53 protein-coding genes and 1 tRNA gene (2 of these 54 running past the window's edge) are annotated in these 56,211 nt (G+C 69.4%); 35 read left to right on the top strand and 19 right to left on the bottom strand.

Features of this window, described 5'->3' with window-relative positions:
* Nucleotides 1-440, bottom strand: the start of a protein-coding gene (locus ACZK39_RS10245; protein ID WP_463613252.1) for a serpin family protein. 793 nt of this gene lie to the left of the window's left edge; the window shows 440 of its 1,233 coding nt (coding positions 1-440); it begins with the start codon at nucleotides 438-440; the stop codon falls past the left edge of the window.
* A gap of 182 nt (nucleotides 441-622) precedes the next feature.
* Between ACZK39_RS10245 and ACZK39_RS10250 the strand changes: the two genes are divergently transcribed.
* The 6 genes from ACZK39_RS10250 to ACZK39_RS10275 are packed head-to-tail and all read left to right on the top strand — an operon-like array spanning nucleotide 623 to nucleotide 9,118.
* Nucleotides 623-1,375 (top strand): DeoR/GlpR family DNA-binding transcription regulator, encoded by a 753-nt coding sequence (locus ACZK39_RS10250; RefSeq protein WP_463613253.1) that lies wholly within the window; start codon nucleotides 623-625, stop codon nucleotides 1,373-1,375.
* A 28-nt stretch (nucleotides 1,376-1,403) separates the two neighbouring features.
* A complete protein-coding gene (locus ACZK39_RS10255; RefSeq protein WP_463613254.1) occupies nucleotides 1,404-2,774 on the top strand; it encodes a dihydrolipoamide acetyltransferase family protein in 1,371 nt (456 codons plus the stop codon).
* A 17-nt stretch (nucleotides 2,775-2,791) separates the two neighbouring features.
* Nucleotides 2,792-4,159 carry a dihydrolipoyl dehydrogenase gene (gene lpdA, locus ACZK39_RS10260; protein ID WP_463613255.1) on the top strand — a complete coding sequence of 456 codons (1,368 nt, stop codon included), beginning with the start codon at nucleotides 2,792-2,794 and terminating at the stop codon, nucleotides 4,157-4,159.
* 31 nt (nucleotides 4,160-4,190) lie between these two features.
* Nucleotides 4,191-6,650: an alpha-ketoacid dehydrogenase subunit alpha/beta gene (locus ACZK39_RS10265; protein WP_463613256.1), complete on the top strand. Its 2,460-nt coding sequence runs from the start codon at nucleotides 4,191-4,193 to the stop codon at nucleotides 6,648-6,650.
* Between the two features lie 3 nt (nucleotides 6,651-6,653).
* Nucleotides 6,654-8,012, top strand: a complete 1,359-nt coding sequence (locus ACZK39_RS10270) for a PHP domain-containing protein (RefSeq protein WP_463613257.1) — start codon at nucleotides 6,654-6,656, stop codon at nucleotides 8,010-8,012.
* Entirely contained in the window at nucleotides 8,009-9,118 is a 1,110-nt protein-coding gene (locus ACZK39_RS10275; protein ID WP_463613258.1) for an SDR family NAD(P)-dependent oxidoreductase, read from the top strand. Before ACZK39_RS10270 ends, ACZK39_RS10275 begins: the two co-directional genes overlap by 4 nt.
* 119 nt (nucleotides 9,119-9,237) lie before the next feature.
* On the opposite strand, the gene ACZK39_RS10280 is transcribed toward ACZK39_RS10275, so the two are convergent.
* Nucleotides 9,238-10,308, bottom strand: coding sequence for a putative endonuclease domain-containing protein (locus ACZK39_RS10280; RefSeq protein WP_463613259.1), 1,071 nt, complete (start codon nucleotides 10,306-10,308; stop codon nucleotides 9,238-9,240).
* Between the two features lie 271 nt (nucleotides 10,309-10,579).
* Here ACZK39_RS10280 and ACZK39_RS10285 point away from each other — a divergent pair, with 271 nt between their 5' ends.
* Nucleotides 10,580-10,993 carry a CBS domain-containing protein gene (locus tag ACZK39_RS10285; RefSeq protein WP_463613260.1) on the top strand — a complete coding sequence of 138 codons (414 nt, stop codon included), beginning with the start codon at nucleotides 10,580-10,582 and terminating at the stop codon, nucleotides 10,991-10,993.
* A gap of 27 nt (nucleotides 10,994-11,020) precedes the next feature.
* On the opposite strand, the gene ACZK39_RS10290 is transcribed toward ACZK39_RS10285, so the two are convergent.
* Nucleotides 11,021-12,004, bottom strand: coding sequence for a zinc-binding alcohol dehydrogenase family protein (locus tag ACZK39_RS10290; RefSeq protein WP_463613261.1), 984 nt, complete (start codon nucleotides 12,002-12,004; stop codon nucleotides 11,021-11,023).
* The gene (locus ACZK39_RS10295) at nucleotides 12,001-12,528 is read right to left on the bottom strand and encodes a PadR family transcriptional regulator (protein ID WP_463613262.1); all 528 of its coding nucleotides are present in this window, start codon (nucleotides 12,526-12,528) and stop codon (nucleotides 12,001-12,003) included. The genes ACZK39_RS10290 and ACZK39_RS10295 overlap by 4 nt, the downstream gene beginning before the upstream one ends.
* 150 nt (nucleotides 12,529-12,678) lie before the next feature.
* Between ACZK39_RS10295 and ACZK39_RS10300 the strand changes: the two genes are divergently transcribed.
* The 9 genes from ACZK39_RS10300 to ACZK39_RS10340 all read left to right on the top strand — a co-directional run bounded on the left by ACZK39_RS10300 (nucleotide 12,679) and on the right by ACZK39_RS10340 (nucleotide 22,125).
* Nucleotides 12,679-13,578: an ABC transporter substrate-binding protein gene (locus ACZK39_RS10300; RefSeq protein ID WP_463613263.1), complete on the top strand. Its 900-nt coding sequence runs from the start codon at nucleotides 12,679-12,681 to the stop codon at nucleotides 13,576-13,578.
* A 79-nt stretch (nucleotides 13,579-13,657) separates the two neighbouring features.
* Nucleotides 13,658-13,954: a Dabb family protein gene (locus ACZK39_RS10305; RefSeq protein WP_463613264.1), complete on the top strand. Its 297-nt coding sequence runs from the start codon at nucleotides 13,658-13,660 to the stop codon at nucleotides 13,952-13,954.
* A gap of 547 nt (nucleotides 13,955-14,501) precedes the next feature.
* Complete coding sequence (locus ACZK39_RS10310) at nucleotides 14,502-15,992, top strand: methylmalonyl-CoA carboxytransferase subunit 5S (RefSeq protein WP_463613265.1); 1,491 nt, start codon at nucleotides 14,502-14,504, stop codon at nucleotides 15,990-15,992.
* An 11-nt stretch (nucleotides 15,993-16,003) separates the two neighbouring features.
* Entirely contained in the window at nucleotides 16,004-17,560 is a 1,557-nt protein-coding gene (locus ACZK39_RS10315) for an acyl-CoA carboxylase subunit beta (RefSeq protein WP_182781688.1), read from the top strand.
* A gap of 12 nt (nucleotides 17,561-17,572) precedes the next feature.
* The gene (locus tag ACZK39_RS10320) at nucleotides 17,573-17,833 is read left to right on the top strand and encodes a hypothetical protein (protein ID WP_182781689.1); all 261 of its coding nucleotides are present in this window, start codon (nucleotides 17,573-17,575) and stop codon (nucleotides 17,831-17,833) included.
* A 19-nt stretch (nucleotides 17,834-17,852) separates the two neighbouring features.
* A complete protein-coding gene (locus ACZK39_RS10325) occupies nucleotides 17,853-18,212 on the top strand; it encodes a biotin/lipoyl-containing protein (RefSeq protein WP_182781690.1) in 360 nt (119 codons plus the stop codon).
* A gap of 278 nt (nucleotides 18,213-18,490) precedes the next feature.
* Nucleotides 18,491-19,351, top strand: a complete 861-nt coding sequence (locus tag ACZK39_RS10330) for an SGNH/GDSL hydrolase family protein (protein ID WP_463613266.1) — start codon at nucleotides 18,491-18,493, stop codon at nucleotides 19,349-19,351.
* Between the two features lie 81 nt (nucleotides 19,352-19,432).
* Entirely contained in the window at nucleotides 19,433-20,596 is a 1,164-nt protein-coding gene (locus ACZK39_RS10335; protein ID WP_463613267.1) for an iron-containing alcohol dehydrogenase, read from the top strand.
* A gap of 80 nt (nucleotides 20,597-20,676) precedes the next feature.
* Nucleotides 20,677-22,125, top strand: coding sequence for an AI-2E family transporter (locus ACZK39_RS10340; protein WP_182781693.1), 1,449 nt, complete (start codon nucleotides 20,677-20,679; stop codon nucleotides 22,123-22,125).
* Here ACZK39_RS10340 and ACZK39_RS10345 read toward each other — a convergent pair.
* From ACZK39_RS10345 to phoU, 3 genes are all read right to left on the bottom strand, one after another.
* On the bottom strand, nucleotides 22,119-22,856 hold the full coding sequence (locus tag ACZK39_RS10345; RefSeq protein WP_463613268.1) for an SDR family oxidoreductase: 738 nt from the start codon (nucleotides 22,854-22,856) through the stop codon (nucleotides 22,119-22,121). The genes ACZK39_RS10340 and ACZK39_RS10345 overlap by 7 nt on opposite strands.
* A 490-nt stretch (nucleotides 22,857-23,346) precedes the next feature.
* Nucleotides 23,347-24,096, bottom strand: coding sequence for a phosphoglyceromutase (locus tag ACZK39_RS10350; RefSeq protein WP_182781695.1), 750 nt, complete (start codon nucleotides 24,094-24,096; stop codon nucleotides 23,347-23,349).
* A gap of 31 nt (nucleotides 24,097-24,127) precedes the next feature.
* Nucleotides 24,128-24,793: a phosphate signaling complex protein PhoU gene (gene phoU, locus ACZK39_RS10355; RefSeq protein WP_463613269.1), complete on the bottom strand. Its 666-nt coding sequence runs from the start codon at nucleotides 24,791-24,793 to the stop codon at nucleotides 24,128-24,130.
* A gap of 199 nt (nucleotides 24,794-24,992) precedes the next feature.
* Here phoU and ACZK39_RS10360 point away from each other — a divergent pair, with 199 nt between their 5' ends.
* A complete protein-coding gene (locus ACZK39_RS10360) occupies nucleotides 24,993-26,168 on the top strand; it encodes a sensor histidine kinase (protein ID WP_182798654.1) in 1,176 nt (391 codons plus the stop codon).
* Nucleotides 26,169-26,846: a response regulator gene (locus ACZK39_RS10365; RefSeq protein WP_463613270.1), complete on the top strand. Its 678-nt coding sequence runs from the start codon at nucleotides 26,169-26,171 to the stop codon at nucleotides 26,844-26,846.
* 4 nt (nucleotides 26,847-26,850) lie between these two features.
* Here the strand turns inward: ACZK39_RS10365 and ACZK39_RS10370 are convergent, their stop codons facing one another.
* On the bottom strand, nucleotides 26,851-27,342 hold the full coding sequence (locus tag ACZK39_RS10370; protein WP_463613271.1) for a hypothetical protein: 492 nt from the start codon (nucleotides 27,340-27,342) through the stop codon (nucleotides 26,851-26,853).
* A 162-nt stretch (nucleotides 27,343-27,504) separates the two neighbouring features.
* Here ACZK39_RS10370 and ACZK39_RS10375 point away from each other — a divergent pair, with 162 nt between their 5' ends.
* The 4 genes from ACZK39_RS10375 to ACZK39_RS10390 are packed head-to-tail and all read left to right on the top strand — an operon-like array spanning nucleotide 27,505 to nucleotide 30,910.
* Nucleotides 27,505-27,990 carry a CarD family transcriptional regulator gene (locus ACZK39_RS10375; protein ID WP_182781700.1) on the top strand — a complete coding sequence of 162 codons (486 nt, stop codon included), beginning with the start codon at nucleotides 27,505-27,507 and terminating at the stop codon, nucleotides 27,988-27,990.
* Between the two features lie 8 nt (nucleotides 27,991-27,998).
* Nucleotides 27,999-28,700, top strand: coding sequence for a 2-C-methyl-D-erythritol 4-phosphate cytidylyltransferase (gene ispD, locus ACZK39_RS10380; RefSeq protein WP_463613272.1), 702 nt, complete (start codon nucleotides 27,999-28,001; stop codon nucleotides 28,698-28,700).
* 12 nt (nucleotides 28,701-28,712) lie between these two features.
* A complete protein-coding gene (gene ispF / locus ACZK39_RS10385) occupies nucleotides 28,713-29,186 on the top strand; it encodes a 2-C-methyl-D-erythritol 2,4-cyclodiphosphate synthase (RefSeq protein ID WP_182781701.1) in 474 nt (157 codons plus the stop codon).
* Between the two features lie 47 nt (nucleotides 29,187-29,233).
* Complete coding sequence (locus tag ACZK39_RS10390) at nucleotides 29,234-30,910, top strand: DUF2207 family protein (RefSeq protein WP_463613273.1); 1,677 nt, start codon at nucleotides 29,234-29,236, stop codon at nucleotides 30,908-30,910.
* Nucleotides 30,911-30,921: 11 nt separating this feature from the next.
* On the opposite strand, the gene ACZK39_RS10395 is transcribed toward ACZK39_RS10390, so the two are convergent.
* From ACZK39_RS10395 to cysS, 3 genes are all read right to left on the bottom strand, one after another.
* Nucleotides 30,922-32,358 carry a glycine hydroxymethyltransferase gene (locus tag ACZK39_RS10395; protein WP_370585675.1) on the bottom strand — a complete coding sequence of 479 codons (1,437 nt, stop codon included), beginning with the start codon at nucleotides 32,356-32,358 and terminating at the stop codon, nucleotides 30,922-30,924.
* 82 nt (nucleotides 32,359-32,440) lie between these two features.
* Nucleotides 32,441-33,394: a 23S rRNA (guanosine(2251)-2'-O)-methyltransferase RlmB gene (gene rlmB / locus ACZK39_RS10400; protein ID WP_182781703.1), complete on the bottom strand. Its 954-nt coding sequence runs from the start codon at nucleotides 33,392-33,394 to the stop codon at nucleotides 32,441-32,443.
* Nucleotides 33,395-34,840 carry a cysteine--tRNA ligase gene (gene cysS / locus ACZK39_RS10405; protein WP_463613274.1) on the bottom strand — a complete coding sequence of 482 codons (1,446 nt, stop codon included), beginning with the start codon at nucleotides 34,838-34,840 and terminating at the stop codon, nucleotides 33,395-33,397. It lies immediately after the preceding gene.
* A gap of 73 nt (nucleotides 34,841-34,913) precedes the next feature.
* Here cysS and ACZK39_RS10410 point away from each other — a divergent pair, with 73 nt between their 5' ends.
* Both ACZK39_RS10410 and ACZK39_RS10415 read left to right on the top strand, forming a co-directional pair.
* Nucleotides 34,914-35,633 carry a DsbA family oxidoreductase gene (locus ACZK39_RS10410; protein ID WP_463613275.1) on the top strand — a complete coding sequence of 240 codons (720 nt, stop codon included), beginning with the start codon at nucleotides 34,914-34,916 and terminating at the stop codon, nucleotides 35,631-35,633.
* A gap of 32 nt (nucleotides 35,634-35,665) precedes the next feature.
* Nucleotides 35,666-36,286, top strand: coding sequence for a class I SAM-dependent methyltransferase (locus tag ACZK39_RS10415; RefSeq protein ID WP_463613276.1), 621 nt, complete (start codon nucleotides 35,666-35,668; stop codon nucleotides 36,284-36,286).
* Here ACZK39_RS10415 and ACZK39_RS10420 read toward each other — a convergent pair.
* From ACZK39_RS10420 to ACZK39_RS10430, 3 genes are all read right to left on the bottom strand, one after another.
* Nucleotides 36,283-37,662, bottom strand: coding sequence for a DUF4032 domain-containing protein (locus ACZK39_RS10420; RefSeq protein WP_459054977.1), 1,380 nt, complete (start codon nucleotides 37,660-37,662; stop codon nucleotides 36,283-36,285). The two genes, ACZK39_RS10415 and ACZK39_RS10420, sit on opposite strands and share 4 nt — an antisense overlap.
* A 9-nt stretch (nucleotides 37,663-37,671) precedes the next feature.
* Complete coding sequence (gene metB / locus ACZK39_RS10425; protein ID WP_459054976.1) at nucleotides 37,672-38,862, bottom strand: cystathionine gamma-synthase; 1,191 nt, start codon at nucleotides 38,860-38,862, stop codon at nucleotides 37,672-37,674.
* A 99-nt stretch (nucleotides 38,863-38,961) separates the two neighbouring features.
* A complete protein-coding gene (locus ACZK39_RS10430; RefSeq protein ID WP_459054975.1) occupies nucleotides 38,962-40,056 on the bottom strand; it encodes an ABC transporter ATP-binding protein in 1,095 nt (364 codons plus the stop codon).
* A 211-nt stretch (nucleotides 40,057-40,267) separates the two neighbouring features.
* On the opposite strand from ACZK39_RS10430, the gene ACZK39_RS10435 reads away from it, so the two are divergent.
* Both ACZK39_RS10435 and ACZK39_RS10440 read left to right on the top strand, forming a co-directional pair.
* A complete protein-coding gene (locus ACZK39_RS10435) occupies nucleotides 40,268-41,038 on the top strand; it encodes a DedA family protein (protein WP_463613277.1) in 771 nt (256 codons plus the stop codon).
* On the top strand, nucleotides 41,035-43,125 hold the full coding sequence (locus ACZK39_RS10440; RefSeq protein WP_463613278.1) for a beta-galactosidase: 2,091 nt from the start codon (nucleotides 41,035-41,037) through the stop codon (nucleotides 43,123-43,125). Before ACZK39_RS10435 ends, ACZK39_RS10440 begins: the two co-directional genes overlap by 4 nt.
* A gap of 6 nt (nucleotides 43,126-43,131) precedes the next feature.
* On the opposite strand, the gene ACZK39_RS10445 is transcribed toward ACZK39_RS10440, so the two are convergent.
* The 3 genes from ACZK39_RS10445 to manA form a co-directional block, all read right to left on the bottom strand.
* A complete protein-coding gene (locus tag ACZK39_RS10445; RefSeq protein ID WP_463613279.1) occupies nucleotides 43,132-43,737 on the bottom strand; it encodes a class I SAM-dependent methyltransferase in 606 nt (201 codons plus the stop codon).
* Nucleotides 43,738-43,774: 37 nt separating this feature from the next.
* Nucleotides 43,775-43,850, bottom strand: a tRNA-Thr gene (locus ACZK39_RS10450).
* Between the two features lie 41 nt (nucleotides 43,851-43,891).
* Nucleotides 43,892-45,070 (bottom strand): mannose-6-phosphate isomerase, class I, encoded by a 1,179-nt coding sequence (manA, locus tag ACZK39_RS10455; protein ID WP_463613280.1) that lies wholly within the window; start codon nucleotides 45,068-45,070, stop codon nucleotides 43,892-43,894.
* Between the two features lie 126 nt (nucleotides 45,071-45,196).
* On the opposite strand from manA, the gene ACZK39_RS10460 reads away from it, so the two are divergent.
* The gene (locus tag ACZK39_RS10460; RefSeq protein WP_182781714.1) at nucleotides 45,197-45,472 is read left to right on the top strand and encodes a DUF3263 domain-containing protein; all 276 of its coding nucleotides are present in this window, start codon (nucleotides 45,197-45,199) and stop codon (nucleotides 45,470-45,472) included.
* Here the strand turns inward: ACZK39_RS10460 and ACZK39_RS10465 are convergent.
* A complete protein-coding gene (locus ACZK39_RS10465; protein WP_463613281.1) occupies nucleotides 45,462-45,947 on the bottom strand; it encodes a hypothetical protein in 486 nt (161 codons plus the stop codon). The two genes, ACZK39_RS10460 and ACZK39_RS10465, sit on opposite strands and share 11 nt — an antisense overlap.
* 222 nt (nucleotides 45,948-46,169) lie before the next feature.
* On the opposite strand from ACZK39_RS10465, the gene groL reads away from it, so the two are divergent.
* The 8 genes from groL to ACZK39_RS10505 all read left to right on the top strand — a co-directional run bounded on the left by groL (nucleotide 46,170) and on the right by ACZK39_RS10505 (nucleotide 56,124).
* Nucleotides 46,170-47,801, top strand: a complete 1,632-nt coding sequence (groL, locus tag ACZK39_RS10470) for a chaperonin GroEL (protein ID WP_463613282.1) — start codon at nucleotides 46,170-46,172, stop codon at nucleotides 47,799-47,801.
* Between the two features lie 123 nt (nucleotides 47,802-47,924).
* Nucleotides 47,925-48,335: a phage holin family protein gene (locus tag ACZK39_RS10475; RefSeq protein ID WP_463613283.1), complete on the top strand. Its 411-nt coding sequence runs from the start codon at nucleotides 47,925-47,927 to the stop codon at nucleotides 48,333-48,335.
* Nucleotides 48,332-49,840, top strand: coding sequence for a DUF3375 domain-containing protein (locus ACZK39_RS10480; RefSeq protein WP_463613284.1), 1,509 nt, complete (start codon nucleotides 48,332-48,334; stop codon nucleotides 49,838-49,840). Before ACZK39_RS10475 ends, ACZK39_RS10480 begins: the two co-directional genes overlap by 4 nt.
* Nucleotides 49,806-50,438, top strand: a complete 633-nt coding sequence (locus ACZK39_RS10485) for a DUF4194 domain-containing protein (RefSeq protein ID WP_463613285.1) — start codon at nucleotides 49,806-49,808, stop codon at nucleotides 50,436-50,438. Before ACZK39_RS10480 ends, ACZK39_RS10485 begins: the two co-directional genes overlap by 35 nt.
* Complete coding sequence (locus ACZK39_RS10490; protein ID WP_463613286.1) at nucleotides 50,435-53,767, top strand: ATP-binding protein; 3,333 nt, start codon at nucleotides 50,435-50,437, stop codon at nucleotides 53,765-53,767. The genes ACZK39_RS10485 and ACZK39_RS10490 overlap by 4 nt, the downstream gene beginning before the upstream one ends.
* Nucleotides 53,764-54,918, top strand: coding sequence for a Wadjet anti-phage system protein JetD domain-containing protein (locus ACZK39_RS10495; protein ID WP_463613287.1), 1,155 nt, complete (start codon nucleotides 53,764-53,766; stop codon nucleotides 54,916-54,918). Before ACZK39_RS10490 ends, ACZK39_RS10495 begins: the two co-directional genes overlap by 4 nt.
* Entirely contained in the window at nucleotides 54,915-55,625 is a 711-nt protein-coding gene (locus ACZK39_RS10500) for a copper homeostasis protein CutC (protein ID WP_182798643.1), read from the top strand. Before ACZK39_RS10495 ends, ACZK39_RS10500 begins: the two co-directional genes overlap by 4 nt.
* Complete coding sequence (locus ACZK39_RS10505; protein WP_182781722.1) at nucleotides 55,618-56,124, top strand: NUDIX hydrolase; 507 nt, start codon at nucleotides 55,618-55,620, stop codon at nucleotides 56,122-56,124. Before ACZK39_RS10500 ends, ACZK39_RS10505 begins: the two co-directional genes overlap by 8 nt.
* Here ACZK39_RS10505 and ACZK39_RS10510 read toward each other — a convergent pair.
* Nucleotides 56,121-56,211 carry the end of a hypothetical protein gene (locus ACZK39_RS10510; RefSeq protein ID WP_463613288.1) on the bottom strand. 731 nt of this gene lie beyond the right edge of the window, so only the last 91 of its 822 coding nucleotides appear in the window; its start codon lies beyond the right edge, outside the window; its stop codon occupies nucleotides 56,121-56,123. The genes ACZK39_RS10505 and ACZK39_RS10510 overlap by 4 nt on opposite strands.

A 56,211-nucleotide genomic window follows, 5' to 3' on the forward strand; every position in this document is an offset into this window, starting at 1 on the left:
AGGATCACCACCTGCGACGCCTGATGGACGACGATCTCCTCCGGTGGCTCCTTCTTGTCGACGCTGTCCGGAAGTGTGTCGTACCCGGCGAGTGCCTGTCGCAGCGCCGCGACGGCCGCGGACCGCTCGTCCCCGGCCAGGCCGATCGTCGAGTCGAGCGACGCCGCGCTGGCCCCCGCCGCGCCCTCGCCCAGCATCGCGATGGCCGACAGCAGCGAACTGGGCCCGAGCACTCTGTTGCCGGTCTTGGTCCCCAGCACCGTCCAGGCCAGCGCCTCCGTCGCGCCCGCGGCCTGCGCAACTCCCGCCGTGTCAGGCGGGAACTCCTCCGGAGGGGCGGTGCCCCGGATCTCCCCCGGCTCGGCCGTGGCGCAGGCGGTGAGCGGAATGGCAAGGGCCGCGAGTCCCGCGGTGACGAGTACAAAACGACGAGTGGGCATCGAAAGCCTCCTCTGTCCAGCGTAGATCCGCACTGGATGCGGCGCCGCTGCCGTGACCGAATCGTGACCGCATGAGCAGATGCCCAGGCTTTCGCGACCCGCGGCACGAAACCGAATCGCCGGGGTTATAGTCGGTCTATCGAAAGCATTTCGGAAGTTAACGAAAGCGATGTGAACAGCCAGTGACGGTCGAGCGCACCGAGCGTGAGCACGAGATCATGTCTCGTCTCACCGACGACGGCTCGCTGTCGGTGACCTCCCTCGCCGCCGAACTCGGCGTCTCCGAGGTGACCATCCGCGGAGATCTGAGGGGCATGGAACAGCGGGGAATGCTGGTGCGCACCCGCGGCGGGGCCCGCCCCACCACGCTGAAGTCCATCCTGCAGCGCGAGAAGCTCAACGTGGAGGCCAAGCAGCGCATCGCCGCCGCGGCCGCCGCGATGGTTCTCGACGACGACACCATCATGATCGAGGCCGGTACCACGACCGCCATGCTGGTGCGCAACCTCACCGGGCGTCGCGGCGTCCAGATCGTCACCAACTCGGCGCTGGCCTTCTCCACGGCCCGGATCAACCCCGCTCTCGGCGTCATCCTCACCGGTGGCGTGTTCCGCGCCGAGTCTGAGTCGTTCGTCGGCCCCCTCGCCGAGCGCGCCATCGCGGACTTCAACACCCGCCTGGCCTTCGTCGGCACGGACGGGTTCTCTCCCGAGCGGGGCCTCACCACGCGGTTCGTCGAGGGCGGGCAGGTGGCCTCACTCATGCGCGAGCGCGCCGAGGAGACCTGGCTGCTGGCCGATTCGTCGAAGTTCGGCCAGGCTGGCTTCGTCACCTTCCTGCCCCTGGCGGGCATCACCGGGGTCATCACCGACGACGGGCTCCCCGCGGGCGCCGTCGAGGCCCTCCGGGAACACACCCAAGTACGCGTCGTCTAGTCAATCAACGAAGAAGAAGGACAACACCATGGCAACCGTCGTAGTCATGCCGCAGCTCGGCAACAGTGTCGAGTCGTGCCTGATCGTGTCGTGGCAGGTGAAGGTGGGCGACGAGATCGCCGAGAACGCCATCGTCTGCGAGGTCGAGACAGACAAGGCCTCCATGGAGGTCCCCTCCTCCGCCGCCGGCACCGTGCTGGCCCTGCTCTGGGCCGAGGGCGACGACGTCCCGGTCAAGGATCCCCTCCTGGTGGTGGGCGCCGCCGGCGAGGACCCCAAGCCCGCGCTCGACGCGGCCGGCTGGAAGGGCGACGGTGAGGCCGAGGCAGCACCCGCCGCAGAGTCCGCCGCCCCCGTCGCTGCCCCGGAGCCAGAGGCCGAAATCCCGGTCGAGCGAGCCGCCGCCACCGGCGCCTCCAGCCCACGCGCCCGCAACCTCGCCGCCGCCAACTCGCTGGACCTCGGCGCCGTCGCCGAGGGTTCCGGCCCCGGCGGACGAGTCATCGTGCGTGACGTCAAGGAGGCCCTCACCTCGGCCACCACGGGCGCCGCCCGCGCAGGGGCCCACGCCGCTGGCGCCGAAGGTACCGGCCTCGGCGGCCGCGTCACCACCGCTGATCTCGCCGCCCCGGCCGAGCCGGCCGTCGCCGCAGCCCCCGCGGCGCCCCGCCCGGCGAGCGCCGTCGACGCCGACTTCCCCGGCCCGTCGGAGGCCACGAAGGTCAAGGGTGTGCGCAAGGTCATCTCGGACCGGATGATGAACTCGCTGGCCACCTCCGCGCAGCTCACCTACACCACCACCGCGAACGCCCAGGGCCTGATGGACCTGCGCAAGAAGCTGAAGAACTCGGACCCGTCGCTGGGCATGAACGGCGTCACCATCGGCGACCTCGTCGGCTACGCGGCCGTCCGCGCCGCCGCGAAGAACCCCTCCCACAACGCCCACCTGGCCGACGGCGTGCTCACCACCTTCGAGCGGGTCCACATGGGCTTCGCCTGCGACACCCCCCGCGGCCTCCTGGTGCCGACGGTGCGCAACGCGTCGCTGATGAGCCTGCGCGAGTTCTCCACAGTGAGCAAGCAGCTCGCCAACGAGGCCATCGGCGGGACGATCAACCCCGACCTGCTCTCCGGCGCCACCTTCACGGTGACCAACCTGGGCGGCTTCGGCATCGAGTCGTTCACCCCGCTGCTCAACGTGCCGCAGACCGCCATCCTCGGCGTGGACGCGATCTTCCCGCGGGTCACGGTCAACGCCGACGGCTCCGTCGGCGCGGAGCAGCGCATCGGCCTGTCGCTCACCGCGGACCACCGCGCCATCGACGGCGCGGATGCCGCCCGCTTCCTGCAGGACCTCGTGACGTTCATCGAGGCCATCGACATCACCGTGCTCGGCTGAGAGGAACTGACACATCCATGAGTGACTACGACGTCATCGTCCTGGGCGGAGGCCCCGGGGGCTACATCAGCGCCGAGCGCCTCGGCCACGCCGGGAAGAAGGTCCTCCTCATTGAGGCCGAGGCCCTCGGCGGGACCTGCCTCAACGTGGGCTGCATCCCCACCAAGGCCCTGCTCAACGCGGCCAAGACCTACGAGCACGCCAAGCACGGCACCAACCTCGGCATCCACACCTCCGACATCACGGTGGACTGGACCGAGCTCCAGAAGTGGAAGGCCCAGACGGTCACCACCCTGGTCAAGGGTGTGGGCTTCGCGGAGAAGAAGGCCGGCGTCACCGTCGTCAAGGGCTACGGCACGTTCGAGGGACCCGGCAAGGTCACCGTCGACGGCACCACCCATACCGCCGACCACGTCATCCTCGCCACCGGCTCAGTCCCCGTGATGCCCCCCATCCCGGGCGCCAAGGACAACCCGCACGTGGTGGACTCCACCGGCATGCTGGCCGTCGAGTCCATCCCGTCGCGCCTGGCCGTGATCGGCGGCGGGGTGATCGGGCTGGAGTTCGCCAGCCTGTTCGCCACGCTCGGCTCTGAGGTCACCGTCGTGGAGATGCTGCCCGAGATCGTGCCGTTCATGGACGCCGAGCTCGCGCCCATGCTCCGCAAGGCGCTCAGCAACGTGAACTTCAAGCTGTCCTGCAAGGTCACCGCCCTCGACGGCGGGACCGTCCGCTACACCACCGCCGACGGCGCCGACGAGGCCGTGGAGGCCGACGTCGTGCTCATGGCCGTGGGCCGCCGCCCCGCCGTGCAGGGCTGGGGCGCGGAGAACTCCGGCCTGGAGGTCTCCGGCAAGGGCGTGGTGGTGGACGACCGCATGCGCACCAACCTCCCGAACGTCTGGGCCATCGGCGACGTCACCGGACGCTCCCTCCTGGCCCACGCGGCCTACCGCATGGGCGAGATCGCCGCGGCGAACATCCTCGACCCCGAGGCCCACCGCAAGGGCGAGGTCATGCGCTGGTCCACCATCCCGTGGGCCGTCTACTCCATCCCGGAGGCGGCGGGCATCGGGCTCACCGAGGCCCAGGCCAAGGCCCAGGGCGGCAACGTGCAGACCGTCACCGTCCCAGGCGCCATGTCGGGCCGCTTCGTCGCCGAGAACGGCGTCAAGGCCCCCGGCGCCGCCAAGCTGGTCTACGACGGCGACACCCTGCAGGTGCTCGGCGTCCACGTCGTGGGCAGCTACGCCTCCGAGATGATCTGGGGCGCCTCCGTGGTGCTCGAGACCGAACTCAACATCACCGACCTGCGCCAGGTCGTCTTCCCCCACCCCACCGTCAGCGAACTCATCCGAGAGGCGGCTTGGGCTGCCAAGGCCTGAGCGACCACCAGAAAGCTAGGAGCAGTCACACATGCCACGCACCCTCGTCGTCGATCCGAGCAACGTCCGCTCGGCGTCGTTCATCACCACGCCCGACATCCCCGTCAACCAGTACAAGCCCAACTTCGCCGCTGAGCTCGAGACCCACGGCAAGGACGGTCTGGTGGACATCCTCCACGACATGATCGCCGTGCGTCAGTTCGAGACCATGCTGAACTCGATCAAGACCACCGGCGCCTGGAACGGGGTGGAGTACAACCACCGCGGCCCGGCGCACCTCTCCATCGGGCAGGAGTCTGCCGTCGTCGGCCAGGCCTCGCAGCTTGACCCCACCGACTTCCTCTTCGGCTCGCACCGCAGCCACGGCGAGATCCTCGCCAAGTGCTACTCCGCGGCCCGCAAGCTCGACCCGGCCGAGCTCGAGAACATCATGAAGACCTTCCTCGACGGCGAGACCCTCGGCTTCGCGGAGAAGGTGGGCCACGACGGCCTGCTGGACCTGGCCGAGAACTTCATCCTCTACGGCACCGTGGCGGAGACCTTCGCCCGCAAGGCCGGGTTCAACCGCGGCCTCGGCGGCTCCATGCACGCCTTCTTCGCGCCCTTCGGTTCCATGCCCAACAACGCCATCGTCGGCGGCTCGGCCGACATCGCCACCGGCTCGGCGCTGTTCAAGCGGATCAATCGCCAGCCCGGCATCGTGATCGCCAACATCGGCGACGCGTCGATGGGCTGCGGCCCGGTGTGGGAGGCCATGATGATGGCCGCCATGGACCAGTACCGCACCCTGTGGAAGCACGGCGTCGACGGCAACCCGCCGATCTGGTTCAACTTCTTCAACAACTTCTACGGCATGGGCGGCCAGACCTCCGGCGAGACCATGGGCTACGACATCCTGGCCCGCGTCGGTGCAGGCGTGAACCCCGAGGCGATGCACTCGGAGCGCGTCGACGGACTGAACCCGCTCGCCGTGGCCGACGCCGTCGCCCGGAAGCGCCAGATCCTCGAGTCCGGCAAGGGCCCGGTCCTCACCGACACCATCACCTACCGCTTCTCCGGCCACTCGCCGTCGGACGCCTCCAGCTACCGCACCCGCGAGGAGGTGGAGCTGTGGGAGACCCACGACGGCCTCAAGAACTACGCGGCCTACCTCGTCGAGAACAAGGTGCTCAGCCAGACCGAGGTCGACGACATCCAGGCGAAGTTCGACGAGCGCCTCACCAAGATCATCGCCATCGCGACGAAGGACGAGGAGTCCAGCCCCCGCGTCGGCATGGACTTCATCGAGACCGTCATGTTCTCCAACGGCAACGTGGAGGCCATGGCCGAGGGCAAGCCCGAGCTGCTCGAGCCGCTGGAGGAGAACGCCCGCGTCAAGTCGCTGAAGAACAAGGTGCGCAAGGCCACCGACGAGAACGGCAAGCCCGTCTCCAAGGCCAAGGCCTACTCCTACCGCGACGCTCTGTTCGAGGCCGTGGCGCACCGCTTCGCCACCGACCCGACGATGGCCGGCTGGGGCGAGGAGAACCGTGACTGGGGCGGCGCGTTCGCCGTCTACCGCGGGCTCACCGAGATGCTGCCGTACCACCGCCTGTTCAACTCGCCCATCTCGGAGGCCGCCATCATCGGCGCCGGCGTCGGCTACGCCCTTTCGGGTGGCCGCGCCATCGTCGAACTGATGTACTGCGACTTCCTGGGCCGCGCGGGCGACGAGATCTTCAACCAGGCCGCCAAGTGGCAGTCCATGTCCGCCGGCCTCCTCACGATGCCCCTGGTCATGCGCGTGTCCGTGGGCTCCAAGTACGGCGCCCAGCACTCCCAGGACTGGTCCGCGCTCGTGGCCCACATGCCCGGGCTCAAGGTCTACTACCCCTCCACCCCGTACGACGCCAAGGGCATGATGAACCTGGCGCTGCGCGGCACGGATCCGGTGATGTTCTTCGAGTCCCAGCTGCTCTACGACGTGGCCGAGCAGTTCGCGGCCGACGGCGTGCCGGAGGGCTACTACGAGGTCCCCGAGGGCGAGCCGGTGGTGCGCCGCGAGGGCACCGACCTGACCATCGCGGTGATCGGCCCGACGCTGTACCGCGTGATGGAGGCCGCCGACCTGCTTCAGGAGAAGTACGGCATCTCCACCGAGGTGATCGATCTCCGCTTCGTCGCGCCGCTCAACCTGGACCCGATCGTCGAGTCCGTGAAGAAGACCGGACGCCTCGTGCTCACCTCGGACGCGGTGGACCGCGGGTCCTTCCTGCACAACGTGGCCTCGTCCATCCAGACGCTGGCGTTCGACCACCTCGACGCCCCCGTCACCGTGGTGGGCTCGCGCAACGCGATCACCCCGGCAGCCGAGCTGGAGAAGGAGTTCTTCCCCCAGCCCGACTGGCTGATCGACGCCATCCACGAGCGGATCCTCCCGCTCAAGGGTCACGTGCCCACCACCAACCAGACCAACGCCGAGCTGGCGCGTCGCTCCCGGCTGGGGCTCTGAGACATGTCACGCGACGTGATCAACGATCCGACGGCCATGCCGGCCGAGCGCCTGGCCGCCCTGCGGGAGTACCTGCAGGACGGCCCGGAGTTCCCGGAGCTCGTCACCGAGTCCAACAACCACGTCCACACCATCTACAGCTTCAGCCCGTACACGCCGGCGATGGCCGCGCTGCGGGCACGTGAGGCCGGTCTGATGGTGGTGGGTTCGGTGGACCACGACTCCGGGGCGGCCGCCGCGGAGATGGCGGAGGCGGCCTCGTTGCTCGGCATGGGCGCGGTGACCGGCTTCGAGTGCCGCGTCTACGTGCACACCGCCGACGAGGTGGCCTCGGGCAACGCGCCGATGCACACCCGCAAGCTGAACAACCCGGACACCGCGGGCATCGCCTACATGACGGTGCAGGGCATTCCCGCCTCGTCGCGCGACAAGGTGGCCGAGTACCTGGTGCCCATCCGCGACGCGCGGCTCAAGCGCACCGCCGCGATGGTAGAGCGGGCCAACGAGATCCTCGGCCGCCTCGGCGCGCCGCTGATCGACCTGGAGGAGGACATCGTCGAGCGGTCGCAGTTCCTGCGCGGCGGGACGGTGACCGAGCGTCACCTCCTGGCGGCCATGGCCTCGAAGCTCATCGAGCGCTTCGGGCCGGGGCAGTCCCTGGTCGACGGCCTGGCCGAGATGGGCCTGTCGCTCTCCGGCAAGGTCGCGGACCAGCTGGCGGATCCGGACAACCCGCACCTGGTCTTCGACCTGCTGGGCGTGATGAAGGCCGAGTTCCTGGACCAGATCTACGTGATCCCGGAGCGTCTCGAGGACGGCGGCGAGTGCCCGAGCATGGCGGATGTGATCGCCTTCGCCAAGTCCGTGGGCGCCATCCCGTGCTACGCCTACCTGGGCGACGTCACCGCGTCGCCGACGGGGGACAAGAAGGCGGAGAAGTTCGAGGACGACTTCCTGGAGGAGCTGTTCGTCGAGCTGGAACGCATGGGCATGCCGGCCATCACCTACATGCCGCCGCGCAACACTGCCGAGCAGATGGCCCGCGTGGCCGAGCTGGCCGCCGAGCATGGGATGCTGGAGGTCTCCGGGGTGGACATCAACACGCCCCGACAGGTCTTCAACTGCCCCGAGCTGCAGCGCCCCGAGCTGGCGCATCTCAACGACGCCACCTGGGCGATGGTCGCGCACGAGCAGCTCGCCAACGAGTCGGCGTCGCTGGGCCTGTTCTCGCCGGATTCGCCGCTGGCGGTCCTGCGGTTGACGGACCGGGTGGCGCGCTACGGCGCGCTCGGCCGGGCCCTCGTGGCCGGTGAGACCACCGTCGAGGAAAGTGTCAGTCAACTGAGGAGGGCTCTTTCATGAGCATCGTCGACATCGCCCCGGTGGTCCGGGGCGCCTACCTGGCGAGGCACGGCATCCCGGTCCTCGTGACGTCGCTGGCTGAGGTGCCGACGCAGTCGGCCTCGAAGCCTATGAAGGTCTCCTCGATCGCAGACCTGCCCCAGGCCCTCGCCGACGCCGACATACCCCTCCCCGGCGACGTCGTCGTCGAGGTGGCGGGGGAGCGCCACGCCTTCTCGGCGCGGACCCTCGGCGATCTCACCCCGCTGCCCGGCGCACGCTCGGCGGAGGCGCGCAGCGCGGCCTCGCGGTCCGCCGTCGTCTCGGGGAAGGTGGCCGTGGTCACAGGCGGCGCGCAGGGCTTCGGCGCGGAGATCGTGCGCGGGCTCGTCGACTCCGGCGCGTTCGTCTACATCGCCGACCTCAACGGCGACGGCGCGGCGGCCCTGGCCGCCGAGCTGGGCGACCGTTCCGCGGCGATCACCGTCAACGTGGCGGACGAGGCCTCGGTCGCGGCGATGGCGGAGCAGATTGCTGCCACCACGGGCGGGCTCGACCTGGTGATCTCCAACGCGGGCATCGTCCGCGCCGGGGGAGTGCTGGAGCAGGACCTGTCCGCGTTCGCGCTGACCACGGACATCAACTACACGGCGTTCTTCCTCGTCACCAAGCACCTGGGCCGCCTGCTGGCCGCCCAGCACAAGGCGGCGCCCGGCTGGATGACCGACATCGTCCAGATCAACTCGAAGTCCGGCCTGGTGGGCTCGAACAAGAACGGCGCCTACGCCGGCTCGAAGTTCGGCGGAATCGGCCTGGTGCAGAGCTTCGCGCTGGAGCTCGTCGAGCACGGCGTGAAGGTCAACGCCATCTGCCCGGGCAACTTCTACGACGGCCCCCTGTGGTCCGACCCCGACCGCGGGCTGTTCGCGCAGTACCTGCGCTCCGGCAAGGTCCCCGGCGCCACCACGGTCGCGGAGGTGCGCGAGTTCTACGAGGCGAAGGTCCCGATGCGTCGCGGCACCACCGGCGCGGATGTCATGCGGGCGGTGTACTACATCGTCGAGCAGGCGTACGAGACCGGCCAGGCCATCCCGGTCACCGGCGGACAGGTCATGCTCAGCAGCTGATCAGCCAATCTCTTGGGCGGCGGATCTGGTGGCGACTACGCGACCAGATCCGCCGCTCAGCATTTCCGGGCCCCCCGGTCGACCGCGGGCCGATCCTTAGCCGGCACTTGTGGTGGCGACTACGCGACCAGATCCGCATCCTTGGCGGGAGGGCAGCGTGGGCAGTCGAGCCGCTCCCCTTCCCAGCCCCGCGCGCTCAGCGCATCGGCCAGTTGAGCCGCGACGGCGCACGCTTCGAGCGTCACCGCCTGCCACCCGTAGCGCAGGGTGGCGGTGTCCTCCGCGACGAGGCGTTCGTTGTCGCGGGCCATGTCCTTGGACCATTCGGTGTGATCCCGCATGCCGTCGAGCTCGACGGCGAGCAGCGCGTCTCGGTACAACGCGTCCCCGCGGCCGACGACGGTGGGTACCTGCTTCTCGGGCATCGGCAGCCCGTGTGGGAGCAGCACCTGGGTCTGGAAGCGCCATTCGAGGGCGCTCTCGATGCCTTGGCCGGCATGGCTGCAGAGTTCCTTGAGGACGGCCGAGTGCCTGGTCCGTTGCCGTGCGGCGAGCGCGGTGAGGATCCTGGCTGGCAGCGTCCGGCCCTGCGCGAGGGCACGGGCCACCGCCGCGACAGTCGCGTCCTCAGAACTGACCCGGGCCAGATCGACGAGACTCGTCTCCACAGACGTCCGTGGGGGGCTGCCCATCCCCTTCCTCGTCCCCCGTCGGTACACCACGGTCCACTGCCCGACGGTGAAGCCGTCGCGTCTGGCCTCGGCCCAGACCGCGATCCGCGACGGCGCGTCGCGGACGGCATCGTGAAGATGCGCCGCGGCGTCCTCTCCGAGGATGGCCGACTCACCGCCGCGCAGCAGCCCTGCCCAGGCGACGGCCTGCCACGTGGGTTCCTTGATGCAGTGCAGACCGTCCGCTGGGTTGACCCAAGACCGGGCCATCCGGCCGATGACCGCGCGGGTGAGCCCACCGTCAATGAGTTGGCGCGTGGTGAGGACGCCCTCCTGGGAGTTGGCCAGGGTGAGGAGGGCTGGGGTCAAGCTCTTTCGCCGATGCACGGTCCGAGCCTGCACGCGCCAGCGCGTGCTGTCCTCGTGATGGGGGAGTGCGGACAACACCGTGAGGCGAACGGACAACACCTGGCGCACTGCGTCGAGCGCCGCGACGACGCCACCAGATCTGCCGCTCACCGTTCGCGGGTTCGGCCTCCAGCCTCGGCCCATCCTTGACCGGCACTTCTGGTCGCGACTACGCCACCAGATCCACCGCTCAGCGTTCGAGGGTTCGGCGCTAGCCGCGGCCCATCCTTGGGAGGCGCTTTTGGTGGCGACTACGCCACCAGATCTGCCGCTTGGCGTTGACTCGCTCCCGCTCAGCCGTCGCCGACGTTTGGATCTCCACCCACTGGGTACGAGGGAGGTGGGCAGCCCGTCAGGGCTGCCACTCACCGTAGGAGGAACGATGAAGACAGCACGAGACATCATGACCACGCCAGCGGAGACGCTGCCGCCCACCGCGACACTCACCGAGGCCGCGCAACAGCTCCGGGACCTCAACGTGGGCTCGCTCCCCATCCTCGACGGCGACCACCTACTGGGTGTGGTCACCGACCGCGACATCGTGGTCCGAGGCATCGCCGAGGGCCTGGACCCGTCCAGCGCGACCGTGGCGGAGGTCGCGACGGGCGCCGTCGTGACTGTGGACGTCGACGACGATGCCGAGAAGGTCGCCCGCATCATGGGCGAGCGGCAGGTGCGTCGAGTCCCCGTGCTCGACGGGGGGAGGCTCGTCGGCGTCATCGCGCAGGCCGACGTGGCCCGGGATCTGGACGCCCGCACCACCGGTGACGTGGTGGAGGACATCTCCCAGCGCTGACCCGACGGCGGTCAGACATCGGGTCATTCAGAGCGTGACGACGAGCTTGCCCCGTGCGGTTCCCTGTTCCATCACGGTGTGCGCCTGATGGATCTGGTCGAGGGTGAAGACGCGGTCGAGGGGGACCAGGGCTCGGCCGGCGACGACATCGTCGATGAAGCCCTGGAGAACCTCCGTGGGCAGGTCGTCGGCCTCCCCCGAGTACGCGGTCAGCCGGACCCCCCGGGGCAGGTAGTCGATGGGGTAGAAGTCGCGCACGGTCCACTGGTTCGACAGCATGCCGGTGAAGCAGACGACGCCATGTACCCGGGTGGAGCGCAGGGTGTCCGGGAGCGTGGGCGTGCCCACGAGTTCCAGCGCCGCGTCGACCCCGTCGGGCAGGATGCGGTGCACCTGCGCGGCGACCTCGCCGTCGTCCACGATCACGTGGTCGACTCCCACGGCACGAAGCGACTCTGCCTTCGCCGGGTCGCGGGTGGTGGCGAACACCAGCGCGCCTCGTCGCTTGGCGAGGACTGCGGCCGCCATCCCCACCGATGAGGACCCGCCCCGGATGAGGAGTGATTGGCCCGGCTGCAGATCCAGGCCCACAGTGAGGGACCCGTACGCGGTCTGGAGCATCTCGGGCAGGGCGGCGAGGGTGGCCCAGCCCAGGTCCGAACGAAACGCGATCACCTGGCCGGCGGGCACACAGGTGTACTCGGCGTAGCCGCCGTCGAAGACGCGCCCCATGCCGCCCATCATGGTCACGACCTGCTGTCCCGGCTCGAACTCGCCCCCGGGCGCGAAGTCGACCACCCCGGTGGCTTCGATGCCGAGGACCCGTGGGAAGGTGACGCCCTCGGCGAGCCCCAGACGGGTGTGCAGCTCTGAGCGGTTCAGCCCGAACGCGTGGACGCGGATGCGAACCCAGCCTGGACGGGGCTCCGGGACGGGGAGCTCCCGAAGTCGGAGGTTCGAGACAGGGCCGGGGCGTTCAAGCACCATGGCGCGCATCGTGGGGGGTGTCATCGGGCGGCTTCCAAGGTCTCGCGGAGCCATGCGCGCTCCGCGCGGCTGGTCGCGCGGGCGGTCAGCATGATGCCGCGACGGTAGGGGTCGCCGATCTCCTCGGAGCCGAGGGCGCGGTCCCCGTCGTAGAAGAAGCCGACCCCGGGCTCCTCCAGGAACTCAAGCCGACGACGCAGCACGCCGTGCTGGTCGGCCAGTGCGGGGACGTTGGACAGGAAGGCGAGGACGACGAAGAACCGGTCGCCGTCGGTGATGTCGTGGCCCCGGGCGTCGCGCAGCCGTGCCCGAAGCTCCTCCAAGCCGGCGCCGGTCAGGCGCAACGTCTGCCGCTGCACGGCCCCACGACCGGGGGAGGGATCGTCCCGCCGCACGAAGCCGGCCGCCTCCAGGCGCTTGAGCGCGGGATAGAGCGTGCCATCGCTGATGGCGCGTGCGTAGCCGTGCAGCCGCTCCATCCGACGCCGCAGCTCGTAGCCGTGCAGCGGTCCCTCTGCCAGGAAGCCCAGCACCATCAACTCGATCACGAGCACACCCTACACCTCGATTCGTGTTACCTCGATTCGATATATAGACTTGGGTGTGTTCCCCGATCGGCGGGCTCCTCGCCACAAGCGTGACCAGGCCGGTCACGCTCACCGAGACGCCGGCCCCCGGCGCCTGACCGAAGGAAACCCATGCCCTTGCTCCGTACTCTCACTGCCGTCTCCGTCGGCCTTGCAGCGGCCGCAGGCCTGACCGCCTGCGGAGGCTCTGAGCCTCTCGCGAACGGGGAGACCGAGGCCATCGTCATCGGCTCGCAGGATTACTACTCGAACGAGATCGTCGCCGAGATCTATGCCCAGGCGCTTGAAGCGGCCGGGCATGAGGTCGTCCGCGAGTTCCGCATCGGCCAGCGTGAGGTGTATGTCCCGGAGATCGAGTCCGGGGCCATCGACCTGTTCCCCGAGTACACGGGGCCGCTGCTGCAGTACTGGGAGCCGGACACCCAGGCCCGGTTGGCGGATGAGGTCTACGCCGCCCTGCAGGAGGCCACACCCGAGGGCCTGAGGGCGTTGGACCAGTCCCCGGCCACGGACCAGGACTCGTACACCGTCACCCGGGCATTCGCCGAGCAGTGGGGCCTGGAGACCATCGCGGACCTCGCGAAGGTGAGCGAGCCGCTGACGTTGGGCGGGAACTCCGAGGGGGAGAACCGTCCGAACGGCCCCAGCGGCCTGAGGGCGACCTACGGCGTCGATGTGGCCTTCACGCCCATCGAGGACGGCGGCGGCCCCCTGACGGTGAAGGCGCTGCAGGATGGAGACATCCAACTCGCGATCATCTACACCGCTGACCCCTCCATGCAGAAGAACGACCTGGTCAGCTTGGAGGACACGGAGGGGCTCTTCCTCGCCTCCCACGTGGTTCCGATGGCCAGCGATGACATCGACGACGAAGCGGCCGGCATCATCAACGCGATCAGTGCGGCGATGTCTGCGGAGGATCTAGTCGGCCTCAACCTACGCAGCGTCGACGAGGAGCTCGCGCCCGCGGAGATCGCGGCCGATTGGCTCGCCGCGGAGAACCTGACCTGAGCACCCCAGCAAGACCTGAGCACCCATCGAACCACCCGCTGCACGTTGCGGCGACCACCACCGACACAAGGAGCACACCATGATCACCCACGTCTGGAGCATGACGTTCACCCCCGACGCCACGCCTGAGCAGCGCAGCGCCCTCATCGCCGCAATGGCCGAGTTGCCCGCCAAGATCGAGGGCGTCGAGTCCTTCCGCTCAGGCTCGGACCTGGGGCTCAACCCCGGTAACGCGGAGGTCGGAATCGTCGCCGAGTTCGCCGATGAGCAGGCCTGGCGCAACTACCTCGCGGCGCCGGCTCACGTCGCATTCGTCGACGACCACGTGAACGCGGTATGCGCCACGTGGAGTGCGTTCCAGCTGCGCGCCATCTGAGGTTGGCAGCGCCGGGTCTGGGGCGTGCTCGAACGGTGCCCCGGGACTCGGCCGGCCACCCCGATGATGCTGGAACCCTTCCCTTGCTTGGAGGGGAGGGGTACCGTGGTCCATGTCCTGTTAGCTACATTTCGGGAGGCAAAGTATGGGCTGCGCATATCAGCATCAAGAGACCATCGGTAAGGCCAATGAAGGCCCCGGCGGCTTGATCGAGAACGACCAGCTTCGCCGATAGGTTCAACTTCAGGGCAGGGCGTCATGACGCCCGGCCTGGCATTACCACTAGCGGGACGGGGTCGCCTTCGGGCGGCCCCGTCTCGTGCTGTGCCATGCGCGAGCAAGCGGAGGCGGTGGGAGAGTCCTTCGAGGCGGTCTCACAACGGCCGGTGGACACGTGCTGGTGGTCCTGCCGTAGACCGCCCCAGTGCCCGCTCGACTAGGTGCGACGGGCGCACAGGAATAGTCCTCAAGCTTACAGGGGGTTGGTCGGACCGATTATCTCGGGGGTGCCGTTCCTGGGGGCCGGGGAGCATGGTTGTATTACCCCATGACAGCCCGAAAGATCGGCGTGACGGAGCTTGTACTCCGAGACGCGCATCAGAGTTTGATGGCGACCCGCATGGCCATGGAGGACATGGTCGGCGCCTGCGAGGACATCGACCAGGCTGGTTACTGGTCAGTCGAATGCTGGGGTGGCGCGACGTTCGACGCGTGCATCCGATTCCTGAACGAGGACCCCTGGAAGCGTCTGCGCACCTTCCGCGAGTTGATGCCCAACTCGCGCCTGCAGATGCTGCTGCGCGGCCAGAACCTCCTCGGTTACCGCCACTACGAGGACATGGTGGTGGAGAAGTTCGTGGAGAAGTCCGCCGAGAACGGCATGGACGTCTTCCGCGTCTTCGACGCCCTCAACGACCCCCGCAACATGGCCCACGCCATGGCTGCGGTGAAGAAGGTGGGCAAGCACGCCCAGGGCACCATCTGCTACACGATGTCCCCGGTGCACACCGTCGACGGCTACATCAAGCTCGCCGGCCAGCTGCTGGACATGGGCGCCGAGTCCATCGCCCTGAAGGACATGGCCGCCCTGCTGCAGCCGCAGCCCGCCTACGACATCATCCGCGGCATCAAGGAAACCTACGGCGACGTGCAGATCAACGTGCACTGCCACGCCACCACCGGCGTCACCCTCGTGTCGCTGATGAAGGCCATCGAGGCCGGCGCGGACGTCGTGGACGCGGCCATCTCGTCGATGTCGCTCGGCCCCGGCCACAACCCCACCGAGTCGCTCGTAGCGATGCTCGAGGGCACCGAATACACCACGGACCTGGACATGGAGCGCCTCCTCAAGATCCGCGACCACTTCGCGGGCGTGCGCCCCAAGTACAAGGAATTCGAGTCCGCCACCCTGGTGGACACCGACATCTTCCTGTCCCAGATTCCCGGCGGCATGCTCTCCAACATGGAGTCCCAGCTGCGGGCCCAGGGCGCGGGAGACCGCATCCGCGAGGTCATGGAAGAGGTCCCCAGGGTCAAGGCAGACGCCGGCCACCCGCCGCTGGTCACCCCGTCGTCGCAGATCGTGGGCAGCCAGGCTGTGTTCAACGTCCTCATGGGCCGCTACAAGGTGATGACGGGCGAGTTCGCGGACCTCATGCTCGGCTACTACGGCGAGTGCCTCGGCGACCGCAACCCCGAGGTCATCGAGCTGGCCCAGAAGCAGACCAAGAAGGACATCATCACCGGCCGACCCGCTGATTACCTCAAGCCCGAATGGGACAGCCTCCACACGCAGGCCGAGGCGCTCGAGGGCTTCGAAGGCTCCGAGGAGGACGTGCTCACCAACGCCATGTTCCCGGGCGTTGCGCCGGCGTTCTTCAAGACCCGCGCTGAAGGCCCCAAGAGCGTGGCGAAGACGCCGGAGCAGCTCAACACCGAGAAGGTAGCCGCTGCGAGCCACCAGGGCATCACCGGTCCCATCAAGTACAAGGTGACGCTCGCCGGCCGCGAGCACCACGTCGCCGTCGAGCCAGTCTGAGGAGCAAGCAGATGCCCAAGGAATACACCATGGCTGAGCGCCTCGATCAGCTCACCGAGAAGCGCGCCCACGTCCACGCCGGTGGCGGCGAGGACAAGCTGCAGAAGCACCGCGACAAGGGGAAGATGACGGCGCGCGAGCGCATCGCCTCCCTCGTCGACGACGGCTCCTTCCAGGAGACCGGCGCCTTCCGCCGCAACCGCACCACCACCTTCGGGATGGACAAGGCGGACATGCCGGCCGACGGAGTGGTCACCGGCGCCGGCTACGTGCTGGGGCGCCCGGTCCACCTGGCCAGCCAGGACTTCACCGTCATGGGCGGCTCCGCCGGCGAGGCGCACTCCATCAAGGTCACTGAGACCCTGAAGGCGTCGCTGACCACCGGAACGCCGTTCATCTTCATCAACGACTCGGGCGGCGCCCGCGTCCAGGAGGGCATCGACTCGCTCTCCGGCTACGGCAAGGTGTTCTACGCCAACGTCCTGCTCTCAGGCGCGGTGCCCCAGATTTCGATCATCGCCGGCCCGTGCGCCGGTGGCGCGGCCTACTCGCCCGCGTTGACGGACTTCATCATCCAGACGCGCAAGGCCCACATGTTCATCACGGGCCCCGGCGTGATCAAGCAGGTCACCGGTGAGGACGTGTCGCAGGACGAACTCGGCGGCGCGGATGCGCACATGGCACGCTCCGGCGTGGTGCACTTCGTGGCCGACGACGACGAGCAGGCCATCCTGATCGCCAAGAAGCTGCTGAGCTTCCTCCCGCAGAACAACACCGAGGATGCCCCCATCGTCGATCCCGACGACGTGGTGGAGCCCAACGAGAAGCTCCGGAACATCCTGCCCGTGCAGTCCAACAAGGGCTACGACGTGCGCGAGGTCATCGCCGAGATCGTGGACCACGCGGACTTCCTCGAGGTTCAGGCCGGCTGGGCGAAGAACATCGTGGTGGGCTTCGGCCGGATCGTGGGCCGCACCATCGGCATCATCGCGAACCAGCCGAGCGTCATGTCCGGCGTGCTGGACATCGACTCCTCGGACAAGGCCAGCAAGTTCGTCCGCTTCTGCAACGCGTTCAACATCCCCGTGGTGAACCTCGTCGACGTCCCCGGCTTCCTGCCGGGCGTGGCGCAGGAGCACAACGGCATCATCCGCCACGGCGCGAAGATGCTCTACGCCTACTCCGCGGCCACCGTCCCGAAGATCACCGTCGTGATGCGCAAGGCCTACGGCGGCGCGTACCTGGCGATGTGTTCGAAGGACCTCGGCGCGGACAAGGTGTTCGCATGGCCGACGGCGGAGATCGCCGTGATGGGCGCTGCCGGCGCGGCCAACGTCGTGTTCCGTCGCGAGATCGACGCGGCCGAGGACAAGGAGGCGCGTCGCGCCGAACTGGTCGAGGAGTACCGCGAGACGTTCTCCACCCCCTACATGGCGGCGAGCCGTGGCCTGGTGGACGACATCATCGATCCCGCCGACACCCGACGCGAGATCGCCATGGCGCTCGAGCTGCTCGTCGGCAAGCGCGAAGTGCGCCCCGCCAAGAAGCACGGCCTCGGCCCGGCCTGATCGGGGATAGCGATGGAAGACACCACACTGCAGGAGTTGCGCGACGCTGTCGCGGCCCTCACGGACAAGGTTGCCGCCCTCGAGGCACGGGTGGAGTCCCTCGAGGACTGCCGCCAGATTCCCGAGGCGGACATCATCGCCATCGGCGCCGCCGTGGCCGCGTACTTCGGCCACAAGGCCAAGGTGCGCGCCATCCGTTACGGGTCGCAGACCAGGTGGGCCGCGGCCAGCCGGGCCCGCGTCCACGACCGGTCCGTCCCCCACGTCCGCTGACACAGCCACAGGAGAACCAATGAAACTCAAGGTCACCGTCAACGAGACGGAATACGAGATCGATGTCGAGGTCGAGGAAGAGGAGCGCCAGGGGATGGGGCCGGTCATCATCGGCGTCAACGCCGGTGCCAACCCCATTCCGACGAAGGCCTCCGTGTCCGCCGTCAGCTCCAACGCCGTCGTGGCGCCCCTGGCGGGGTCGGTCGCGCGGGTGCTGGTCACCGTCGGCGAGGAGATCGAGGCCGGGCAGGTCCTGCTGCTTCTCGAGGCCATGAAGATGGAGACGGAGATCACCGCCCCCGCGGCTGGCGTTGTCTCTGCCATCCTCGTCGCTCCCGGCGACGCGGTCCAGGGTGGTCAGGCGCTCATCGAGCTCTGACAACCGCATCTACACGACGACGGGCCCCGGGTGCGCCAGCACTCCGGGGCCCGTTGCTGTCCCCTGGCGCGCCCCCCATGTGCCCGACACGCCGCCTCGACGGTGGCCAGGGCACCGTGTCGACGGTGGGGTGCGAGTCCGACGGCGATTCGTGCTCACCCACTGTCACGGGGCGTCGCATTGAGGCGTAAGGTTCGCATCACGGAGATGCGTCGCGGGGGATCAAGGGCGGCCGGCACGACGACGTGCGGGCAACAGTTCAGCCGTCGGAGTGTTCCGTGGCCAGGATCGTCGCTAGAAAGGCACGAGTCATGCAGCATCGACTTCTCACCAAGGGGTTGGCCCTCGCAGCGGGGCTCCTCCTCGCAGCCACCACCATCACCCCGGCCACCGCAGGGCCGACCACGATCAACCGGGGGAGCTACGCGGCCCTCGGTGACTCCTACGCCGCTGGAGTCGGTAACGAGACCCTCCTGCCCGGGGCGGCCAAGTCCGGTCGCACAGCCGAGGCCTACCCAGTTCTGCTTGCCGGCCAGTGGAACAGGGTGGCGTTCCTCGCCTCCTCTGGGGCCACGACCGAGCAAGTGCTCATGAACCAGGTCCCGAAGGTGCCCGAGTCGGTTGACCAGATCACCTTGACGGTCGGCGGCAACGACGTCGGCTTTATCTCCGTCGCTCAGACTTGCGCCGGTGCTCCGGACTATTGCGAGGCTGCCATCGAAGTGGCTCGGTCTGCTCTTCCAGGGGTGGCTGGCAACCTCTCCGCACTCATTGGAGCTTTGAGGGCCCAGGCGCCGAAAGCCACGATTTTCGTGACCGGATATCCGCAGGTCTTCCAACCTATGGAGGTCGCAACTGACATGTACTACTGCCCTGCTCTTGAGCTGGAGGGTATGCCCGAGATCGACCCGGGACTCCTCCATGAAGCGGACCTGGCCGTGGCAGGGCTGAATGCGGTGATCCGCGGTGTCGCAATGGCCAGTGGCGCGGTCTACGTCGACGTCGATGTCCCCGCAGGGATCTGTACTGCTCCGAACGAATTCATCTTTGCTACCGAGGGAGTGCCGCTTCACCCGACCGCCCTCGGCCAGCAGGCCTACGCGGACGCGATCGAAGACGCCTTCTTCGTCACCGGCTGACATACACCGAAGGCCCCGTCGCCCTGGAGTTCTTCCGGGCGACGGGGCCTTCGTCTGCCGTCGGTCTGGCACGCTGGAGGCATGACCGAGTTCACCTTCGCCACCGCCACGTCGATCCGGTTCGGGGCGGGGGTGGCGGCTGAACTCCCTCAGCACAGCCGACGGCTCGGCGAGCGACCCTTCGTCATCACCGGCCGCAACACCCACCGACACGCCGAGGTCCTCCGCGACATTTCTGACGTCGGCTCCTTCGCGCTCACCGGTGAGCCGAGCTTCGACGACGCCCGCGCCGCGGTCGCCGCCGCACGTGCCGCCAAGGCGGACCACATCGTCGGCATCGGCGGCGGAGCGGTACTGGATCTGGCGAAGGCCGTCGCGGCCCTGGCGGCCGGCGACACCGACCCGATGGACCACGCCGAGGTGATCGGCGGCGGCCACCCGCTCCCGCACGAGTCCCTGCCGTTCATCGCGCTCCCCACCACGTCCGGCACCGGCTCCGAGGTGACGGCCAACGCCGTCCTCACCTCCGTCGAACACAGGGTGAAGGTGTCGTTGCGGGGACCGTCGATGCTGGCGACGGTGGCCATCGTCGACCCTGCGCTCACGCTCACCTGCCCCCCGCTGGTGACGGCGCAGTCCGGCATGGACGCCCTGACCCAATGCCTGGAGCCGCTCACCTCCCGGTTCGCCAACCCGATGGTCGACGCGCTCGCGACCGCGGGTCTGCGGGCCGCAGCGCGAGGCCTGGCCCGCGCCGTCGCGGAGAGCGAGGACCTGGAGGCGCGCACCGACATGGCCTTCTGCTCCCTCATGGGCGGCCTCTCGCTGGCCAACGCGAAGCTGGGAGCCGTCCACGGCTTCGCCGGTCCGCTGGGCGGCACCACCGGCGCGCCCCACGGCGCCATCTGCGCGGCCCTCCTCCGGGTCACCACCCGCACCAACATCCGCGCCATGGCGGAGCGCGAGCCGGACAACCCGGCGTTGGCGAAGTACGCGGTCGCGGCTGAAGCGATCACCGGTGAGCGGTTCGACGGAGCGCCCACAGCCCTCGTCGGCGAGCGGCTCGATGCCTGGCTCATCGCTTTGGAGGACCAGTTGCGCCTCCCTGGGCTGGCCGAGCTCGGCCTCGCCGAGGGGGATCACGACGCCGTGGTCGAGGCGGCCATGAAGGGCAGCTCCATGAAGGGCAATCCGATCACCCTGACCCGCGACGAGCTGGCACAGATCCTGCGCGAAGCCGCCTGATCCGCCACCTCCGGCGTGCCCGGTACGCTGAGCGGCAGACCGGCGCCAGTCACACCGGCCCGCGAACGCAAGGAGGATGGGTGACCCACCACGAGGATCAGAGGGAAGGTGGCGCCTCGGCGCCCCAGAACAGCACAGCGGACCAGAAGGGACACGACGCGCCGCACCCGGACCTGACGGCCGATTCCGTCCCGGACCCGCGGCCTGGACATCCGAGTGACGCGCTGCTCACACCTGATCCGGCGGAGCCCGTGGACCGCGCTGACGTGATCGGCCAGGGCGGACGCTGGCTCGCCCTGTGGGCGGGCCGGTTCCTCCTCATCGCGCTCGCGCTCGCCGCGTTCGGCTGGGTCTTCGCCCAGTTCTGGGACGGTGTGCTCCCGCTGGTGCTCGCGCTCCTGCTCACCTCGGTGCTGTGGCCGGCCACCGCGGCGCTCAAGCGCGTCGGGGTGCCCTATGCGCTCGGGGCGGCGATCTCGCTGCTCGGAGGCGTGGGGATCATCGCCGGGCTGATCGCCAGCATCGCGCCGAGCGTGGCCAAGCAGTGGCCCGAGTTGTCCTCGCAGGCGGTGCAGGGCGTCCGGCGCCTTCAGGAGTGGGCGGCGGGGCCGCCGCTCAACCTGCGGGACGAGCAGCTCGACACCTGGATCACGCAGGGGCTGGACTACCTGCAGTCCCGAGCCGGTGAGATCTTCTCTCAGGCGCTCAGCATCGGCGGCAGCGTCGGCAACGTCGTCATCACGCTCCTGCTGATGATGGTGCTGACCTTCTTCTTCCTCAAGGACGGCGCGAGCTTCCTGGGCTGGACCCGGAGGGTGGTGGGTCGGCGAGCAGGATTCCATGCCACCGAGCTCCTGACCAGGCTCTGGGGCACCGTCTCCGGTTACATCCGCACTCAGGCCATCGTCAGCTTCGTTGACGCTCTTTTCATCGGGCTCGGCCTGGCACTGCTCGGCGTCCCCCTTGCGTTCCCGCTGGCCGTGATCACCTTCATCGCGGGCTTCATCCCCATGGTGGGAGCAGTGACCGCCGGCGCCTTCGCAGTCCTGGTGGCGCTCGTCTCCAACGGGTTCACCACCGCCGCCCTGGTGTTGGGCCTGATCCTCCTAGTGCAGCAGCTGGAGGGCAACATCCTGCAGCCACTGTTGCAGTCCAAGGTGATGAAGCTTCACCCCGTGGTCGTGCTGCTCGCTGTGGTGCTCGGCAGCGTCTGGTTCGGCATCATCGGCGCCTTCCTGGCCGTTCCCGTGGCTGCAGCCATCGCCGTCGTCCTGCGCTACCTCGGAGACCTGATCGACATCAGGACGGGGGAGCGGTCAGCTGACGAGGTCGAGTGGGCCACGGCCGACGGTCGGGTGGTGGCGAGCGAGTCCGAGCGCTCCGCCCAGTTCTTCAGCGCCTTGGTGCGGCTGCGCCGCACGAGGCGCCCGGAGGTCGAGGTAGCCGATGAAGGCGTCCTAGCGGAGGATGAGCACGGTGATGAGAGCCACCGGTCCTGGCTCGATCGGATGCGTCGCCGCAGTCACTGACCTTCGCGGTACACCTTGTGCTGGGCGGCCTGCGCCCGCGGGCGGATGGTCAGCCTGTCGATGTTCACATGCGACGGGCGGGTGGCCATCCAGGTGATCGCGTCCGCCACGTCCTCGGCGCTGAGCGGCTCCGCGACACCCCGATACACGGCCGCGGCGCGGTCCTCATCGCCCCCGAAGCGGGTGACGGAGAATCCCTCCGTGCGCACCATGCCGGGGCAGATCTCGGTGATGCGGACCGGGACGTCGAAGAGCTCAAGGCGCATGGATTCGACGACGGCGCGCTCCCCGGCCTTCGCTGCGCAGTAGCCCGCGCCGCCCTCGTAGCCGGAATCGGCGGCAGTGGAGGTCACGAACACGATCACACCCTGGGCCGCGATCAGCGCGGGGAGCAGCGCCTTGGTGACGCGGGTGGTGCCGATCAGGTTGGTCTGCAGCATGGCCGTCCACGCGTCCAGGTCCGCGTCGCTCACTGGCTCCAGCCCGAGCGCGCCGCCGGCGTTGTTGACCAGCACATCGAGGGCTCCGCCCGCCGCCTCGGCGAGGCGGGCCACGTCGTCGTCACTGGTGATGTCGCACTCGACGGCGACCCCGCCGATCTCGGTGGCCAGCGCCTCGATCCGGTCTGCCCGACGCGCGGCGCAGATCACCCGGAAACCCTCCCGCGCCAGGAGGCGCGCAGTCGCTGCCCCGATCCCAGAACTTGCCCCTGTCACCACAGCTGTCTTCATGGGGGCCACTCTAGGACGACGATGAGATCCGCGTGAAGGTGATAGTCACGACCCTTCGAGACGGGCCACGCCGCTTCGCGGGCGGCCCTCCTCAGGGAGCGGTTCGGCGGCCCCGGCACACACCGCGCCTGATCCATCAGGGATGGTTTCCAGGAGTGCTCGTCTGGCGGCTCGCCCTTACTCAACCTGGCTTGTGGAGGCGCATGAGGGTGCTGGGTGACTGGGCGGCTCGGCGCAGTGATGCCCAACCCGACGATCACATGACTGGCGTCCCGCCTCAGCAGGGCCGCACCAGGGCCGCCCCGTCGGCCATCACCCGGACCCGGCCACGCCACGCTGGGACCAGTGCAGGAGTTGTGAAGAGATGCCCGGGCGGCCCTCAAGCCACCCGGGCATCTCCGAACTTGGGAGAGGCACCAAGGCCAATCGCAACGGGCCGCCCGGTCATCGCCTCACAAGTCCTGCACCTACGCCAGGCGCGATGCCGGGTCTACTTCTTTCCTTGGTTCTTCACTGCCTCGATGGAGGCGGCGGCCGCCTCGGGGTCCAGGTAGCGACCACCCGGGGTGACCGGCTTGTAGTCCTCGTCCAGCTCGTAGTAGAGCGGGATGCCGGTGGGGATGTTCAGTCCGGCGATGTCCTCGTCCGAGATGCCGTCCAGGTGCTTGACCAGCGCGCGCAGGGAGTTGCCGTGGGCCGTCACCAGCACGGTCTTGCCCTCGGCCAGGTCCGGCACGATGTGCGCTTCCCAGTAGGGCAGCATGCGCGCGACGACGTCCTTGAGGCACTCGGTGCGCGGGCGGTCCGCCTCGGGGATGTCCGCGTAGCGGGGGTCGTGGTGCTGCGAGAACTCGTCGTCGACGTCGATGAGCGGCGGCGGCGTGTCGTAGCTGCGGCGCCACAGCATGAACTGCTCCTCGCCGTACTGCTCCAGCGTCTGGGCCTTGTTTTTGCCCTGCAGGGCCCCGTAGTGGCGTTCGTTGAGGCGCCAGCTGCGCTTGACGGGGATCCAGTGACGGTCGCAGCCGTCCAGCGCCAGGTAGGCGGTGTGGATGGCGCGGCGCAGCAGCGAGGTGTGCAGGATATCTGGGAGGAGGTCCTCCGCCTGGAGCAGTCCGGCGGCGGCCTTGGCCTCACCGATGCCCTTCTCGTTGATGTCCACGTCCACCCAGCCGGTGAACAGGTTCTTGGCGTTCCACTCGCTCTCGCCGTGGCGGAGCAAAATCAACTTCGCGGTCATGCGCGCAACACTACAGGCGGGGCCGCCGCCGTCAGGCGTTGGGCCAGTCCTCGCCCTCGGGCACGTCGCCGGTGATGATGTAGATCACTCGCCGGCCCACCGCGACAGCGTGGTCAGCGAAGCGCTCGTAGTAGCGGCCCAGCAGCGCGACGTCGACGGCGCCCTCGATGGAGATGTCCGTCCCTTCGGCCAGCATCATCGAGAACTGTTCGCGGCGCAGGACGTCCATCCGCTCGTCGATCTCCACCAGGCGGTGGGCGCCCTTGGCGTCGCGATCCTGCAGCGACTGCCTGGCGAGGGTGACGATCTCGATGGCGATGTCGGCCATCTCGCGGAAGCTCGCATCGAACTGCTCCGGGACGGCGCTGACGGGGTAGCGCAGGCGCGCGATCTTGGCCACGTGGGCGGCGAGGTCGCCCATGCGGGCGAGCTCGAACACCACGCGGATGGCCGAGACGATGGTGCGGAGCTCGCCGGCGACGGGGGCCTGCAGTGCCAGCAGGGAGAGGCACTTGTACTCCATCTCCTCGTGCATCTTGTCCAGCTGGATGTCGTTGCTGATGACGGACTCGGCCTTGGTCAGGTCTGCCGTCAGCAGCGACTCGGAGCCTTCGCGGATCGCCACCTCGACGAGTCCGGCCATATTGACGAGGCTGTCGAGGATCGAATCGAGCTCCTCGTGGTAGCTGGTGCGCATGTGCAGTGCTCCTTGTGTGTCAAAGCCAACGGCCAGTCTAGCCGGGGGAGGGCCATCCCGAACGATAGGCACCCCGGGTAGCGGGGCATTTCCTCTGGGTGAATCGCGGGTGAACGGACGGTGAAGACTCGGCGCCGTCGTCGCTGCTGTGAGGGCTTCCGGAACCGGTCCTCTGGCGGTCGAGCCATATGATGGCGGCATGCACCCAGCCCTCGCCGGACTCATCGGGGCGGGGGTAGCCCTGCTCGGTGTCCTGTTCGCCTACCTGCTCGTCCAGGGCAAGCAGAGTTGGCGCCAGCTGGAGGCCCAGCGCATGGCGGACAAGGCGTCACGGGAACTCCACGACGTGCTGGACACCATCGCCTCCGGCGCCGTCCTCGTGGGCCCTCACGACGAGATCCTCATGGTCAACGAGCCCGGCGTGGCGCTCAACCTCGCCCGCGGCAGCAGGGTCGGCTTCCCCGAACTGCTCGAGCGCGTCCGGGAGGTGCGCTCGTCCCAGGCGCCCTACCGCGGGCCGGTGGTCCGGGAGCTCCACCCCGGCTCCGAGAGGCTGGAGCTCGCCACCCGGATCGCCCCCATGGTGGACGAGAACGTGCTCGTCATCGCGGAGGACGAGTCAGCCCAGAAGCGGGTGGAGGCGGTGCGGCGGGACTTCGTCGCCAACATCTCCCACGAGTTGAAGACCCCCATCGGCGCCATCTCGGTGCTGGCGGAGGCGGTCGAGGCGGCCAAGGACGACCCCGAGGCGGTCCAGCGGTTCGTGCACCGGATGCAGCTGGAGACGGCCCGGCTCGCGGAGCTGGTCAATCAGATCATCGACCTGTCCAGGCTGCAATCCACGGACCCCCTGCTCAGCCGGGAGGTGGTGGACGTGGCCGAGGTGGTGGGTGAGGCGATCGCCCGCTCGCAGGAGCGCGCCACGCAGCGGGACGTCTCCCTCATCCTGGCCCGCACCACGCACGCGAAGGTGATGGGAGACAGGTGGCAGCTCGCCGATGCCGTCACCAACCTCGTGCAGAACGCCATCAACTACTCCGACGAGAAGGCCCGCGTCACGCTCAGCATCCTGCCCGTCACCGCAGACGGGGACCAGTTCGTGGAGATCAAGGTCTCGGACAACGGCATCGGCATCAGGCCCGAGGAGCAGGAGCGCGTCTTCGAGCGCTTCTACCGGGTTGACTACGGCCGGTCGCGGCAGAGCGGCGGCACGGGCCTCGGCCTGTCCATCGTGCGCCACATCGCCAACGCCCACGGCGGCACCGTGAGGGTGTGGTCCAGGCCCGGGCAGGGCTCCACGTTCACGCTGCGGCTGCCCGCCTACCTGGGGCCAGATCCCGCCGACACAGACCACGACACCGACGAGGAGGCCTAGATGACCCGCATCCTGATCATCGAGGACGAGGATTCCTACCGCGACGCCACCAGCTTCATGCTCCGCAAGGAGGGCTACGACGTGGTCACCGCCGCCGACGGCGCCGAAGGGTTGGCGGAGTACGACAGGAATGGCGCGGATCTGGTGCTGCTGGACCTGATGATGCCGGGCATCCCGGGCGTGGAGGTGTGCCGCCAGCTGCGCGCGAGGGGCAACGTGGCGATCGTCATGGTGACCGCCCGAGATTCGGAGGTGGACAAGGTGGTGGGTCTCGAGCTCGGCGCCGATGACTATGTCACCAAGCCGTTCAGCCACCGCGAGCTCGTCGCCCGGATCCGGGCCGTGCTGCGGAGAGGGCAGGACCAGGTGCTGCTCCCCGAGGTTGTGGAGGTCAGCGGCGTGCGGATCGATGTGGAGCGTCACCAGGTCAACGTCGACGGCGTGGACGTCCGCTTCGCGCTGCGCGAGTTCGAGCTGCTCGAGCTCCTGCTGCGCAACGCCGGCCGGGTGATGACCCGGGGCCAACTGATCGACCGCATCTGGGGCAGCGACTACGTGGGCGACACCAAGACCCTCGACGTGCACATCAAACGGTTGCGCTCCAAGATCGAACGCGATCCGTCCAACCCCGAGCGGTTGGTGACGGTGCGGGGCCTCGGCTACAAGTACGACGGCTGACGCCTCAGGCGCCGGCCTGCTCCCACGCCTCGACGAAGTCCGGGTGCTCCGCGGACACGACGGGAACGCTCAGGGTGACGCTCTGCCCGCGGTCGAACTGCACGGCGACCCGCGCGAGGCGCCCCACCAGCAGCTCGGAGGTGTTGAACGTGGTGTCCGCGCCGTCGAGGATGATGGTCTTGCCCTTGGGGATGTCCGCGGTGAACGGCACGGCGTTGAGCTCACCGAACGAGCCGTCCTCCAGCTCGGCGGCGTAGCCGAGGCCCGCGACGCTGGCCGCCTCGTCGCGCGAGGCGATCCCGCCCAGAATCATTCCGGTGCCGTCGCCGTCGGTGACCACCATGAAGTTGCGCAGCTTGAGCCCGCCCTCATCCACCTGGACGCCGGCCGCAGGCGGCGCGGCGTACTCCCACTGGCCTGCCGTGCACCCGCTCACCGAGACGGCGAGCGCGACGGTGGCGACGAGGGCCGCGGTGCGGCGCAGGGTCTTGCTCATGTGTCCTCCGGCTGTGGGGCGTGGCTAGGCACATCCTAACCGGATCCGGGCTGCGTGTACCACGAAGCATCCAGCGCGGGGCCCCGGGGTGGGGTAAGAATCGCCGTCTGGGTGGGTGGCGGCGGCCCTGCTAGAATTGAGTTCTGGGAAAGGGGTCATTGAATGACTTTTTCGATCGGTGAAACGGTGGTCTACCCAAATCATGGGACTGCTGTCATTGAAGACATCGAGAACAAGACCATCAAAGGCGAGGACAAGTTGTACTTGGTCCTCCGCGTCATCGGACAAAACGACCTGGTGATCAGCGTGCCGGCGTGCAACCTGGATCTGGTTGGTGTGCGGGACGTGGTCGACGCTGATGGTTTGGAAAAGGTGTTCGCGGTGCTTCGCGCCGAGCACACCGAGGAGCCGTCCAACTGGTCCCGCCGCTTCAAGGCCAACATGGAGAAGCTGCACTCCGGCAACGTGATCAAGGTCTCCGAGGTTGTCCGGGATCTGTGGCGTCGAGACCGCGACAAGGGTCTCTCCGCCGGCGAGAAGCGGATGCTGGCGAAGGCCCGCTCCATCCTGATCGCCGAGCTCGCGCTCGCCGAGCAGGTCAACGAGGACAGGGCCGAGGTCATGCTCGACGAGGTCCTCGCCTCCTGAATCCAGAAGTGTCACATCTTGATACGCCGGTCGTCGCCGTTGTGGTGGCGGCCGGTTCTGGTTCCCGGCTGGGCGCAGCCCAGCCGAAGGCCCTCGTAGAGCTGGAGGGCGTCACCCTGGTCCGCCGTTCCGTGGACGCCCTGGCAGCAGGGGGAGTCGAGCAGGTCGTCGTCACCGTCCCCCACGGCCTGGAGCGGGATTTCCGTACCGCGCTGGACGGGGCCGCCGTGCCCACCACCTGCGTCGAGGGGGGCTCAACCCGGCAGGACTCCGTACGGATCGGGCTGGCCGCCATCACCGCGCCGGACCGGGCCGTCGTCCTCGTCCACGACGCGGCCCGCGCCCTCATCCCGCCCACCGTCGTGCGGGCCGTGGCGTCGGCCGTGGCCGGCGGCGCGGAGGTGGCCATCCCCGTGCTGCCTGTGGTGGACTCCATCCGCCGGATCGACGGGGCCTCGTCGCAGGTGGTGGACCGGGCCCCGCTGCGAGCGGTGCAGACACCCCAGGGGGCGCGGTTCGGCGCGCTGCGGCGGGCCCACGACCTCCTGCTGGCCGAGGCGCTCGAGGTCACCGACGACGCCGCCGCCTGCGAACACGCCGGCCTCAGCGTCACGCTCGTCGACGGGCACCGGGACGCGTTGAAGATCACCGAACCCGTGGACCTGGTGCTGGCCCGAGCCATCCTGGCCGCTCGGGATCACTCACACTAAGGGGCAGCAACGATGAATCGAGTGGGGATCGGCACGGACGTGCACCGGCTGGAGCCGGGGGTGCCCCTCTGGGTGGCCGGCGTGCACTTCCCCGACGAAGCCTCCGGCCTGGCCGGTCACTCCGACGGCGACGTCGCCGCCCACGCGGCGTGCGACGCGCTGCTCAGCGCCGCCGGGATGGGCGACCTCGGAAGCAACTACGGCACCGCCGAGCCGGAGTGGGCGGGCGCCAGCGGCGTAGCCTTCCTCACCGAGACCGCCCGGCGCGTCCGCGCGGCCGGCTACGCCATCGGAAACGTGGCCGTCCAGGTGATCGGCAACCGGCCCAAGCTCGCACCGCGCCGTGCGGAGGCGGAGCGCGTGCTCAGCGCCGCCGTCGGAGCCCCGGTGACCGTCAGCGCCACCACCACCGACGGGCTCGGCCTCACCGGCCGGGGCGAGGGTGTCGCGGCCATCGCGGTGGCCACGGTCGTCGCGGAGGACTGACGTCGCGGGTGCGCTAGGTTGCTGCTACCTGAAGAGGAAGGGCTGCGATGAGCCGTCGTGCGCGTTGCTGGATGCTGATCGCCGCCGTCGCGACGATGCTGTGGTGGCCCTCAGCCGCCCTCGCGCAGGGCGGTGAGGCGGCCGCCGAGGTCGCGGGCGTGGTTGCTGCCGACGGGACTCTGCGCGTCACGCAGACCCTCACCTTCGACGCGCCCCTCGACGAGCTCACCCAGGTGCTGGCGCTCACCCGAAGCATCGACTCCTCCCACTTCCACCGGTACCGCATCAGCAACATCTCGGCCACTGTCGCGGGCGAGGCGGTGGACCTCGCCACCACCACCACCGCCACCCAGGTGGAGATCCGGATGGCCGTCGACGGTGCCGGCCCTCTCATCCTCGCCTACGACGTCCACGGCGCCACCCGCACCGAGCAGGGCCAGGACGGCGCCCTCACGATGCTCCAATGGCCCCTGATTCAGGGCCTTCCGGTGGCGCTCAGCCAGGTGGCAGGAGTGGTCGAGGGGCCGGCGCTCCCGGACATGATCGGCTGCGAGGCCGGCCCCCGCGGCAGCGTCGGCCGGTGCGCGGCGCTCGGCGGCGGCACGTTCGCCCAGCCGGATGCGGCGTTCCAGGACGGTCCCCGAGACGCGGGCGACGAGGTGGTGCTCAGCGTCGCCTACCCCGCGGATGAGGTGGCAGCTACGGCGGACCTCCAGGAGCGGTGGAGCCTGGATCGCGCGTTCACCGTCTCCTGGCCGACGGTGCTCGCGGCCCTCGGCGCCGCCCTTCTCGGGGGCGCGCTGCTGCTCCTGCTGCATCGCCGCGCCGGCCGCGACCTCGCCCCTTCCGCGGCCCACGCCATCGGATCGTTCGCGCCGGTCGGGCCCGGCGAGTCAGTGTTCCGGGTGGCGGAGGGCGTGCGCCCCGGGCACGTGGGCACGGTCGCCGACGAGCGGGTGGACCCGATCGACGTCACGGCCACCCTCGTTGACCTCGCCGTCCGCGGGCACCTGCTCATCACGGAGCTGCCGCGGCCCAGCCACGGGCTGCTGGACTGGACGATCGAGCGCACCGAGGCCCCCGTCGACGAGCTGGCCCGGTTCGAGCAGGAGCTGCTCGACGCCGTCGCGCCCGAAGGCGAGCAGACCCTGGTGTCGCGGCTGAGCGGACGCCTCGCCGATCGGATCGTCGGCATCCAGGACGCACTGTACGACGACGTGGTGGCACGGGGCTGGTTCGAGCAGAGGCCGGACTCCACCCGGTCGTCGTGGCGCACCCGCGGGTACGTCGTGCTCGGGCTGGCCTTCCTGGCCGCCGTGGTGCTGGTGGCGTTCACGACCCTCGGCCTGATGGCGCTGGTGCTGGTGTCGGTGGGGGCCGCGGTGGTGTGGGTGGCGGACCGGATGCCGCGCCGCACCGCTGCGGGCACCGCCCTCCTCGACGGTCTCGGGGCCCTGTCCGCGCTGTTGGCCACGCACACCACCGCCGAGATGCCGCGCGGCCGCGAGCTCCAGGAGATCTCGCGGCTGCTCGGCTACACGGTCGTGCTGGGCGGCAAGGAGCGCTGGCTGGAGGCGATGGTGGCCGCCGACGACGACGCCACCGTCCCGGATCCCGCCGTGCTCAGCTGGTACCACGCGCCCGGCACCTGGCACCTCCAGGACCTCCCCGCCTCCATGACGCAGTTCATCCACACTGTGCAGGGCGCGTTGTACTCACGCTGAGGCGGTGCGCCTCAGAGCTCGAAGCCCGGGTACAGCGGCCGCATCGACAGCAGGCGCTCGGCCTCGGCCAACGACGTACTGCGGGCGTCGTCGGTGAGGACGTACTTCGCCTTGCTCGGGTCGCCCGCGGCGGTGGTGGTCGGCGTGGTGGACTTCAGGACGCCGGAGATCATGTCCGCCACCGCATCCATGTCCGAGGCGGTGAAGCCGCGCGACGTCAGCGCGGGGGTGCCGAGCCGGACGCCGGTGGTGTACCAGGCGCCGTTGGGATCGTTGGGCACCGCGTTGCGGTTGGTGACGATGCCGCTCTCCAGCAGCGCGGACTCCGCCTGGCGGCCGGTCAGCCCGAAGGAGCGCACGTCCATCAGCACGATGTGGTTGTCCGTGCCTCCCGTGACCAGGGTCACGCCGCGCCGGAGCAGGCCCTCGGCCAGCGCCTTGGCGTTGTCGGCGACGTTCTGCGCATAGGTCTGGAACTCCGCGGTGCGGGCCTCGGCCAGCGCCACCGCCTTCGCAGCCATGACGTGGGACAGCGGGCCGCCGAGGACGAGCGGGCAGCCGCGGTCCACCGACGGGGCGAACTCCTTGGTGGCCAGCACCATACCGCCGCGCGGGCCGCGCAGGGACTTGTGCGTAGTGGTGGTCACCACATGCGCGTGCGGCACCGGATCCTCGTCGCCGGTGAACACCTTGCCGGCCACCAGACCCGCGAAGTGGGCCATGTCCACCATCAGCACGGCACCCACCTCGTCGGCGATCTCGCGCATTGTGGCGAAGTTCACGCGCCGCGGGTAGGCGGAGTAGCCGGCCACCAGGATCAGGGGCTTGAACTCGCGGGCCTGGGCGGCGAGGGCGTCGTAGTCCAGCAGCTGCGTCTCGGGATCCGTCCCGTAGGAGCGCTGGTGGAACATCTTGCCCGACACGTTGGGGCGGAAGCCGTGTGTGAGGTGGCCGCCGGCGTCCAGCGACATGCCGAGCAGCCGCTGGTCGCCGAAGCGGCGTCGCAGCGTCTCCCAGTCCGCCTCGGACAGGTCGGCCACGCCCTTGGCGCCGAACTCAGCCAGGCCCGGGGCCTCGACCTTGTTGGCCAGGATGGCCCAGTAGGCCACCAGGTTCGCGTCGATGCCCGAGTGCGGCTGCACGTAGGCGTATTCGGCGCCGAACAGCTCGCGGGCGTGCTCGGCCGCAACGGCCTCAACCGTGTCCACGTTCTGGCAGCCGGCGTAGAAGCGGTGCCCGACGGTGCCCTCGGCGTACTTGTCGCTCAGCCAGGTGCCCATGGTGGCGAGCACCGGAAGACTGGCGTAGTTCTCCGACGCGATGAGCTTCAGCGACGCGCGCTGGTCGGTGAGCTCCTGCCGCGTCGCCTGCGCGATGCGGGGCTCCACCTGCTCGATCATGCCCAACAGGGTCTGGTAGGCCGAAGAGATCGACTCGAGATCGCTCACAGTTCTCCTTGAGTGTGCGGTGTGGGTACCAATCTAGTCGCCCCGTCGCCTGGGGGCATTTTTCACCGTTGGCGGCTGGACATCACTCCGACGGGGTGATCCCGGAGCGCTGCTGGGTCACCTCGTACAGCGCGATGGAGGCGGCGACGGAGGCGTTGAGCGACTCCACCGAGCCTGCGATCGGGATGGAGACCAGTGCGTCGCAGTTCTCGCGCACCAGGCGCGCCAAGCCCTCGTCCTCGGAGCCCACCACGATCACCACGGGCCCGTCGAGGCCGGGCGCGCCGGAGACGGGCACCTCACCCTCGCCGGCGAGCCCGATGATGGTGAAGCCCATCTTGGACGCCTGCTGCAGGGCTCGGTTGAGGTTGGTGGCCATTGCGATTGGCAGCCTTGCGGCGGCCCCGGCGGAGGTCTTCCACGCCGCGGCCGTCATGGAGGCAGAGCGTCGCGAGGGGATGATGATTCCCTGCGCGCCGAACGCCGCCGCGGATCGCACGATCGCCCCGAGGTTGCGCGGATCCGTGATGCCGTCGAGAGCCACGACGATGCCGTCCAGCTCCAGCGCGTCCGCCAGCACATCCTCGGCGTCGGCGTACTCGTAGGCGGGCAGCTGCACCGCGACGCCCTGGTGCACCAGACCGCCGGTGACCCGGTCCAGCTCGGCTCGGGTGACCTGAAGCAGGGGCAGGCCGTGCTCAGCGGTGAACTTGAGGATGTCGCGGAGACGGTCGTCGCGCTCCGCGCCCTCCGCGACGAAGGCCTGCTTCACCGGCAGGCCGGCCGTGAGAGCCTCGAAGACGGGGTTGCGCCCCACCACCCAGTCCGCCCCGACGGGGTTCTTCGTGGTCTGGGGACGTCCCTGCCCGGCGCGCTGCGCGGCCTGCTTGGACTTGTAGGCCTTGTGGTAGGGCCGGTCCTCGGCCTTCGGTGTGGGCCCGCGACCCTCGAGGCCGCGCCGGACGCGCCCACCCGATCCGGCGGTCTTGTTCTTGCCCTTGCTGGTCGCGCCGCGGCGCGATGAGTTGCCTGCCATCTACTTCTTCTCCAAGCTCCACCGGGGGCCGGTGGGGGTGTCTGTGATCACGAGGCCGAGGCCTGCGAGGGTGTCGCGGATGGCGTCGGCGGCGGCCCAGTCCTTGGACACGCGCGCTGCTGCGCGCTGGTTCAGGAGGGCGCCCACCAGGCCGTCGACGACGGGGGTGAGATCGTTGACCGCGCGGCTGGAGGCCCAGTCTGGGGCGCCCGGGTTGAGGCCGAACACGTCCAACATCTGCCCGACGGCCACCGCATACACCTGGGCCCTGGCCGTGTCGCCGTCGGCGATGGCCTGGTTGCCGGCACGGACTCCTTCGAACAGTGCGGCCGTTGCCGCCGGGGTGCCGAGGTCGTCGTCCATGGCGGCCGTGAACGCGGCGAACTCGGGGGCCTCCGCAGTGCCGACGGCGGTGGAGCCATCAGCCAGGAACTCCTTGGCGCGGCCGACGAACGAGTCGATCCGCTCGATCGCCTTCTCCGCCTCCGTCAGCGACCCGCGGGTGCCCTCGTCGGCGGGCGAGAACTCGATGGTGGAGCGGTAGTGCGGGGCGAGCAGGAAGAAGCGCACGGCGCGCGGGTTGTAGATCCTGGTCACCTCGGAGACCAGCGCGGTGTTGCCGAGCGACTTGCTCATCTTCTCGCCGGCCATGGTGACCCAGGCGTTGTGCATCCAATAGCGGGCGAAGCCCTTGCCCGCCGCGGCGGACTGCGCCAGCTCGTTCTCGTGGTGCGGGAAGCGGAGGTCGACGCCGCCGCCGTGGATGTCGAAGGTGTCGCCGAGGTACTTCCCGGCCATCGCCGAGCATTCGAGGTGCCATCCGGGACGGCCGCGACCCCAGGGCGAGGGCCAGGACGCCGTCGCCGGCTCGCCCTCCTTGTGTCCCTTCCAGAGGGCGAAGTCTCGCGGGTCGCGCTTGCCGCGCGGATCCGCGTCTGCCGCGGGCTCCATCTCGTCGACCTTCATCCCGGACAGCTCGCCGTAGCGGGGCCAGGACTTCACGTCGAAGTAGACGTCGCCGGACCCGTCCGGCGCCGCGTAGGCGTGGCCGCGCTCGATGAGGGTCTCGGTGAGCTCGATCATCTCCGGAATGTGGCCGGTGGCGCGGGGCTCGTACGTGGGGGGTTTGCAGCCCAGTGAGGCGTAGGCGTCGTGGAGTTCGCGCTCGAAGTGGTAGGCGTGGGCGAACCACTCCACGCCGGCCTCGGCGGACTTGGCGAGGATCTTGTCGTCGATGTCCGTGACGTTGGCCACAACAGAGACCTCGAGGCCCGTATGTTCCAGCCATCGGCGCAGGACGTCGAAGACGACCTCCTTGCGGATGTGCCCCAGGTGCGGCGACGCCTGGACGGTGAGCCCGCAGTGGTAGATCGACACCTTGCCCTCGGCGAGGGGAACGAACGCGCGCACTGAGCGGGTCGCGGTGTCATAGAGCTTGAGGGTCACAGGAGCAGAGTCTACTGGGCAGCCCGCGGATTCGCCGCTCAGAGGTGATTGAAACATGTACTATCCTGGGCTGGTGACTCTCAACGTATCGATCTGGTCAGACATCGCCTGCCCCTGGTGCTACATCGGCAAGCGCCGCTTCGAAACCGCGCTGGGCCGGTTTCCGCAGCGCGATCAGGTGGTGGTCCAGTGGCGCAGCTACCAGCTCGATCCGGGCCTCCCCGAGCACGACCATCGCACCGAGGTGGAGTACCTCGTGGCATCGAAGGGCCTGCCCGCCAGCAGCGTGGAGGCGATGATCGCCCACGTCTCCGAGCAGGCTGCCGGCGAGGGGCTCACCTACGACTTCGACAGCCTCGTCGTCGCCAACTCCCGCCGCGCGCACCGCGTGCTGCAGGCCGCCAAGCGGGCCGACGCCGTCGACGGTGGCGCCCGCACCGACCGGCTGAAGGAGTCGCTGCTGTCGGCCCACTTCGAGGGGGGCGTAAACATCGGGGACACCGAGGTGCTGGGCGGGCTGGCCGCCGCGGCGGGGCTGGCCGAGGAGGAGGCGCGCGCCGCCGTCGACTCCATGGATCTCGACGCCGCGGTGGACCGCGACATCGCGGAGGCGACCGCCATCGGCGTGCGCGGAGTGCCGTTCTTCGTCTTCGACGACAAGTACGGGGTCTCCGGCGCACAGCCTCCTGAAGTGTTCCTCCAGGCGCTCGAGGTGTCATGGTCTGAGCGGGTGCCCGGGTTGATCACGATCGACGGCTCCGGAGAGGCCTGCGGTCCTGACGGCTGCGCGTGACAGCCGCTCGACGCCGGTGGTCTACTTGACCCATGTCGAAAGCGCGCGAGGAACGGCTCCGTAACCACTGGGACGAGGGAGCCGAACACTTCGACGACAAGATCGCGCCCCTTGAGCGCCGGTTTCTGGCCGGGAGCCGGGCCTGGGTGGCGGAGCGTGCGGCTGGCCAGGTGCTGGAGGTCGCGGTGGGGACTGGACTCAACCTGCCCTACTACAGCCGCGACATCACACTCTCCGCGATCGAGCTGAGCCCCGGGATGTTGGCGGTGGCCGAGCGCAGGATCGACCGTCTCGGGCTCACCGTCGAGGCGCAGGTCGGGGACGGCCAGGAACTGCCGTTCGACGGCGGGTCCTTCGATGCCGTCGTGTGCACCTACTCGCTGTGCGGCTTCGCGGACCACCGACGCGGGGTCGAGGAGATGGTGCGGGTGCTTCGCCCCGGAGGCAGCCTCCTGCTCGCCGACCACGTGGGCTCCACCAATCCCGTGCTCCGCGCCGGGCAATGGCTTCTCGAAGCCGTGACCATCCCGCTGCAGGGGGAGTACTTCACTCGCCGCCCGCGCCTGGTCGTCGAGGCGATGGGCCTGGAGGTGGTGGCGGCGGACCGGTTGCATCACGGCGTCATCGAGCGGGTCCACGCCCGCAAGCGCTAAGCCTTCTTGGGCTTCTTGGCGGCCTTGGCGCGCAGGGCGTTGATGTCGAACCCGGCTACCACCGGGATGTCGGGGTCGTTGGCGCCGTCCTCCCAGGGGTCGTAGGGCTTCTCGTCGTTGTCGTCGACGTAGCCGTGCGACGGGTCGTACTTGTTGGCGAGTTCGCCGCCCACCGGATCGATGTTGGCCATCTGCTCGTCAGGCAGCTGGGTCAGCACCTCCTGGATGTACCCGGAGGCCGCCTCGGTGGTGGGCACCTCACGGTTCTCGCGCTGCGACTGGTACCACCGGTAATCCAGCACCTCGTGGAAGAACTGGGCCGCGTCGCGCTTAGCGCGCAGGTCCGCGGGGATGCGGGTGACTGCCGGCTCGAAGACCTCGACGAGCCACTTGTGGGCGGCTACCGACTCGGGGGCGTGCGGGGCGTTCTTGGCGCGGAAGGTGTCCATGTCGTTCAGGAGGCGCCTGGCCTGGTGTTCCTCGGCGTCGAGCCCCGTCAACCGCATGAGCCGACGGGTGTGATGCCCGGCCTCTACCACCTTCGGGCGCATCCGGATGGTCTGCCCGTCCGGCGAGGCGTCGACATCGATCTCGGCCACGTCGAAGCCGAGTGCGTTGAGGCGACGGACGCGACCCTCCAGGCGGTAGAGCTCCGAGCCGGCGAACTCCTCCTCGCCCGTCAGCTCGGCCCAGAGCTGCTGGTAGCGCTCCTCGATGGTGGCCACCAGCCACTGCGGGTCCAGGGAGGCATCGAGGATGCCGCCGGCCTCAAGGTCCAGGAACTCGCCGAAGAGGTTGGTGCGGGCGATCTGCAGGTCGTGGGCGCGCTGACCGTCGGTGAGTGTGTCGTGCAGCTCGCCGGTCTCGGCGTCGACGAGGTAGGCGGCGAACTCGCCTGCGTCTCGGCGGAAGAGGATGTTGGACAGCGACACGTCGCCCCAGTAGAAGCCGGTGAGGTGGAGGCGGGCGAACAGCGCCACCATGGCATCCAGCAGCCGGTTGACCGTCTCGTGCTTGACGCCCGGGTAGAACAGCGAGCGGTACGGCAGCGAGAAGGGAAGGTGCCGCGTCAGCAGGATGGGGTCCAACGGGTCACCGTCGGAGTCCACCCGGCCCAGGACCACGCCGACGGGGTCCACCGACGGCACTCCGAGGCGCTTGAGCTCGGTGAGCATGCGGTACTCCTGCACCGCCACCTCCTCCAGGATCTCCTTGGCCGCGAAGATCTCCTCCCCGACAGTGAGAAACCGCACCACATGGCGCGAGATGCCTCGGGGGAGGGCGACGAGGTGGCGCGCGGGCCACTCCACCAGCGGGACCTGCCAGGGCAACTGGAGGAGGTCCGCGTCGGGCTTGGCAGCGAGGAACCGGGGCACGGGCCGAGTCTAATGCCCGCCGCGGCGGCTGTCGCTGCCCGAGCCCTCGGCGCGCTGCAACGCTTCCGCGACGACGGCCACCAGGTCCTCCTCGGCCTCGATGCCGACGCTCAACCGCAGCAGACCGCCGTCGATCCCCGCGGTCTCGCGCGCCTCGGCGGTCATGCCAGCGTGCGTCATGGTCTCCGGATGGCACACCAGCGATTCGACCCCGCCCAGGGACTCCGCCAGGTGGAAGATCTGCAGCCCGTCCAGGAAACGGTGCACCGCGGCCACTCCGCCGGCCAGCTCCAGCGAGATCAAGGAGCCGAAGCCGCTCTGCTGCCGGGCCGCGACCTCGTGGCCCGGATGCGACGCGAGCCCGGGGTAGTGCAGCGCCGCGACAGCAGGGTGACCGTCGAGCAGCCGCACGAGCGCCTCCGCGTTGGCGGCGTGCACCCGCATGCGGGCGTCGAGCGTGCGGAGCCCGCGCAGCGTCAGGTAGGCGTCGAACGGGCTGGACGTGAGGCCCAGCGCGTTGGCCCACAGCCGCAGCTTCGTGTGGACCTCGGGATCCGCCGCGACAGCCGCGCCCCCCACGACGTCCGAGTGCCCGTTGATGAACTTGGTGGTGGAGTGGATGACGATGTCCACCCCGTGCTCCAGCGGCCGTTGGAGGAGCGGCGAGAGAAAGGTGTTGTCCGCCGCGACAAGGGCGCCGACGGCGTGCGCCCGGGCGGCCGTGGCCGCGATGTCGGTGATCCGCAGCAGCGGATTCGACGGCGTCTCGATCCACACCAGGGTGGGGGAGCGGTCCAGCGCCTCGTCCAGGGCCGCGTCGTCGTTGAAGTCGACGAAGTCCACCTCGAACCGGCCCTGCGAGGCCAGGAACGTGAACAGCCGCCAGGTGCCGCCGTACGCGTCGTGCTGGACCACGACCCGGCCCCCCGCGGGCACGAAGGCCTCCGCCACCAGCGTGATGGCCGCCAGGCCCGTGGCTACGCTCGTGGCGCCGGCCCCGCCCTCCAGTGCGGCCAGGGCGTCGTTGAGGACGTCGCGGGTGGGGTTGCCGGAGCGCGTGTAGTCGTACTCGCGGGGCTCGTCGAAGCCGTGGAAGGTGAAGTTCGTGCTCAGGTACAGCGGGGGCACGACGGCGCCATAGGCGCCGTCGGCACCCAGCCCCGCCCGCATGCCCCGGGTCCAGCGTCCAAGCTCAGCCATCAATCGCTCCTCTGTACAGACCCCTGAAAAATAGTGGAGCCCCGGCGAACCGGGGCTCCACTACAGAAGGATTTCGCTCTCAGGAGAGCGATCGCGCGCTCAGGAGAGGCGCTCCTCCGTCTTGTTGCTGAACACGTGGACGGCCTCAGGAGCCGCCGCGAGGCGGACGACCTCACCCTTGTGGGGTGCGGTGCGGGCGCCGACGCGGGCGACGAACTGCTGCTCGCTGACGATCTCGTCCTCGTGCGAGGAGGCGAGGGTGCCGTACAGGAACGAGTCGGCGCCGAGCTCCTCGACGACCGCGATGTGGAGGCCGATGCCCTCGTCCGCGACGCGGAACGCCTCGGGACGGATGCCGATGGTGAGGGTGTCCTCGCCGTTGGCGGCCTTGGCCAGGGTCTCGCGGGGAACGCGAACGACGTAGTCGCCGACCTGCACGCCGTCCTCGACGCGCTTGCCGGAGATCAGGTTCATGGCGGGCGAGCCGATGAAGCCGGCGACGAACAGGTTCTTCGGCGCGTCGTAGAGGGCCAGCGGGGTGTCGACCTGCTGCAGGTTGCCGTCCTTCATCACCGCGACGCGATCGCCCATCGTCATGGCCTCGACCTGGTCGTGGGTGACGTAGACGGTGGTGACGCCGAGGCGCTGCTGCAGGGCGGCGATCTGGGTGCGGGTGGAGACGCGGAGCTTGGCGTCGAGGTTCGACAGCGGCTCGTCCATGAGGAAGACCTGCGGCTGACGCACGATGGCGCGGCCCATGGCGACGCGCTGACGCTGGCCACCGGAGAGGGCCTTCGGCTTGCGGGAGAGGAAGTCCTCGAGGCCCAGGAGCTTGGCGGCTTCCTGGACTCGCTTTTCGCGGTCCGCCTTGGGCACGTTCTGCATCTTGAGCGCGAAGCCCATGTTGTCAGCGACGGTCATGTGCGGGTACAGGGCGTAGTTCTGGAAGACCATGGCGATGTCGCGGTCCTTCGGGGGAAGGTCAGTCACGTCGCGGTCGCCGATGTAGATGGAGCCGGAGTTGACCTCTTCGAGGCCGGCCAGCATGCGCAGGGAGGTCGACTTGCCGCAGCCCGAAGGGCCAACAAGGACCATGAATTCGCCGTCCTCGATCTCGAGGTTCAGCTTGTTGACGGCGGGACGATCGGTCCCGGGGTAGACACGGGACGCGTCCCGGTAGCTAACTGTGGCCATAGCCATATTCCTTTCCACGGGCAGGTACGTGCCCGACGATCCGTTGTGGATAGGAACCTGTTTTCAGGTGTTCCTGAGGCGAGACTTTACACCCCACCCCCCGGGATTTCGAAGCCGGGGTGCAGAAGTGGAACCCGCACTCGAGGGTTCCGCATCCGGTGCCGCGATGTGTGGTGAGGGCATCGGCGCCTGTCCACGTACCATTCAACGCGTGACTGATGAGCAGCCCCGCGACGACGCCGCGGTTGAACCGGGCGGCCCCGCCGACCCGGACCAGCCCGCGCCGGAGGACGCAGAGCAGGCCTGGTGGGAGGCCGACGGCATGCCGTGGCGCAAGGAGCCCGGCCGCGACGACATCGCCTGCCTCGCCTGGTTCGGCGTGGTGGGCGTCTTCGGGTTGATCCTGCTCCCCACCCGGGCCTGGCTGTTGGCCACCGCGCCGGACTGGCTGGCGATGATCACCGGCGGCCGCACGTCCGTGGCGGCCAGCGGGGCGATCGCGTCGACGGGCGGGATGGCGCACTGGCCTGTGGTCCTGATCGTCGCCTCGATCCTCAGCCTGAAGTTCGACTGGATCTACTGGTGGGCCGGCAAGCTGTGGGGGCGCGGCATGATCGAAGTCTGGGCCGGGCAGTCCAAGCGCGCCGCACGCGGCTACGCACGCGCCGAGCGCTGGGCCGAGAAGCTGGGTCCGGTGGGTTTCCTCATCGCGTATTTTCCGATGCCGCTGCCTCTGATGCAGGTGGTGTTCGTGCTGGCCGGTGCATCGGGGATGAGCCTCCGACGGTTCCTCATCTACGACTACATCGCCTCGACGCTGTGGCTGATCGCGTTCTTCCTGACGGGCTGGCGCTTGGGTGACGCCGCGGTCGCGGTGCTCAACGCCTACGCCAGGTTCGCGGGCTACGTGGCGATCGGGCTGATCATCTTCATCTTCGTGACCACCTACCTCAAGCAGCGACGAAAGGTACGTACGTCATGACAACGCAGCCGTATCGGCCCACCGGCGTCCGCTTCGGGGCCGCCTACTACCTCGAGTACCAGCCCACCGACGACCCGACCCGTGACCTGGACCTCATGCAGGCCGCCCACTTCACGGTCATCCGAGTGGGGGAGTCGACCTGGAGCACCTGGGAGCCGCGCAACGGCGAGTTCAATCTCGACTGGCTGCAGCCCGTCCTCGACGGCGCGCACGCGCGTGGCATCAGGGTCATCCTCGGCACCCCCACCTACGCGGCCCCACCGTGGCTGGCGCACGCCTACCCCGAGATCGCCGGCGAGCCGCGCACCGGGCAGCGCCAGCCCTGGGGCGCCCGCCAGGAGATCGACATCACGCACCCCGCGTTCCTGTTCCACGCGGAGCGGGTCATCCGGAAGGTCGTCGCCCGCTACGTGGACCACCCCGCGGTGATCGGCTACCAGGTGGACAACGAGCCTGGCGTCATCCCGCTGCACAACCACGGCACGTTCGTGCGGTTCCTGGACTGGCTCAAGAAGCGCTACCACAACGTCGAACGGCTCAACGAGGAGTGGGGCCTCACCTACTGGTCTCACCGCATCAACCACTGGGTCGAGCTGTGGCGGCCCGACGGCAACGCCCAGCCGCAGTACGACCTCGCCTGGCGCACGTTCCAGAACGAGTGCACCACCGAGTTCATCGCGTGGCAGCGCGACATCGTGCGCGAGTACGCGCGGGAGGACCAGTTCGTCACCACCTGCGTGGCCTTCGACAGGCCCACCATCGACGAGGCCCAGGTGAGCGCGGGCCTGGATGTCGCGGCGGCCAACGCATACTACGCGATGCAGGACCACCTGGCGTGGGACTCGGAGCTTGAGCGCCCCGAGCCGTGGGTGCGCACCGGCGTGCACGGGCTGCTCGAGCTGGCGGACCGCTCCTACGGGCTGCAGCAGCGCCGGTTCCTCGTCACCGAGACCAACGCCCAGGCCATCCAGTGGGCCTCGGCCAACTATCCCGCCTACCCGGGCCAGCTCATCCAGGCCGGGCTCGCGCTCGTGGCCCGCGGCGCGGCGATGGTGGAGTACTGGCACTGGCACACCCTCCACTTCGGCACCGAGACCTACTGGGGCGGCGTCCTGCCCCACTCGCAGGTGCCCGGACGCGTCTACCGCGAGGTGGCGGAGCTGGGCAGCATCCTGTCGGCGGTGGGGGAGCACCTCGACGGCTACGTGCCGGACGCAGAGGTGGCCATCCTGTGGGACACCGCCACCAAGCAGCACTACGAGTTCACGCCGCCGCTGAACGACGACGGTGGGACGCCGCGCCGGACGGCCTACCACGACATCGTCGGCGCGTTCCAACGCGGCGCCGTCGATGCGGGCGCCCAGGTGCGCTTCCTCAACACCGAGCAGTTCCGGGCCATGTCGGCGGCGGACCTGGTGGCGCAGTACCCGGTGCTGGTGGCCGCGTCGCAGTTCGTGGCGAGCGGTCACGACCTGGCGCGGATGGCGCGCTACGCGGAGATGGGCGGCACCCTCGTCGTCGGACCGCGCACCGGCTACGGAGACCTGGAGGCCCGCGCCCGGCTGGCAGTGGCCCCGTACCGGCTGCGAGAGGCCGCGGGGCTCACCTATGAGGAGTTCTCGAACCTGGACGCGCCGCTCCCGCTGGTGGCCGAGGGCATGGCGCTGTCCGAGGGGGCGAGCGGCACCCTGTGGCTGGACGGCTACCTGCCCACCGACGCCGAGGTCCTCGCCCGCTACGATCACCGCCGGTTCGGCGAGTTCGCGGCCGTGACCCGCCGTCGGCACGGCGAGGGACAGGTGGTGTGCGTGGGCACGGTGCCCAACCCGGCCCTCGCCGCGGACGTCTTCCGGCTACTCGTCGCGTCGCCCGTCTCGGCCCCCTGGGTGCGCGACGCGTCGGTCTCGGTCATGTCCGGACGCTCCGACGGGCGGCTGATCTGGTTCCTGCACAACTGGAGCGACGAACCCGCCGCCGCGACCGTCCCGTCCCCGGTGGTTGACCTGGTCAGCGGGGCTCAGCACCTGGCCGATCAGCGACTGAGCCTCGGCCCCTGGTCCTGCCTGGTGCTGGCCGATCCGGCCTGAGTGTGGTCAGGCCCTGGAGCAGAGGGCGACGAGGAAGTCCGACTGCTCGGTGAAGGGGCGCAGGTCCCACGTGGACAGCGCCACGTCCAGGCGTAGCCCGGCGGCGTCGAGGTCGGCGAAGAAATTCGCGAACTCGTAGCCGCGGCCCCCACCGAAGCCGATGATCGCGCGTCCCTCCGGTGCCAGGTGCGTGCCGAAGCGGCGCAGCACCTCCACGCGCGTCGACGGCGCCAGGAAGCCCATCACGTTGCCCGCGGCGATGATGACGTCGAAGTCCGCCTCCACGCCCGCGGCGGGGAGATCAAGCTCGGCCAGGTCCCCGACGACCCAGGTGGGTCCGGGGTGATCCGTCTCCGCGGCCTCGATGAGGGCGGGGTCCACGTCCACGCCCACCACCACGTGGCCCAGCGCGCTCAGGCGGCCACCGACCCGCCCAGGGCCGCAGCCGGCGTCCAGGATCCGGGAGCCGCGCGGCACCATCGCGTCGACCGTCCGGGCCTCGCCGGCCAGGTCGTGGCCTGCCGCTTCCATGATCTTGAAGCGCTCGATGTAGCGCTGGGAGTGATCAGGGTCCGCGGCGATGATGCGCGCCCACTTGCTGGGTTCAGTCATGGGGTCATTCTTGTCCCGAGTGCCTCGGGTCACAAAGTGGAGCCTCCTGAGGGAGTCGAACCCTCGACCACTCGCTTACAAGGCGAGAGCTCTGGCCGCTGAGCTAAGGAGGCAGGCGCCCCTATTCTGCCGGGCGCAAGGGGGGGCAGCGCAACTAGGCGCCCGACGCGGCGACGAACAGCTGGCCCTTGCCGGTGACCGTCACCTGCTCGTCGGCGGGGACGAACACCGCGTCCCCGGACTCGACGCGCTGCGGCTCCCCGTCGCCGTGGAGGGTGAACGAGCCGGAGGTGGCCAGCGCGATCCGGCCGGAATCCGGACGGGGGAGCGCCAGGGCACCGTCGTCGCACGGGGCCAGCAGCCACAGCTCGAACTCGGGGAACGACGTGGGATACAGGTAGACGCCGTCGCCCCCCGCCGGCACCAGGATCTGCGGGACCATCGGCTCGAAGCCCACCACCTGCAGCAGGCCGTCCACGTCGATGTGCTTGGCGGTGAGGCCGCCGCGCATCACGTTGTCCGAGTTGGCCATGATCTCCACGCCGGTGCCGCGCAGGTAGGCGTGCATCACGCCGGCCTCGAGGGCCACGGCCTCGCCGGGCTGCAGCGCGAAGCGGTTCATCAGCAGCGCCGCCAGGATGCCCGGATCACCGGGGAAGTGCTCGTCCAGCTCGACCGCGGTGCGGGCGAACTCGCCCAGGCTCGCCGGCGCGTGCAGGCGCTCGACGGCGGCCGCGAGCACCACATCCACGAGGTAGCGCCGCTCGGCCAGCGACAGCACGTCGAGGAACACCTCCTGCAGCGCCGGTGCGTCGCGGCGGTCCCGCAACGGCCCGATGACTGAGGCGAGCTCGTCGGCCACCCCGAGGCCCTCGAAGAGGCCTGCGGTTTCCACGGGATCCCGGAAGCCCAGCAGGCCCTCGAAGGGGGTGAGGGCCACGATGGCCTCCGGCTTGGGCCAGTCGTCCTTGAAGGAGCGCACCGGATCCGCGGGATGGAGACCCTGGAGGGATTCGCGCGCGTAGCCCACCTCGGCCTGCTCGCGCGACGGGTGCGCCTGCAGGCTGAGCGGCGAGGACGCGGACAGGATCTTCAACAGGAACGGCAGGCGGGCGCCGAACTGCGTCTCGGTGGCGCTCCCCAGGACGTGCGGCTCGTCCTGGACGAGATCCGCGAGCGCCCGCCCGTCGTCGAGGAACGCGTGCCCGCCCGGGTGGGTGCCCAGCCAGTACTCGGCCCACGGGCGCCCATCCGGGTCCCTACGGAGGATCGCGGGGATCTCGGTATGGCTTCCCCAGGCGAAGTGCTGGACGTGGCCGGTGAGTCGGCGCATGGCGATGGAGTCCTTGAGGTGTGGGGGCCAGGGTGCCCTCGACTGTACCGCGCACGCTGGGTCGACGGGGTGCCCAGCGGTCGCCGGCTAATGACACTGATGTGATTCGGGTTTAGACTGGGCGCCATGTCTGAAGCCTTCACCGTCAGCGCACCGGCCGAGTTGTCGGACCGTGACGCCGCGATCCTGGACTTCGAGGACCGATGGTTCACCTCGGCGGTGCCGAAGGAGCAGGCCATCATGGAGCACTTCAACCTGTCGTCGGCCCGCTACTACCAGCACCTCAACGTGCTCATCGACACCCCCGAGGCCTTGGCCTATCGGCCGCTCCTGGTGAAGCGTCTGCGCCGGATGCGCGGCCAGCGTCACGCCGCCCGCTCGGCCCGCCGGCTCAACGGCTGATCAGCCTCCGCAGCCCCAGCCTCAGCGGCATCGGCGGATTCCTGCGGTAGCCGCCCTTGAGCAGGTCCGCCTGCACCTCGAAGTGATTGGCGCTGGCCCGGTCTCCGGTGCGCACCATGGACCACGCCACCGCCATCGCGTAGAGCGGCAGGAACGGCAGCCCCAGGCAGTAGGCGTACTGCCAGGCGTGGCCGTCCTCGTGCTCCATCAGCGTGGGCGTCGAGGCCTCCACCTCCTCCAGGCTCCGGCGGGGCACCAGCACCACCGACCCGATCGTCATGGCGCCGGCGTTGGTGATCGGCAGCCGCACCCGGTCCGCGACGATCAGATGGTCGCGGAGACGGAGCCGGGACCGACCCGCCAGCGCGACGACGAGGCCGAGCGGGGTGGACAGGTTGGCCAGGTTGGCGGCGTTGCGGAGGAGCCGCGGCAGATCAGTCGTCGGCCGCCGCTGTCGTCGAGAGCTGCGCGTCACAGGCCGAGCCTAACCTCCACTTCCGGCGACGGAGGCGGCTCGCAGCCACGAAATTCTTTGCACTCTCTTGTGTCGAGTGCTAATAATGGGGTTAGCACTCTCACGCTTTGAGTGCTACCGAACTGTGGTGAGGCTTAGCCGTCCGTCGCGGGCACCGCGGTTCACCCGACACTGCACACTCGGGGCTCCGGCCCCACTTGACGGGAGGACTCCCGAAACACCATGGCAAAGCTGATTGAGTTCAATGAGGAAGCGCGCCGCGCCCTCGAGCGTGGCATGAACACGCTGGCCGACGCGGTCAAGGTGACGCTCGGCCCCAAGGGTCGCAACGTCGTCCTGGAGAAGAAGTGGGGCGCCCCCACGATCACCAACGATGGCGTGTCCATCGCCAAGGAGATCGAGCTGGAGGACCCGTACGAGCGCATCGGCGCCGAGCTGGTCAAGGAGGTCGCCAAGAAGACTGACGACGTCGCCGGCGACGGCACCACCACCGCCACCGTCGTGGCGCAGGCGATGGTCCGCGAGGGCCTCCGCAACGTCTCGGCCGGGGCGAACCCGATGAGCCTGAAGAAGGGCATCGAGACCGCCGTGGCCGCCATCGTCGCCGAGCTGGCCAACATGGCCATCGACGTCGAGACCAAGGAGCAGATCGCGGCCACCGCCTCGATCTCCGCCGCCGACACCACCGTCGGCGAGATCATCGCCGAGGCGATGGACAAGGTGGGCAAGGAGGGCGTGATCACGGTCGAGGAGTCCAACACCTTCGGCCTGGACCTCGAGCTCACCGAGGGCATGCGCTTCGACAAGGGCTACATCTCGCCCTACTTCGTCACCGACGCCGAGCGCATGGAAGCCACCCTGGATGATCCCTACATCCTGCTGGCCAACTCCAAGATCTCCTCGCTGAAGGACCTCCTGCCGGTCCTGGAGAAGGTCATGCAGTCCGGCAAGCCGCTGCTGGTCATCGCCGAGGACGTCGAGGGTGAGGCCCTCGCAGGCCTGATCGTCAACAAGATCCGCGGCACCTTCAAGTCCGTCGCGGTCAAGGCCCCCGGCTTCGGAGACCGCCGCAAGGCCATGCTGACCGACATCGCCATCCTCACCGGCGCCGAGGTCATCAGCGAGGAGGTCGGCCTGTCCCTGGACGCCGTCACCCTGGATCTCCTGGGCTCGGCGCGTTCCGTGCTGGTCACCAAGGACGAGTGCACGATCATCGAGGGCGCCGGCGAGTCCGCGCAGATCGAGGGTCGCGTCTCGCAGATCCGTCGCGAGATCGAGAACTCGGACTCCGAGTACGACCGTGAGAAGCTGCAGGAGCGCCTCGCCAAGCTGGCCGGCGGCGTTGCCGTCATCAAGGTCGGCGCGGCCACCGAGGTGGAGCTCAAGGAGCGCAAGCACCGCATTGAGGACGCCGTCCGCAACGCGAAGGCTGCGGTCGAGGAGGGCATCGTCCCCGGCGGTGGCGTCGCGCTGCTGCAGGCGGCGAAGTCCGCCAAGGTCGAGGGTCTTGAGGGTGACGAGGCTGTCGGCGCGCAGATCGTCTTCAAGGCGGCCTCGGCCCCGCTGAAGCAGATCGCGTTCAACGCCGGCCTCGAGGGCGGCGTGGTGGCCGAGAAGGTCTCCAACCTGCCCGTGGGTCAGGGGCTCGACGCGGCCACCGGCGAGTACGTCGACATGGTCGCGGCCGGCATCATCGACCCGGCCAAGGTCACCCGTTCGGCGCTGCAGAACGCGGCGTCCATCGCGGCGCTGTTCCTCACCACCGAGGCCGTCATCGCCGACAAGCCGGAGAAGGCCCCCGCGGGCGGCGCCGGCGGCGGCATGGACGAGATGGGCGGCATGGGCGGCTTCTGAGCCACCCCGTCGCAATAGACGTATCAGGAGGGCGGTCCCATTCGGGGCCGCCCTCCTGTGCTGCCCACTAGACTCGTCGGCGTGTCGTCGGCGAGTCCGCCGTGACCTGTCGGAAGGGCCATCATGCTTCGCTTCCTCGCCTCGACGGCGCTGCACCTGCTGGGCAACGCTGTGGGGCTCCTGGTGGCCTCGCTCGTCCTCGACGGGTTCCACCTCGAGCCGCTCGGATTCATCTTCAGCGTCGTGTTCTTCACCGCCGTCGAGGTGCTCCTCGGACCCTTCGTCCTCAAGATGGCGATCATGCACATGCCCGCGCTGCGCGGCGGCATCGCGCTGGTGACCACGTTCGTCGGACTGTTCCTCACGACGCTGTTCACCGGTGGTCTCCGGATCGAGGGGGTGACCACCTGGGTGCTGGCGCCGCTGATCGTGTGGGTGTCCGTGCTTCTGGCGGCCATTCTGCTGCCCATGGTGCTGTTCAAGAAGGTACTGGCGGAGCGCTCGGAGCAGAGGACGGCCCCACCCGTCCTGTGATCACGGGCATCGAGATGGCGGGTGTGGCGGCCGCCGCTACCGGGGCCAGGCGGGCGGGGGAGACGGCCGGCATGAAGCTGCTGCGCGCAGAGCTCATGCCGGTGGTGGTCGCCATCCTCGTCAGCCGGTTCGGCGATCGACGCTCGCTCGCCTACGGAGAGTTCGTCACCCAGGTTGCCGAGGACCTCGACGAACTGCGCGACACCGGCTTCACCCTGCCTCGCACAGCCCAGGAGTACGTGGGGGACTGGATCCGCGACGGGTACCTCATCCGGAGGCCCACCGCAGCTCGCGAGGAGTCCGTCGAGCTGTCCCGCAGTGCCGCCGACGCGGTGCGCTTCCTGGGGGCGCTGGAGCAGCCTCGTTCGGCCGTGACGTCGTCGCGCCTCAGCACCGTGACCGGGCTGCTGGGCGCGCTGGCCGCAGAGTCCGACACGGACCCGGCCACCCGGCTCGAGGCGCTGCACGACAGGAGGGCGGAGCTGGACGACGAGATTCGCCGGATCGAGTCCGGCGAGATCCATGTGCTCGACGATGCACTGGCACGGGAGCGCCTTCACGAGATCCTGCGCCTGGCTGGAGAGGTGCCCGGGGACTTCGCGAAAGTGGCCGACGATCTCGAGGCCCTCAACTCCTCCCTGAGGGAGCAGATCATCAACAACGAGGGCGCCCGCGGTGGGGTCCTCGACGAGGTCTTCGCGGGCGTTGACCTGATCGAGAGCTCCGAGGCCGGGCGAACCTTCGGCGCGTTCCACGAGCTCCTCCTGGACCCGGTGCTGTCGGACACCTTCCATCGCGCCGTCGACGCGGTGCTCGAGCGACCCTTCACCCTGGAACTGCCGGCTCCGGATGCGGCCTTCCTGCGCCAGTTCCTCGTCGTCCTGCAGCGGGAGAGCGCTCAGGTGCGCGAAAGCCTCACCGACTTCTCGCGCAGCCTTCGACGATTCGTCGAGACCCAGGAGTACCGCGAACACAAGCGGCTGGCGGACGCGCTGTCCCGCGCGGAGCAGGTGGTGCTGCGCGTGATGGCGCGCGTGCACCCCACCACGGAGATCGGGCGCGACCTGGACCTCACCTCGATGTCCATCTCGTCCATCGGAAGCTGGACGCTGGACAACCCGGCTGAGATGCGCGCCACCGCGGACGTCCTCCGCGGGGAGGTGCTCGAGCTGGACCTGGAGCGGCTGAAGGCCTTGGTGAGGCTCACCGAGATCGACTTCGCGGAGCTCCAGCACAACGTGGCCGACACCCTCGACGCCCTCCCCGCGCCCACCGTCGGCGACGTGCTGGCCCGCCACCCCGCGACACAGGGCCTGGCCACCATCGTCGGGCTCCTGCTGTTGGCCGAGCAGCAGGCCTCGAGGTCGCCGGGCTCGGAGCCGTGGACATGGACCTCGCAGGCGGGCACACGGCGAACTGTCAGTGCGCCGCGCTACGTTTTCACACAAGTACCGCCAGAGTGGAGTGCCCATGACGTTGCAGCCGGCCCCGCGGCGCGCCGATGAGGCCGTCGACGACTTCGATGACGCCCCAGTCGAGCCGCCGGTGGATCACGGCGAGCTGGATCCGGCCACGCGCCGGGTCCTGCTGAGCCTCATCCGCGGCCCGTACCTGCGCGCGGAGGAGCAGACCAAGGTGTGGTCCGCCCTGGTGCGCCACGAGGGCGTGGTACGGACCCGGTTGGCGGACCTCTACCTGGATCTCGTGCTTGACCTGGACGCCGGGGTGGCGTTCGTGCGCAACCTCGAGATCGACGATGCGCCGAAGGTGGTGCGCGCACACCGATTGACCGTCCTCGACACAGCTCTGGTGCTGTTTCTGCGCAAGCGGCTGCTCGCCGGTCAGGGCTCGGTCGCCCGCACCTTCGTGGGACGCGATGAGATCGAGGACCAGCTGCGCTCCTACCAGCGCCTCGTCGCCACGGACAAGAAGGGTTTCGCGGACCGGATCACGGCCTCGATCAACAAGATGACGAAGAACTCGGTGCTCCTGACAGCCGGCACCGAGGACCGCTGGGAGATCTCCCCTGTCCTGGCGCTCGTCTTCGGCGCCGACGAGGTGGCCGCCGTCACCGCAGACCTCGCCAGGCTGGTGGAATCGTGAGTCAGCATCGCCTTCGGCGCGTGCAGGTGGTCAACTGGGGCACCTTCGACGGCGAGTGGAGTGTCGCCGTGCCGTGGAAGGGAATGCTGCTGACGGGTCCGTCGGGCGCGGGCAAGTCCTCGCTGCTGGACGCCATGGCCGCCCTGCTGGTGCCGCCGGGCAGGATGCGGTTCAACGCCGCGGCCCAAGGCACCGACACGGGGGACCGTGAGCGGAGCCTCGTCACCTACGTCCGGGGCGCCCACAAGCGCGAGACGGACGAGGAGACCGGCGAGGTGGGCACCGCGTTCCTCCGTAAGGGCCCCACCTGGAGCGCGGTGGCGCTCACCTACGCGGACTCGGCCGGCGCCGTCTCCACGCTTGTGCGCCTGTTTCACATCCGAGGTTCGTCCACGGATGCGCGGGACCTCAAGAGCATGTACATCCTGGCGCCCGAGCCGGTGGACGTCCTCACGCTCAAGAGCTACGTCGAGAACGGGATCGAGAACCGTCGGGTGAGCGCCGCCTTCCCGCACTGGGACTGCTACAGCGCGGACGCCTACACCGCCTTCTCGACGAAGTTCAGGCGGGCGCTGGGGATGGGCAGCCAGCAGGCTCAGATCCTGCTGCACAAGACGCAATCGGCGAAGAACCTCACGAACCTGGACAACCTCTTCCGGGACTTCATGCTGGACCTCCCCGAGACGTTCAAGCTGAGCGACGCCACCGTCGAGCAGTTCGAGGAGCTCCGGCTCGCGCACGCCTCGGTGGTGGATGCCCGCCGCCAGGTGGAGGCACTGACCCCCTTGCGGGCCGCTGACGCCCAGCTGCGTTCCTTGACCGCGGAGCGGACGGCTCTGGCCGCCGAGGAGGAGCACCTGGGCACCTGGGTCCTGGGGCGGAGCCTGAACGGCGCCCGGGCAGAGCTGGAGCGCGAGGCGCCGGTTCTGGAGAGGCTCGAGGCCGAGGTGCGGATCGCCGAAACAGCCCTCGACGAGGCGGCAGACGAGGTGCGCCGGGCGGAACGCGCCGTGGAGCAGTCCGGCGGCGCCCGGGTGGGGGCGCTGGAGGGGTGGCGCACCGCCCTGCAGATCAGCCGCGACGAGCTGCGGACCCGCGCCCAGATGTTCGCGGAAGCCGCCACTGAGCTCGGGCTCGCGTTCCCCGGCGACGCAGTCGAGGCCGTGTCCTTCGGCGGGCGGCTCGACGAGCGCGGCAGAGGAATCGCCGCAGACCGGGCCCTGCAGCGGGCCGGGCAGTACGACGTCCTCGCCCGGAAGGCGGACCTCGTGCGGGCGCGCGACGGTCTCGACGAGGAGCTGACCGCGCTGAGGCGGCACCGCTCAAACCTCGACGCCCGTCTCCTGCAGGTCAGGGAGCGGCTCGCCGGCCTGCTGCACGTAGAGGAGTCGAGGCTGCCCTTCGTCGGCGAACTCATCCAGGTGAGGGCGGCCGACGCGGAGTGGACAGGGGCCATCGAGCGAGTGCTGGGATCCCTCGCCCGCACCCTCGTCATCCCTGAGCAGCACTATCTCGCGGCCGCGGAGTTCATCGACGGCGAGTTCCTGGGCACCCGGCTGGTCTACGAGCGGGTGCGGGCCGCGGAGCCGGTGGCTTCGGAGGTGAGCGCCCCGGCCGGATCGCTGGTGGCGAAGGTGGACATCGCGGAGGGTCCTTTCACCGGCTGGCTGGCGGATCGGCTGATCCGCCGCTACGACTACGCCTGCGTGCCGAGCCCGGCAGGGTTTGCCGGTGTGGAGCGGGCGGTCACCCGCCAGGGCCAGGTCAAGCACTCCGCGGCCCTGCACGAGAAGGACGACCGTCGCCGAGTGGACGACCGCTCCCGCTGGGTGCTCGGATTCTCGACGGAGGCGAAGGAGGCCGAGCTGGTCGAGCGGCTCGCTCTCGCCGAGCGAGAGCTGGCCGAGGTGGAGCAGCGCCTCACGGATCTCGATGAGGGCGAGCGGCGGCTGCGCGGGCTGGAGGCGGCCCTGGGCCGGCTGTCCGGTTTCGCGTGGGAGTCGGTGGACGCGGCACCGGTGGAGGCGCAGCTCAGGACTGTCGAGCGGGAGCTGGACCAGTTGCGTGAATCGCACAGCGATCTGCGCCAGCGCGAGGCCGAGCGGGACCGCGCCCTGGATGCGCACAGCCGGGCCGAGCAGGACCGGCGGAGGCTGGTTGGGCGGCACGACGAGAAGGCCTTGGTCGTGGCGCGGCTCCGCAGCAGCATCGAGCGTTGGCAGGCCGAGATCGACGAGGCCCCCAGCGTGCCGGAGGGGGTGTCGGCGGCGCTGGACCTGAGGCTGCTACGCCTGGCGGTGCCCGAAGAGAGGGCTGAGGTCGCGATGCGCGCCGAGTTCCGCGACGTGGCCGAGTCCATTCAGAGGCGCACGGCCAAGGCCGAGCGCGCGGCCGCGTCGGCCATGGCGGAGTACGGCCGGGGGTGGCAGAACCAGGCGGCGGACTGGGGAGACACCGTCGAGTACCTGCCGGAGTACCTGCAACGCCTCGAGGACCTCGAATCGGACCGCCTTCCCGAGTTCGAGGAGCGGTTCTTCTCGCTGCTCCAGAGCCAGGCGCGCAACAACGTCAGCCAGCTGGCCATGATGATCCGAGGTGCCAGAAGGGAGATCCGCAGCCGCGTCGACGAGGTGAACAAGTCGCTGCTGATGACGGCGTTCTCGCCCACGGGGTTCCTGCAGATCGAGGTGAAGGACCGGTCCCTGCCGGATGTGGACGCGTTCCTGGCCACGCTCAACGCCATCACGTCAGGGTCGGTGATGGACTCTGTGGCCGCCGGCCTGCCCGAGGAGCGACAGGCGGCCGAGGCCCGGTTCGTGCTCATGCAGGAGCTTCTTCAGCGGCTGGGATCGGCCGACGCCGCGGACAGGGCGTGGCGGGAGCGATGCCTGGACACGCGCCAGCACGTCGCCTTCCAGGCGCGGGTGGTGGACGCCGACGGAGTGCAGCTGGACGTGTTCACTGGCTCGGGCGGCAGGTCCGGCGGCGAGCGGCAGAAGCTCGTCACGTTCTGCCTCGCGGCCGCGCTGCGCTTCCAGCTGGCCCCGCCAGGAAGAACCGAGCCCACCTACGCTCTCGTGGTCATCGACGAAGCCTTCGACAAGGCGGACCACACCTTCACCCAGGCAGGTCTGGAGGTGTTCCGCTCCTTCGGCTTCCAGCTCCTCCTCGCCACCCCGATGAAGATGCTGCAGACCATCGACGACTACGTCGGCGGCGTCGTCATGGTCACCAACGAGCCGGGCCGAGGGTCGGCACTGCAGGAGCTGCACTACGACGTCGACGCCCCGATCGCGGGCTCGGAGGGGGCTCAGGAGGTCCTCCTGTGAGGACGGTCGCAGACCTGCACGGCTGGGCGGTGCGCCAATGGAGCGCACACTGGCCGGAGTGGCTCGCCAATCCCGACCCATCCTGGGTCTCCTGGCCGCTGCACCCTCCCACGGAACGCGAGCTCTCGGCGGACCCCGATGGGATCGCCCGCGAGGTGGCTCACTGGGTCGCCGTCGACAAGACTCCGGGGCTGGTTGTTGAGTGGGTCGAGCGCCGATCGGGCACCTTCGGGCGCCAGCGGCTCCCCGCCAGGGTCACGGCATCGCCCCACGCGGTGGCGGTGCTGGCCGGTGAGGCGCAGACCTGGGCACGGGCCTCCCAGACCGCGGGGATGCTGCGCCGATCGTGGCCGGACCGAGACCTGGGGGCATCGATGCGGGCAGCGGCCAAGAGCCTTGGGAAGCTCGGCGAAGAGGATGTGACCAGGCTGCTGGCGGTGCTCGGCTGGCTGGAGGCGCACCCGGAATCAGGACTGTGGGAACGCGAACTGCCGGTGACCGGCATCGACTCCAAATGGCTCGAGCGGCATCGGGGGCTGGTGGACGCGCTCCACGAGGGGATCGTCGGTGGCGCGGCCGGGCTCCGCAGGCACAGACCCGTGTTCCGCGTCCGGTACCTGGACTCCACTCTCACCGACGGCCCGCGAGAGTTCGCCGTCGGAATCTCAGGGATGGCGTCCCTGACGGCCGCGGGCCGCGTGCTGCTGGTGGAGAACCTCACCTCACTGCTGGCGCTGCCCGACCTACCAGGCACCGTCGCGGTGCACGGCATGGGCTTTTCGGCGCCGTCACTGGCCCACGTGCCGTGGATCCGTGACGCGGACGAGGTCTGGTACTGGGGTGACGTGGACACCTACGGCCTGCTCATCCTCGGCCAGGTAAGGGCTGCCCTGCCGAGCGTCCGCTCGGTCCTCATGGACCCCGCGACCCTGCAGGCGCACAGCCAGTGGGCGGGGACCGAGCCCAGCCCGTTCCGCGGTGAGATCGGCTTCCTCACCGCCGACGAGCATCGCACCCTCTCCGCACTCCGCGACGGAGACCTGCGCCTCGAACAGGAGCGCATCCCGCGCGCGCACGCCCACGCCGCCCTGCGCTCCGCGCTGCGCGCCTCCGCCCGCCAGAGGCCCGGCGTTGGCAAGATGGCCACATGAATCTGCTGGAGGTCATCGCACTGCACGCGGCAGACGCCGAGCGGGCCGAGGCCGGCGGTGCGGACCGGATCGAGCTGCTCGGCACCATGGACGACGACGGGCTCTCCCCGGAGCCGCGAGCAGTCGAGAAGGTGCGCCGCGCCACGTCGATCCAGATCCGGCCCATGGTGCGTCTCCGCGCGGGCTTCGGCACCGACGGCGGCGAGGTCACCCGGCTGAAGGGCCTGATCGCCGGCTACCTGGACGCCGGCGCCGACGGGGTGGTGCTGGGCTTCCTCAATGGCCTCAACCGGATCGACAAGGAAGTGGTCAGCGAGCTCGTCGGCGACGGCGCGTTCCCGTGGACCTTTCATCGCGCCATCGACCACTGCCTGGACCCCGATCGCGCCTGGGCCGACCTGCGCACGCTTGCCCGCCTGGACCAGGTCCTCACCGCCGGGTCCGCCCGCGGTGTCGAGCACGGACTCGACGACCTGGTGCGCAGGGCCCGCGCTGATGCGGACGTGGCCCGCCTCATCATGGCCGGCGGCGGGCTGACCCCCGAGCACGTGCCGTGGCTGGTCCGGGCCGGCGTCAGATCCTTCCACATCGGCTCCCCGGCCCGCCCGGGACGCTCCTTCAAGGCATACGTCGACTCGGAGCTGGTGGCCAGCTGGCGCGACCTCATTGACGACGAGGTGGCGCACACCAGGCATCCCCATGGGTGATCGCCGGGTCCATCGCCGGCTGGCCGCGCGCGTGATCGTGCTCGCTGAGGATCAGGTGCTCCTCATGGGCGACGTGGACCCAGGGGTTCCCGGCTCCCGATTCTGGCAGGCGCCGGGCGGGGGAGTGGAGGCCCGCGAAAGGATCCGTTCCGCTGCGGCGCGTGAGCTCGACGAGGAGACCGGCCTGGTCGTCGACGAGCGCGCGCTCCTCGGCCCCGTCGCGGTGCGGCGCCTGTTCCGTGGCTACTCGGACCGCATCCTGGTTCAGGACGAGACGTTCTTCCTCTACCGCACGCAGTGGTTCGAGCCGGTGGCTGCGGGCCTCACGGAGCGCGAACGCTCCCGCCACGTGGCCACGCGGTGGTTTCCCCTCGACGACCTGCCCGAGAACACCTGGCCGCCGCAGATCGCGGCCCTGGCGCGATGGGACGGGCCGGAACCCGTGGAGCTGGGTGACGTGGAGGAGTCGACGGTGCCGATCGAAGCCGGGGACCTCTAGGCGCGCAGGGCGCCGACGACGAACACGATCGTGAACACCAGCGAGGCGAGCATTCCCACCAGCGAGTCTCTGCCGAGGGTGTCCATG

Source organism: Tessaracoccus luoxuelianae, assembly GCF_055326245.1.

Excerpts from the sequence above, each read along its gene's own strand:
- ACZK39_RS10335 (WP_463613267.1), top strand. The coding sequence starts at position 19,433 with ATGACCGAGTTCACCTTCGCCACCGCCACGTCGATCCGGTTCGGGGCG.
- ACZK39_RS10365 (WP_463613270.1), top strand. The coding sequence starts at position 26,169 with ATGACCCGCATCCTGATCATCGAGGACGAGGATTCCTACCGCGACGCC.
- ACZK39_RS10345 (WP_463613268.1), bottom strand. The coding sequence starts at position 22,856 with ATGAAGACAGCTGTGGTGACAGGGGCAAGTTCTGGGATCGGGGCAGCG.
- ACZK39_RS10350 (WP_182781695.1), bottom strand. The coding sequence starts at position 24,096 with ATGACCGCGAAGTTGATTTTGCTCCGCCACGGCGAGAGCGAGTGGAAC.
- ACZK39_RS10270 (WP_463613257.1), top strand. The coding sequence starts at position 6,654 with ATGTCACGCGACGTGATCAACGATCCGACGGCCATGCCGGCCGAGCGC.
- ACZK39_RS10485 (WP_463613285.1), top strand. The coding sequence starts at position 49,806 with ATGACGTTGCAGCCGGCCCCGCGGCGCGCCGATGAGGCCGTCGACGAC.
- ACZK39_RS10255 (WP_463613254.1), top strand. The coding sequence starts at position 1,404 with ATGGCAACCGTCGTAGTCATGCCGCAGCTCGGCAACAGTGTCGAGTCG.
- ACZK39_RS10285 (WP_463613260.1), top strand. The coding sequence starts at position 10,580 with ATGAAGACAGCACGAGACATCATGACCACGCCAGCGGAGACGCTGCCG.
- ACZK39_RS10375 (WP_182781700.1), top strand. The coding sequence starts at position 27,505 with ATGACTTTTTCGATCGGTGAAACGGTGGTCTACCCAAATCATGGGACT.
- rlmB (WP_182781703.1), bottom strand. The coding sequence starts at position 33,394 with ATGGCAGGCAACTCATCGCGCCGCGGCGCGACCAGCAAGGGCAAGAAC.
- ACZK39_RS10275 (WP_463613258.1), top strand. The coding sequence starts at position 8,009 with ATGAGCATCGTCGACATCGCCCCGGTGGTCCGGGGCGCCTACCTGGCG.
- ispF (WP_182781701.1), top strand. The coding sequence starts at position 28,713 with ATGAATCGAGTGGGGATCGGCACGGACGTGCACCGGCTGGAGCCGGGG.
- groL (WP_463613282.1), top strand. The coding sequence starts at position 46,170 with ATGGCAAAGCTGATTGAGTTCAATGAGGAAGCGCGCCGCGCCCTCGAG.
- ACZK39_RS10310 (WP_463613265.1), top strand. The coding sequence starts at position 14,502 with ATGACAGCCCGAAAGATCGGCGTGACGGAGCTTGTACTCCGAGACGCG.
- ACZK39_RS10360 (WP_182798654.1), top strand. The coding sequence starts at position 24,993 with ATGCACCCAGCCCTCGCCGGACTCATCGGGGCGGGGGTAGCCCTGCTC.
- phoU (WP_463613269.1), bottom strand. The coding sequence starts at position 24,793 with ATGCGCACCAGCTACCACGAGGAGCTCGATTCGATCCTCGACAGCCTC.
- ACZK39_RS10300 (WP_463613263.1), top strand. The coding sequence starts at position 12,679 with ATGCCCTTGCTCCGTACTCTCACTGCCGTCTCCGTCGGCCTTGCAGCG.
- metB (WP_459054976.1), bottom strand. The coding sequence starts at position 38,862 with ATGGCTGAGCTTGGACGCTGGACCCGGGGCATGCGGGCGGGGCTGGGT.
- ACZK39_RS10500 (WP_182798643.1), top strand. The coding sequence starts at position 54,915 with ATGAATCTGCTGGAGGTCATCGCACTGCACGCGGCAGACGCCGAGCGG.
- ACZK39_RS10415 (WP_463613276.1), top strand. The coding sequence starts at position 35,666 with ATGTCGAAAGCGCGCGAGGAACGGCTCCGTAACCACTGGGACGAGGGA.
- ACZK39_RS10505 (WP_182781722.1), top strand. The coding sequence starts at position 55,618 with ATGGGTGATCGCCGGGTCCATCGCCGGCTGGCCGCGCGCGTGATCGTG.
- ACZK39_RS10320 (WP_182781689.1), top strand. The coding sequence starts at position 17,573 with ATGGAAGACACCACACTGCAGGAGTTGCGCGACGCTGTCGCGGCCCTC.
- ACZK39_RS10445 (WP_463613279.1), bottom strand. The coding sequence starts at position 43,737 with ATGACTGAACCCAGCAAGTGGGCGCGCATCATCGCCGCGGACCCTGAT.
- ACZK39_RS10440 (WP_463613278.1), top strand. The coding sequence starts at position 41,035 with ATGACAACGCAGCCGTATCGGCCCACCGGCGTCCGCTTCGGGGCCGCC.
- manA (WP_463613280.1), bottom strand. The coding sequence starts at position 45,070 with ATGCGCCGACTCACCGGCCACGTCCAGCACTTCGCCTGGGGAAGCCAT.
- ACZK39_RS10370 (WP_463613271.1), bottom strand. The coding sequence starts at position 27,342 with ATGAGCAAGACCCTGCGCCGCACCGCGGCCCTCGTCGCCACCGTCGCG.
- lpdA (WP_463613255.1), top strand. The coding sequence starts at position 2,792 with ATGAGTGACTACGACGTCATCGTCCTGGGCGGAGGCCCCGGGGGCTAC.
- ACZK39_RS10430 (WP_459054975.1), bottom strand. The coding sequence starts at position 40,056 with ATGGCCACAGTTAGCTACCGGGACGCGTCCCGTGTCTACCCCGGGACC.
- ACZK39_RS10315 (WP_182781688.1), top strand. The coding sequence starts at position 16,004 with ATGCCCAAGGAATACACCATGGCTGAGCGCCTCGATCAGCTCACCGAG.
- ACZK39_RS10325 (WP_182781690.1), top strand. The coding sequence starts at position 17,853 with ATGAAACTCAAGGTCACCGTCAACGAGACGGAATACGAGATCGATGTC.
- ACZK39_RS10305 (WP_463613264.1), top strand. The coding sequence starts at position 13,658 with ATGATCACCCACGTCTGGAGCATGACGTTCACCCCCGACGCCACGCCT.
- ACZK39_RS10390 (WP_463613273.1), top strand. The coding sequence starts at position 29,234 with ATGAGCCGTCGTGCGCGTTGCTGGATGCTGATCGCCGCCGTCGCGACG.
- ACZK39_RS10290 (WP_463613261.1), bottom strand. The coding sequence starts at position 12,004 with ATGACACCCCCCACGATGCGCGCCATGGTGCTTGAACGCCCCGGCCCT.
- ACZK39_RS10475 (WP_463613283.1), top strand. The coding sequence starts at position 47,925 with ATGCTTCGCTTCCTCGCCTCGACGGCGCTGCACCTGCTGGGCAACGCT.
- ACZK39_RS10265 (WP_463613256.1), top strand. The coding sequence starts at position 4,191 with ATGCCACGCACCCTCGTCGTCGATCCGAGCAACGTCCGCTCGGCGTCG.
- ACZK39_RS10460 (WP_182781714.1), top strand. The coding sequence starts at position 45,197 with ATGTCTGAAGCCTTCACCGTCAGCGCACCGGCCGAGTTGTCGGACCGT.